General features: G+C 43.3%; 62 protein-coding genes and 3 tRNA genes (2 of these 65 only partly in view). 39 read left to right on the top strand and 26 right to left on the bottom strand.

The window, feature by feature from the left end:
• On the bottom strand, positions 1-245 hold the 5' end (the start) of the coding sequence (locus H6550_12060) for a rhomboid family intramembrane serine protease (protein MCB9046856.1). The gene continues 370 nt to the left of window position 1, outside the view; only the first 245 of its 615 coding nucleotides appear in the window; its start codon is at positions 243-245; its stop codon lies off the left edge, out of view.
• An 18-nt stretch (positions 246-263) separates the two neighbouring features.
• A complete protein-coding gene (locus H6550_12055; GenBank protein ID MCB9046855.1) occupies positions 264-737 on the bottom strand; it encodes a 23S rRNA (pseudouridine(1915)-N(3))-methyltransferase RlmH in 474 nt (157 codons plus the stop codon).
• 115 nt (positions 738-852) lie between these two features.
• Between H6550_12055 and H6550_12050 the strand changes: the two genes are divergently transcribed.
• Both H6550_12050 and H6550_12045 read left to right on the top strand, forming a co-directional pair.
• A tRNA-Arg gene (locus tag H6550_12050) sits at positions 853-926 on the top strand.
• A 139-nt stretch (positions 927-1,065) separates the two neighbouring features.
• Positions 1,066-2,241, top strand: a complete 1,176-nt coding sequence (locus H6550_12045; GenBank protein ID MCB9046854.1) for an aminopeptidase — start codon at positions 1,066-1,068, stop codon at positions 2,239-2,241.
• 95 nt (positions 2,242-2,336) lie between these two features.
• On the opposite strand, the gene H6550_12040 is transcribed toward H6550_12045, so the two are convergent.
• The gene (locus tag H6550_12040) at positions 2,337-2,555 is read right to left on the bottom strand and encodes a hypothetical protein (GenBank protein MCB9046853.1); all 219 of its coding nucleotides are present in this window, start codon (positions 2,553-2,555) and stop codon (positions 2,337-2,339) included.
• A 96-nt stretch (positions 2,556-2,651) separates the two neighbouring features.
• Between H6550_12040 and H6550_12035 the strand changes: the two genes are divergently transcribed.
• On the top strand, positions 2,652-3,086 hold the full coding sequence (locus tag H6550_12035) for an FKBP-type peptidyl-prolyl cis-trans isomerase (GenBank protein ID MCB9046852.1): 435 nt from the start codon (positions 2,652-2,654) through the stop codon (positions 3,084-3,086).
• Between the two features lie 5 nt (positions 3,087-3,091).
• Here the strand turns inward: H6550_12035 and H6550_12030 are convergent, their stop codons facing one another.
• The 3 genes from H6550_12030 to H6550_12020 form a co-directional block, all read right to left on the bottom strand.
• Entirely contained in the window at positions 3,092-3,640 is a 549-nt protein-coding gene (locus tag H6550_12030; protein MCB9046851.1) for a hypothetical protein, read from the bottom strand.
• A 184-nt stretch (positions 3,641-3,824) separates the two neighbouring features.
• Positions 3,825-4,379, bottom strand: coding sequence for a hypothetical protein (locus H6550_12025; GenBank protein MCB9046850.1), 555 nt, complete (start codon positions 4,377-4,379; stop codon positions 3,825-3,827).
• Positions 4,380-4,575: 196 nt separating this feature from the next.
• Positions 4,576-5,133 (bottom strand): hypothetical protein, encoded by a 558-nt coding sequence (locus H6550_12020; GenBank protein ID MCB9046849.1) that lies wholly within the window; start codon positions 5,131-5,133, stop codon positions 4,576-4,578.
• Between the two features lie 346 nt (positions 5,134-5,479).
• Here H6550_12020 and H6550_12015 point away from each other — a divergent pair, with 346 nt between their 5' ends.
• On the top strand, positions 5,480-6,040 hold the full coding sequence (locus H6550_12015; protein MCB9046848.1) for a YceI family protein: 561 nt from the start codon (positions 5,480-5,482) through the stop codon (positions 6,038-6,040).
• Positions 6,041-6,091: 51 nt separating this feature from the next.
• Here the strand turns inward: H6550_12015 and H6550_12010 are convergent, their stop codons facing one another.
• Positions 6,092-6,313: a PspC domain-containing protein gene (locus H6550_12010; GenBank protein ID MCB9046847.1), complete on the bottom strand. Its 222-nt coding sequence runs from the start codon at positions 6,311-6,313 to the stop codon at positions 6,092-6,094.
• 88 nt (positions 6,314-6,401) lie between these two features.
• Between H6550_12010 and H6550_12005 the strand changes: the two genes are divergently transcribed.
• Positions 6,402-7,052: a TatD family hydrolase gene (locus H6550_12005; GenBank protein ID MCB9046846.1), complete on the top strand. Its 651-nt coding sequence runs from the start codon at positions 6,402-6,404 to the stop codon at positions 7,050-7,052.
• Positions 7,049-7,771 carry a tRNA threonylcarbamoyladenosine dehydratase gene (locus H6550_12000; protein MCB9046845.1) on the top strand — a complete coding sequence of 241 codons (723 nt, stop codon included), beginning with the start codon at positions 7,049-7,051 and terminating at the stop codon, positions 7,769-7,771. Before H6550_12005 ends, H6550_12000 begins: the two co-directional genes overlap by 4 nt.
• Before the next feature lie 61 nt (positions 7,772-7,832).
• Here the strand turns inward: H6550_12000 and H6550_11995 are convergent, their stop codons facing one another.
• On the bottom strand, positions 7,833-10,097 hold the full coding sequence (locus H6550_11995) for an aconitate hydratase (protein ID MCB9046844.1): 2,265 nt from the start codon (positions 10,095-10,097) through the stop codon (positions 7,833-7,835).
• 715 nt (positions 10,098-10,812) lie between these two features.
• On the opposite strand from H6550_11995, the gene H6550_11990 reads away from it, so the two are divergent.
• The 4 genes from H6550_11990 to H6550_11975 all read left to right on the top strand — a co-directional run bounded on the left by H6550_11990 (position 10,813) and on the right by H6550_11975 (position 18,175).
• Positions 10,813-11,838 carry a PAS domain-containing sensor histidine kinase gene (locus tag H6550_11990; GenBank protein MCB9046843.1) on the top strand — a complete coding sequence of 342 codons (1,026 nt, stop codon included), beginning with the start codon at positions 10,813-10,815 and terminating at the stop codon, positions 11,836-11,838.
• Complete coding sequence (locus tag H6550_11985; protein ID MCB9046842.1) at positions 11,831-12,511, top strand: response regulator; 681 nt, start codon at positions 11,831-11,833, stop codon at positions 12,509-12,511. Before H6550_11990 ends, H6550_11985 begins: the two co-directional genes overlap by 8 nt.
• 28 nt (positions 12,512-12,539) lie before the next feature.
• Positions 12,540-14,480, top strand: a complete 1,941-nt coding sequence (locus H6550_11980) for a KUP/HAK/KT family potassium transporter (protein MCB9046841.1) — start codon at positions 12,540-12,542, stop codon at positions 14,478-14,480.
• 338 nt (positions 14,481-14,818) lie between these two features.
• Positions 14,819-18,175, top strand: a complete 3,357-nt coding sequence (locus H6550_11975) for a hypothetical protein (protein ID MCB9046840.1) — start codon at positions 14,819-14,821, stop codon at positions 18,173-18,175.
• A gap of 56 nt (positions 18,176-18,231) precedes the next feature.
• Here the strand turns inward: H6550_11975 and H6550_11970 are convergent, their stop codons facing one another.
• Positions 18,232-18,426, bottom strand: coding sequence for a hypothetical protein (locus H6550_11970; GenBank protein MCB9046839.1), 195 nt, complete (start codon positions 18,424-18,426; stop codon positions 18,232-18,234).
• Between the two features lie 334 nt (positions 18,427-18,760).
• On the opposite strand from H6550_11970, the gene H6550_11965 reads away from it, so the two are divergent.
• Complete coding sequence (locus tag H6550_11965; protein MCB9046838.1) at positions 18,761-20,014, top strand: TlpA family protein disulfide reductase; 1,254 nt, start codon at positions 18,761-18,763, stop codon at positions 20,012-20,014.
• Positions 20,015-20,095: 81 nt separating this feature from the next.
• The gene (locus H6550_11960; protein MCB9046837.1) at positions 20,096-20,305 is read left to right on the top strand and encodes a DUF4287 domain-containing protein; all 210 of its coding nucleotides are present in this window, start codon (positions 20,096-20,098) and stop codon (positions 20,303-20,305) included.
• 10 nt (positions 20,306-20,315) lie between these two features.
• Here H6550_11960 and H6550_11955 read toward each other — a convergent pair whose 3' ends face one another.
• The 5 genes from H6550_11955 to H6550_11935 all read right to left on the bottom strand — a co-directional run bounded on the left by H6550_11955 (position 20,316) and on the right by H6550_11935 (position 24,202).
• Positions 20,316-21,041, bottom strand: coding sequence for a methyltransferase domain-containing protein (locus tag H6550_11955; protein ID MCB9046836.1), 726 nt, complete (start codon positions 21,039-21,041; stop codon positions 20,316-20,318).
• A 98-nt stretch (positions 21,042-21,139) separates the two neighbouring features.
• Complete coding sequence (locus tag H6550_11950; protein ID MCB9046835.1) at positions 21,140-22,576, bottom strand: Glu/Leu/Phe/Val dehydrogenase; 1,437 nt, start codon at positions 22,574-22,576, stop codon at positions 21,140-21,142.
• 25 nt (positions 22,577-22,601) lie between these two features.
• Positions 22,602-22,814, bottom strand: a complete 213-nt coding sequence (locus tag H6550_11945) for a CcmD family protein (protein ID MCB9046834.1) — start codon at positions 22,812-22,814, stop codon at positions 22,602-22,604.
• A gap of 10 nt (positions 22,815-22,824) precedes the next feature.
• On the bottom strand, positions 22,825-23,505 hold the full coding sequence (gene ccsA / locus H6550_11940; GenBank protein MCB9046833.1) for a cytochrome c biogenesis protein CcsA: 681 nt from the start codon (positions 23,503-23,505) through the stop codon (positions 22,825-22,827).
• Positions 23,506-23,545: 40 nt separating this feature from the next.
• Positions 23,546-24,202 (bottom strand): heme exporter protein CcmB, encoded by a 657-nt coding sequence (locus tag H6550_11935; GenBank protein MCB9046832.1) that lies wholly within the window; start codon positions 24,200-24,202, stop codon positions 23,546-23,548.
• Positions 24,203-24,364: 162 nt separating this feature from the next.
• On the opposite strand from H6550_11935, the gene H6550_11930 reads away from it, so the two are divergent.
• The 9 genes from H6550_11930 to H6550_11890 all read left to right on the top strand — a co-directional run bounded on the left by H6550_11930 (position 24,365) and on the right by H6550_11890 (position 31,024).
• Positions 24,365-24,437: transfer RNA gene (locus H6550_11930), tRNA-Gly, on the top strand.
• Between the two features lie 70 nt (positions 24,438-24,507).
• Positions 24,508-24,593, top strand: a tRNA-Leu gene (locus H6550_11925).
• 281 nt (positions 24,594-24,874) lie between these two features.
• Positions 24,875-26,503, top strand: a complete 1,629-nt coding sequence (locus tag H6550_11920; protein MCB9046831.1) for a T9SS type A sorting domain-containing protein — start codon at positions 24,875-24,877, stop codon at positions 26,501-26,503.
• A gap of 49 nt (positions 26,504-26,552) precedes the next feature.
• A complete protein-coding gene (locus H6550_11915) occupies positions 26,553-27,125 on the top strand; it encodes a Crp/Fnr family transcriptional regulator (GenBank protein MCB9046830.1) in 573 nt (190 codons plus the stop codon).
• A 71-nt stretch (positions 27,126-27,196) separates the two neighbouring features.
• Positions 27,197-27,682 (top strand): hypothetical protein, encoded by a 486-nt coding sequence (locus H6550_11910; protein ID MCB9046829.1) that lies wholly within the window; start codon positions 27,197-27,199, stop codon positions 27,680-27,682.
• Between the two features lie 28 nt (positions 27,683-27,710).
• Positions 27,711-28,100, top strand: coding sequence for a hypothetical protein (locus tag H6550_11905; GenBank protein MCB9046828.1), 390 nt, complete (start codon positions 27,711-27,713; stop codon positions 28,098-28,100).
• Between the two features lie 184 nt (positions 28,101-28,284).
• Positions 28,285-28,722: a GNAT family N-acetyltransferase gene (locus tag H6550_11900; GenBank protein ID MCB9046827.1), complete on the top strand. Its 438-nt coding sequence runs from the start codon at positions 28,285-28,287 to the stop codon at positions 28,720-28,722.
• A 3-nt stretch (positions 28,723-28,725) separates the two neighbouring features.
• Positions 28,726-29,862, top strand: a complete 1,137-nt coding sequence (locus H6550_11895; protein ID MCB9046826.1) for an alanine/ornithine racemase family PLP-dependent enzyme — start codon at positions 28,726-28,728, stop codon at positions 29,860-29,862.
• 58 nt (positions 29,863-29,920) lie between these two features.
• A complete protein-coding gene (locus H6550_11890) occupies positions 29,921-31,024 on the top strand; it encodes a mechanosensitive ion channel family protein (GenBank protein MCB9046825.1) in 1,104 nt (367 codons plus the stop codon).
• Positions 31,025-31,029: 5 nt separating this feature from the next.
• Here the strand turns inward: H6550_11890 and H6550_11885 are convergent, their stop codons facing one another.
• The gene (locus tag H6550_11885; protein ID MCB9046824.1) at positions 31,030-31,578 is read right to left on the bottom strand and encodes a cupin domain-containing protein; all 549 of its coding nucleotides are present in this window, start codon (positions 31,576-31,578) and stop codon (positions 31,030-31,032) included.
• Between the two features lie 47 nt (positions 31,579-31,625).
• Between H6550_11885 and H6550_11880 the strand changes: the two genes are divergently transcribed.
• Complete coding sequence (locus tag H6550_11880; protein MCB9046823.1) at positions 31,626-32,261, top strand: TetR/AcrR family transcriptional regulator; 636 nt, start codon at positions 31,626-31,628, stop codon at positions 32,259-32,261.
• Between the two features lie 59 nt (positions 32,262-32,320).
• Here H6550_11880 and H6550_11875 read toward each other — a convergent pair whose 3' ends face one another.
• Complete coding sequence (locus H6550_11875) at positions 32,321-32,761, bottom strand: Hsp20/alpha crystallin family protein (GenBank protein ID MCB9046822.1); 441 nt, start codon at positions 32,759-32,761, stop codon at positions 32,321-32,323.
• 395 nt (positions 32,762-33,156) lie between these two features.
• On the bottom strand, positions 33,157-34,026 hold the full coding sequence (locus H6550_11870) for an SDR family oxidoreductase (GenBank protein ID MCB9046821.1): 870 nt from the start codon (positions 34,024-34,026) through the stop codon (positions 33,157-33,159).
• Positions 34,027-34,211: 185 nt separating this feature from the next.
• Between H6550_11870 and H6550_11865 the strand changes: the two genes are divergently transcribed.
• Together H6550_11865 and H6550_11860 are read left to right on the top strand one after the other, a co-directional pair.
• A complete protein-coding gene (locus H6550_11865) occupies positions 34,212-35,276 on the top strand; it encodes a rhodanese-related sulfurtransferase (GenBank protein MCB9046820.1) in 1,065 nt (354 codons plus the stop codon).
• 3 nt (positions 35,277-35,279) lie between these two features.
• Positions 35,280-35,498, top strand: coding sequence for a DUF2132 domain-containing protein (locus tag H6550_11860; GenBank protein MCB9046819.1), 219 nt, complete (start codon positions 35,280-35,282; stop codon positions 35,496-35,498).
• 89 nt (positions 35,499-35,587) lie between these two features.
• Here H6550_11860 and H6550_11855 read toward each other — a convergent pair whose 3' ends face one another.
• Positions 35,588-37,261: a T9SS type A sorting domain-containing protein gene (locus H6550_11855; GenBank protein MCB9046818.1), complete on the bottom strand. Its 1,674-nt coding sequence runs from the start codon at positions 37,259-37,261 to the stop codon at positions 35,588-35,590.
• 611 nt (positions 37,262-37,872) lie between these two features.
• Between H6550_11855 and H6550_11850 the strand changes: the two genes are divergently transcribed.
• The 5 genes from H6550_11850 (at position 37,873) to H6550_11830 (ending at position 42,471) form a co-directional block, all read left to right on the top strand.
• Entirely contained in the window at positions 37,873-39,102 is a 1,230-nt protein-coding gene (locus H6550_11850; protein MCB9046817.1) for a T9SS type A sorting domain-containing protein, read from the top strand.
• A 141-nt stretch (positions 39,103-39,243) separates the two neighbouring features.
• Entirely contained in the window at positions 39,244-39,759 is a 516-nt protein-coding gene (locus H6550_11845) for a biopolymer transporter ExbD (protein MCB9046816.1), read from the top strand.
• 78 nt (positions 39,760-39,837) lie between these two features.
• Positions 39,838-40,635, top strand: coding sequence for an energy transducer TonB (locus H6550_11840; protein MCB9046815.1), 798 nt, complete (start codon positions 39,838-39,840; stop codon positions 40,633-40,635).
• A gap of 19 nt (positions 40,636-40,654) precedes the next feature.
• A complete protein-coding gene (pdeM, locus tag H6550_11835; protein ID MCB9046814.1) occupies positions 40,655-41,293 on the top strand; it encodes a ligase-associated DNA damage response endonuclease PdeM in 639 nt (212 codons plus the stop codon).
• 107 nt (positions 41,294-41,400) lie between these two features.
• Positions 41,401-42,471, top strand: a complete 1,071-nt coding sequence (locus tag H6550_11830; GenBank protein MCB9046813.1) for a Glu/Leu/Phe/Val dehydrogenase — start codon at positions 41,401-41,403, stop codon at positions 42,469-42,471.
• A gap of 72 nt (positions 42,472-42,543) precedes the next feature.
• Here H6550_11830 and H6550_11825 read toward each other — a convergent pair whose 3' ends face one another.
• Positions 42,544-42,825: a ribosome-associated translation inhibitor RaiA gene (locus H6550_11825; GenBank protein ID MCB9046812.1), complete on the bottom strand. Its 282-nt coding sequence runs from the start codon at positions 42,823-42,825 to the stop codon at positions 42,544-42,546.
• A gap of 91 nt (positions 42,826-42,916) precedes the next feature.
• A complete protein-coding gene (locus H6550_11820; protein ID MCB9046811.1) occupies positions 42,917-44,434 on the bottom strand; it encodes a bifunctional GNAT family N-acetyltransferase/carbon-nitrogen hydrolase family protein in 1,518 nt (505 codons plus the stop codon).
• 142 nt (positions 44,435-44,576) lie between these two features.
• Between H6550_11820 and H6550_11815 the strand changes: the two genes are divergently transcribed.
• Positions 44,577-45,251 carry a hypothetical protein gene (locus tag H6550_11815; GenBank protein MCB9046810.1) on the top strand — a complete coding sequence of 225 codons (675 nt, stop codon included), beginning with the start codon at positions 44,577-44,579 and terminating at the stop codon, positions 45,249-45,251.
• Between the two features lie 61 nt (positions 45,252-45,312).
• Entirely contained in the window at positions 45,313-45,627 is a 315-nt protein-coding gene (locus H6550_11810; protein ID MCB9046809.1) for a hypothetical protein, read from the top strand.
• 3 nt (positions 45,628-45,630) lie between these two features.
• On the opposite strand, the gene H6550_11805 is transcribed toward H6550_11810, so the two are convergent.
• A complete protein-coding gene (locus tag H6550_11805; protein ID MCB9046808.1) occupies positions 45,631-46,902 on the bottom strand; it encodes a TCR/Tet family MFS transporter in 1,272 nt (423 codons plus the stop codon).
• Positions 46,903-47,021: 119 nt separating this feature from the next.
• Here H6550_11805 and mtgA point away from each other — a divergent pair, with 119 nt between their 5' ends.
• Entirely contained in the window at positions 47,022-47,720 is a 699-nt protein-coding gene (gene mtgA / locus H6550_11800; GenBank protein ID MCB9046807.1) for a monofunctional biosynthetic peptidoglycan transglycosylase, read from the top strand.
• 19 nt (positions 47,721-47,739) lie between these two features.
• Here the strand turns inward: mtgA and H6550_11795 are convergent, their stop codons facing one another.
• Complete coding sequence (locus H6550_11795) at positions 47,740-47,889, bottom strand: hypothetical protein (GenBank protein MCB9046806.1); 150 nt, start codon at positions 47,887-47,889, stop codon at positions 47,740-47,742.
• A gap of 167 nt (positions 47,890-48,056) precedes the next feature.
• Here H6550_11795 and H6550_11790 point away from each other — a divergent pair, with 167 nt between their 5' ends.
• Positions 48,057-48,905: an OmpA family protein gene (locus H6550_11790; protein ID MCB9046805.1), complete on the top strand. Its 849-nt coding sequence runs from the start codon at positions 48,057-48,059 to the stop codon at positions 48,903-48,905.
• A 4-nt stretch (positions 48,906-48,909) separates the two neighbouring features.
• Positions 48,910-50,076 carry an MFS transporter gene (locus H6550_11785; protein MCB9046804.1) on the top strand — a complete coding sequence of 389 codons (1,167 nt, stop codon included), beginning with the start codon at positions 48,910-48,912 and terminating at the stop codon, positions 50,074-50,076.
• A 56-nt stretch (positions 50,077-50,132) separates the two neighbouring features.
• On the opposite strand, the gene H6550_11780 is transcribed toward H6550_11785, so the two are convergent.
• The gene (locus H6550_11780; GenBank protein ID MCB9046803.1) at positions 50,133-50,789 is read right to left on the bottom strand and encodes a PorT family protein; all 657 of its coding nucleotides are present in this window, start codon (positions 50,787-50,789) and stop codon (positions 50,133-50,135) included.
• 153 nt (positions 50,790-50,942) lie between these two features.
• Here H6550_11780 and H6550_11775 point away from each other — a divergent pair, with 153 nt between their 5' ends.
• Together H6550_11775 and H6550_11770 are read left to right on the top strand one after the other, a co-directional pair.
• Positions 50,943-51,251 (top strand): phosphoribosylpyrophosphate synthetase, encoded by a 309-nt coding sequence (locus H6550_11775; protein MCB9046802.1) that lies wholly within the window; start codon positions 50,943-50,945, stop codon positions 51,249-51,251.
• A gap of 1 nt (position 51,252) precedes the next feature.
• The gene (locus H6550_11770; protein ID MCB9046801.1) at positions 51,253-52,509 is read left to right on the top strand and encodes a PKD domain-containing protein; all 1,257 of its coding nucleotides are present in this window, start codon (positions 51,253-51,255) and stop codon (positions 52,507-52,509) included.
• 52 nt (positions 52,510-52,561) lie between these two features.
• On the opposite strand, the gene H6550_11765 is transcribed toward H6550_11770, so the two are convergent.
• From H6550_11765 to H6550_11755, 3 genes are all read right to left on the bottom strand, one after another.
• A complete protein-coding gene (locus H6550_11765; GenBank protein ID MCB9046800.1) occupies positions 52,562-53,581 on the bottom strand; it encodes a Smr/MutS family protein in 1,020 nt (339 codons plus the stop codon).
• Between the two features lie 30 nt (positions 53,582-53,611).
• Positions 53,612-54,223 (bottom strand): RdgB/HAM1 family non-canonical purine NTP pyrophosphatase, encoded by a 612-nt coding sequence (gene rdgB, locus H6550_11760; protein ID MCB9046799.1) that lies wholly within the window; start codon positions 54,221-54,223, stop codon positions 53,612-53,614.
• Between the two features lie 459 nt (positions 54,224-54,682).
• Positions 54,683-55,138, bottom strand: a complete 456-nt coding sequence (locus tag H6550_11755; GenBank protein MCB9046798.1) for a DUF1772 domain-containing protein — start codon at positions 55,136-55,138, stop codon at positions 54,683-54,685.
• 474 nt (positions 55,139-55,612) lie between these two features.
• Between H6550_11755 and H6550_11750 the strand changes: the two genes are divergently transcribed.
• The 3 genes from H6550_11750 to H6550_11740 all read left to right on the top strand — a co-directional run.
• Positions 55,613-55,867 (top strand): hypothetical protein, encoded by a 255-nt coding sequence (locus H6550_11750; GenBank protein ID MCB9046797.1) that lies wholly within the window; start codon positions 55,613-55,615, stop codon positions 55,865-55,867.
• 144 nt (positions 55,868-56,011) lie between these two features.
• A complete protein-coding gene (locus H6550_11745; protein ID MCB9046796.1) occupies positions 56,012-56,236 on the top strand; it encodes a hypothetical protein in 225 nt (74 codons plus the stop codon).
• A gap of 295 nt (positions 56,237-56,531) precedes the next feature.
• Positions 56,532-56,865, top strand: the 5' portion of a protein-coding gene (locus H6550_11740; protein MCB9046795.1) for a 30S ribosomal protein S12. The gene runs 47 nt beyond the window's last position; 334 of the gene's 381 nt are visible here — the first part of the coding sequence; it begins with the start codon at positions 56,532-56,534; its stop codon lies off the right edge, out of view.

Genomic DNA, 56,865 nt, shown 5'->3' with positions numbered 1-56,865 from the left:
GGCTTACCCAGAAATACGGAATATACACCCTCTACCTGCCTGCCGAATATATATAGCACATACATATTGAAAAGTAGGTGTATCCAGTCGGCATGGATCAGTCCTCCTGTAATGAACCTGTAATAATCGGAAGGATTATCCATACGGGCCGGATAGAATATGAGCTTGTTGAATAGTTCGTCGTTACTGAAGGCAGAAAATGATACCAGTACAGTTATGGCTATGATTATGATCGTTATGGTCATGTTTTAGAAATATATGTATTAACTATGATGATACGGACTGTTGTGCAATATACTGAATGCCCTGTAAACCTGCTCGGCAACAATAAGCCTTACTAACTGGTGGGGGAATACCAGGTTGGATAATGACCAAACCTGTTTTGCTTCTTTTCGTATACGGTCACTTACCCCGAAGGCACCGCCTATGAGTATCACAAGGGTCTTAACGCCCTGGTTCATACATTGCTGAAACTGGTTGGCCCATTGGGGAGATGTGAGCATTTTTCCTCTTTCGTCCAGAAGCACCAGGTAGTGGTTGGGTTGCAGTTTTTTAAATATAAGCTCTTCTTCCTGTTGTTTAGTTCGTTCAATATCCGTTGTGGCTGCTTTTTTGGGCAATTGAAGTGTGACCAGTTGAACAGGATTATACGGTCTTGTCTTTTTGAAATACAGCTCGATGCCTGTATCTATAAAGGCTTCGTTCTCTTTTCCTATCGACCATATCTCTATATCCATGAGGCTGATTTTCCGGTTGTAAAATAACAACAAAACAAGAGTAGGGAGAGAATAAAAAAAAGCTTTGTAGAATACAGAAATGCACTTATCTTTGCAATCCCAATTTTAAAGGGATGGCTGCGTAGCTCAACTGAATAGAGCATCTGACTACGGATCAGAAGGTTTCAGGTTTGAATCCTGACGCGGTCACTACAAAACAAAGGGTTTCAGGTATATACTTGAAACCCTTTGTTTTTTTACGCAATATCCCTCCAAACGGGTGTATACAGGCATCAGCATATTTAGCTATCTTCGCAAGCATCTGTTTAATAATATATCAATTTAAATAATGAGGAAAATTGTAATCATGCTGGCTATGGCGTTGCCCTTGGTGGCAAATGCACAGGACGACCTGATAAAGAAGCTGGACGGCAACGCCAGCGATAGCGCAAAAAAGAAATTTGAATTCAAAGAAAAGATCAACCTGGAAAGGACCTCTGTGAAGAACCAGGGTAAATCGGGTACTTGCTGGAGCTATTCAACCAACTCCTTCCTGGAGAGTGAGATGATACGCATGGGGCGCCCGGCTGTTGACCTTGCTGAGATATATACTGCACGTTGCGTATATACTGACCGTGCGGATGCTTATGTACGTATGCATGGCGAATTTTCTTATGGAGACGGTGGTGCATGCCACGATGTTATCAATATGTATGCTAAGTATGGTGTGCTTCCGCAAAGTGTATACAGCGGCTTGAATTATGGTACAGACAAGAATGTATTTGGCGAGATGCAGGGTATTCTGAAATCTATGCTGGATGTTGTTGTAAAGAATCCGAATAAGAAGATAACACCTAACTGGAAGAAAGCGTTCCAGGGTGTACTGGATGCTTACCTGGGGGCCGTGCCGGAAACATTTGACTATAAGGGTAAGCTATATACACCTAAGACATTCGCAAAGAGTGTTGTAGGCATCGAGCCGGCAGATTATATGGAGTTCTCTTCATTCAGCTACCAGCCATACTATGAAAAAACTATGCTGATGGTACCTGACAACTGGAGCCTGGATAAAATATTCAATGTGAAGTTTGATGATATCATACCGATCATAGACAATGCGCTGAAAAATGGCTATACGGTTGCCTGGGCTACTGATGTGAGCGAAAAGTATTTCAGTTGGAAGAATGGGGTAGCATTCGTGCCTGAAAAGGATTGGGAAGATATGGAAGAGGACGAGCAAAAGGCATTATTCAACGGACCTAAAAAAGAAAGGAGAATAACTGAGGAAATGCGCCAGCAGGCATTTGATAACTATACTACTACCGACGATCACGGCATGCACATAGTAGGTGTAGCCGAAGATCAAAATGGCAGAGAGTATTATATGGTTAAAAATTCCTGGGGTGAGAAGAACGATTACAAGGGGTACATCTATGTAACAAAAGCTTACGTTCAATATAAGACAACAGCCTTCCTGTTACATAAGGGTGGTGTGCCATCTAACATTCTGAATAAGTTCAAATAATATATCGGAACTGTTTGAAATATTAAGCGGGGTGTACGTTGTACGCCCCGCTTGAATTATATCTTGTCAGAAGTTTATGTGTTGGATAAATATTGTTATTGTATCCTGCAGATGTAATCAGTACCTGTATAGGCACCTGTAAGCGGTTGTGATTCGCATTGTTCTTTAGCTTTCTTTTTAGTGTCTTTAATTTCAAATGCAGGTGTGCTCCTGTTCAGGCTGGGGCTGTAGCAGGCGCAATTGTAGGAGCGTTTGCAGGAAGTAAAGGAGATGGCTGCAATAGCCAGAACAGCTATGAATGTATATGACTTCATGTCGTTATTATTTTTTGAAAAATATAAAAACCTTTTGCCATTTACAAGAGGCATGTTACTAAAGATATTTATTTTCGCATAAATAACAGAATAATCATGGGTATTGCAGATAAGTTAAGATTGATGAAACAGGCACAGGCAAAAGAGAACCTGGAGGCGGGTCTGGCTTTCCTTGCCGAAAACAAGAACAATCAAGGGGTGACGGAACTACCCAGTGGTTTACAATATCTAATCTTGAAGGAAGCTGACGGAGCAAAGCCCACACCCTATAATAAAGTTACGTGTCACTATCATGGTACACTGATCAACGGTACAATCTTTGATAGCAGCGTGCAGCGGGGCAAGCCTGCAACATTTCCGCTTAATATGGTCATCAGCGGCTGGACCGAAGGGCTTCAACTGATGTCTGTAGGTAGTAAATATCGCTTTTTTATTCCCCCGCAATTAGCATACGGAGACAGGCATGTAAGTGCGGAGATAGGGCCCAACAGTACGTTGATATTCGACGTAGAGCTTTTAGGGATCAACTAATTACTTTATTGCTGTGTTGCTGTGTAGATGATGTCTACGCTGTATGTGCCTGCCGGGAATTCATATCCGGGGTTGGCTTTGTATTGTATAGCAAAAGTGTTGTTGCCTCCTGCTGTACCATTGTTTATGAGTTTTTTGTTACTCCTTGACATATTGGAGTATTTATTGTTGACACTATTAGGAGTTGTACCGCCGGTATTATTACTCACTACTTTGATTGCCAGTTTATTGACATTCATTTGCGGTGCCGGAGTAGTACTGCCCGAATAGCTGAACCTGTTTGAGCTTGCTTTTGCCCACACATGGAATTTTTTGTTGGAACGTACCTTAAGCTCAATTGGGCTTGATTCTACTCCGTTTGCATAATCATTTACATTATCGAATGCCAGGCTGACAACATCTCCTTGTGAATTTCCATTGCTATTGAATGTAATTTCGATAGCGTTACTCATAACGAGGTTGGTGGATTGAGATGCGGCCGCCTGCTCATTACTCTGAGCCTGTGCAGTGCCTGCAACAGTAGCCAGTAGTAATATGAGAGCGATCTTTTTCATTTCTTTCCTCTGTTTGTTTTAGTTTCCGATTGTTTGTGTTTGTTGGTACAAATATGCAAAAAATGTCCCCATATCGGGAAAAATCAGTTTTGGTTAACCCCTGTTTGACATTCTGTTAACAGGCAGATAACAAAAAACACCGTGTTGATCGGTGCTTTTTTTAATATAATTAGTTGATTCTGTTCTATTTCTGTGTTGCTGTGTATACTATGTCTACACTGTATGTGCCGGCAGGGAACTCAAAGCCGGGGTCTGCCTTATATTGTACGCTAAAGGTGTTGTTGCCTCCTGGTGTTCCGTTGTTGATCAGTTTACGGTTGCTTTTTGACATTTTCTTGTATTTGCCATTTACGTTGTTGGGTACATTGCCTCCTGTGTTGTTGCTTACTACTTTTATCGACAATTTATTCACGTTCATTTGCGGTGCAGGACTCATTGAGCCGCTGTAGCTAAATTTGTTAGAGGTTGCTTTTGCCCAGACATTGAATTTCTTATTGGAGCGTACTTTGAGTTGTATCGGTGCTGATTCAACTCCGTTTGCATAATCATTTACATTATCGAATGCCATGTTAATGGTTTCGCCTTCTGAGTTGCCATTGCTGTTAAAGGTTATTTCAATAGCGTTGCTCATAACCAATTTTGCTGATTGTGTTGCAGTAGACAGTTCGTTATTCTGTGCTACTGCGAAACTGACCGAGACACTCAGTGCTAAAAATGTTAGTGTGATGATCTTTCTCATTTTACCCTTTTTTTGTTTGTAATACGGATTATTCCGTGTTTGTAGGTACAAATATGCAGAGGCTGGAACCTGGAGACAAAAATACATGGGCGGTTAACGCCTGCTTGACATCCGGTTAACACGCAAATAACACAATAAATAAGCGCTCATAAACAGTAAGTGTTTGTTTATGAGCGCCTTATGAAGATTGCTGAAATTATAGTTGTGTAGCTGTGTATACTACGTTAACAGTATAGGTACCTGCAGGGAAATTATAGCCCGGAGTTGCTTTATAAGTAACATCGAAGGTGTTATTTCCGCCCGGAGTAGCGTTATTGATCAGTGTCTGGTTTGAGCTGGACATTGTCCTGTACCTGTTATTAAAGCTGCTTCCTACAGACCCGCCTGTTGTATTGTTTGTTACTTTCAGGAATAGAATGTTACTAACATTCATTAGCGGAGCAGGAGTTGTGGTTCCTGAGTAAGAAAAACGGGAAGAACTCGTTTTTGCCTGAACCCTGAATTTTTTATTAGAGCGTACTTTTACCTGGTAAGCGCTTGATTCCACACCATTTGCATAATCGTTTACGTTGTTAAATGCCAGTGATACCGTATTGCCGGTAGCAGTACCTGTAGCGCCAAAAGTAATTTCAATAGCATTGCTCATAACCAACTTCGCCGCTTGTTGTGCCTGCTCCTGCCTGTTGGTTTGATTCTGTGCAAAAGCCGGAATGGCCAATGCTCCCAGTATCAGAAGTGTCATGATCTTTTTCATTGTTTGTTGTTTTTTGTTTGTTTTAGTTTGGTTGTTTTAGTTTGGTTGTTGCTCTGAAGCTGGTACAAATATCAGGCGTCTTTCCTCTTTTGCAAGAAAAAAGTGCTTTGGTTAACCATGTGTTTGCCATCGGTTAACTGTTTATTAACCATTCTATAATTTATTATTAATTCGAATTTAAGGTTTATGAAAACGTAACGCTACTGTTAAAATCAGAATATCTCATCTATTTAACCTGTTGACTATTAACTAATCATTTCTTATATCATTATAAATTATCTCAATTGATGTATATACATTAATTGCTTACCTTTGTCTTGTAAACAACAATTAAAACAATACAACTATGGCACAAGTAAAATGGGTACTGGACCCTTCGCACAGCGAGATACAGTTTAAAGTAAAGCACCTGATGATAACCACTGTAACAGGTTATTTTAAGAAGTTTGAAGCATCGGCAGTAACGGAAGGAGAAGATATGTCTACAGCAAAGATCAGTTTCAACGCGGATATTGACTCAATAGATACAAACAGCGAACAAAGGGATGGACATCTTAAGTCGGCAGACTTTTTTGATGCGGCTAATCACCCGCAAATGATATTCAGTAATGGAAAACTGGAAGGTTCAGGCAGCGATTATACATTGCTGGGCGACCTGACCATACGTGGTAATACCCATCCCGTGAAACTGAATGTGGAATTTGGTGGTATAGCACAGGATCCATATGGGCAGACAAAGGCCGGTTTCACCCTGAGTGGCAAGATCAACCGTAAAGATTTCGGACTAACATGGGGAGCTGTAACAGAAGCAGGAAATGTAGTAGTGAGTGATGAGGTAAGAATAAATGCAGAGATACAATTGACCAAGAAAGTAGAGGAAGAGGTAAGTGCTGAAAGCGTTGCTTAACTTGTCAGTTGTAGTGTTCAGGGCAGGGTGTTATTGCATCCTGCCTTTTTGTTATAACCACTTGAATGGGTTCCTGCGGGTCATTAGTATGTAGCGTTTCATGTTCATCCAGAAGGCCAATATCATATAAATGATGATAGGTGAGCCCATTGTTAGGAATGATATATATATGAACCATAGCCTGATGCGGGAAGATGCAACACCCAGCCTGTCGCCAATAGCAGCGCATACCCCAAAGGCTTTCCACTCAATAAAATTCTTGATATTCAGCAGGCGGTTGTACATAGACATGGTAAAAATACTAAAATCAGACTGAAGATAACAAACGTAATATGTTACAGTATTGATATATTAGCAGGGTATGGAGCCGTATATTGATATACATACACATCAACTGGGTGGAAATGGGTTTGCTATAATTAATCGGTATGAGCGGTTTGAAGAAGCAAGCAATGGAGTTGTATGCTCGCTGGGCATTCACCCATGGTATATACGAGCTGAGGTCGTGAAACAGCAACTTGATGAGTTGGAACAGTATGCCTCTCTTGATAATGTGATAGCCATTGGTGAGTGTGGGTTGGACAAAGTGACTGAAACATCGTTGGATCTGCAAGTAGGGGCATTTACCGCACAAATATCCCTGGCTAATACTTTGAAAAAGCCGCTGATCATTCATTGTGTAAGGGCGTATGTTGAGGTACTTCAGTTGCTGAAAGAGCACCGTGTTTCAGTACCTGTGATATTCCATGGTTTTAATAAGCATGCTCAATTGGCACGGCAAATAGTAGATGCCGGGTATTACCTGTCGTTCGGGGCTGCGATACTAAAAGAGGGTAGCAGTGCTGCTACATCCATAGCATCTGTTCCGGTTGACAGGATATTCCTGGAGACTGATGATGCGGGAGTTGATATAAAGGATATATATGAAAGAGCTGCGATGTTGCTGAAAAGTGAAGAAGATGCACTTATTTTGCAGCTTCAAAAGAATTTTCAAGCCGTTTTTAAGATATGAATGATACGACATGGCTTTCGCGTACCGAACTACTCATCGGGAAAGAAAAGCTGAATAAATTGATCAATTCCCATGTATTGGTAGTGGGCATGGGGGGAGTAGGCTCTTTTGCAGCTGAATTCATTTGCCGCTCCGGTGTAGGGCAGATGACCATTGTAGATGGTGATATTGTAGATCCCAGCAACCGTAACAGGCAGTTGCCTGCATTGGCGACAACACATGGGCAGTCCAAGGCTGATATAATGGCAGAGCGCCTGCTGGCTATTAACCCTGAACTGAAACTGCGCAGTATCAAGGAGTTCATCACACCGGAAAAAGTGGATGAAGTGCTGGCTACGGAATATGATTATATAGTAGAAGCCATAGACAGCCTTACGCCTAAACTTACCTTTATACAGGCTGCATATGAACGCAAGCTTCGTTTTGTGAGCTCTATGGGGGCTGGTGCCAAGATGGACCCTACACGCCTTAAAGTAACAGACCTTTCTAAAACTTATAACTGCCCGCTGGCTTATAAGGTGCGCAAAAGACTGAGGAAAGCCGGTATACGCAAGGGCATCAAAGTAGTGTTCTCTCCTGAAGATCCGAATAAAGAATCGCTGATGCTGACGGATGGTACTAACTACAAGAAGTCGGCCTATGGAACTATTTCATACCTGCCTGCAACCTTTGGAGCCTGCGTTGCTTCTGTTGCTATCAGGGATCTGATAGGGGATTAGTTTTAAAATGTTATTCAATAAAGAAAGCCACTCATATCGAGTGGCTTTCTTTTTATATGTTCTATTTAGCAAACTCAGCACGGATCACATTCAGTGCACCACCTGCTTTGAACCACTCAATTTGCTGAGCGTTGTACGTGTGGTTTACTGTTATGCTATCGCTGCTGCCGTCTTTGTGGTTCAGTACCACTGTCAGGGGTTGACCTTCGGCAAATTCGGTCAGGCCAAGGATGTCGATGTTGTCATCTTCCTGAACTTTATCGTAGTCTGCTTTGTCTGCGAATGTAAGACCCAGCATACCTTGTTTTTTCAGGTTGGTTTCGTGGATACGGGCGAAACTCTTAACGATGATGGCCCTTACACCCAGGTGGCGAGGCTCCATTGCTGCGTGCTCGCGGCTGCTACCTTCACCATAGTTCTCATCGCCTATTACCACGCTGCCTATGCCTGCTGCTTTGTAAGCGCGGGCAACAGCAGGTACTTCGCCATATTCACCTGTCAGTTGGTTCTTCACCTTGTTGGTCTCTTTGTTGTATGCGTTGATAGCGCCTATCAGCATATTGTTAGAGATGTTGTCCAGGTGGCCACGGAATTTCAACCAGGGACCCGCCATAGATATATGGTCGGTAGTGCACTTGCCGAATGCTTTGATGAGCAGTTTCATACCTTTCAGATCTGTACCTTCCCATGGAGCGAATGGCTCTAACAGTTGCAGACGCTTGCTTTCAGGGTCAACAACCACCTTTACGTTGCTGCCATCTTCGGCCGGAGCCTGGTAGCCTGCATCTTCTACTGCGAAACCTTTAACCGGTAATTCGATACCCTTAGGTTCTGCCAGCATTACCTCTTCACCTTTATCATTCACCAGTTTATCGGTCATAGGGTTGAAGCCCAGTTTGCCTGATATTGCGAATGCCGTTACTATTTCAGGAGAAGCTACGAAAGCGTGGGTAGATGAGTTACCATCATTACGCTTAGCGAAGTTCCTGTTGAAAGAAGTTACGATGGTATTCTTACGGCTGGGGTCGTCCATATGACGCGCCCACTGGCCGATACAAGGACCGCAGGCGTTAGCCAGAACGATACCGCCCATTTTATCGAAAGTGCCCAGGAAACCGTCACGCTCTATGGTGTAGCGTACCATTTCGGAACCAGGGGTGATGGTGAATTCACTCTTAGCTTTGAGGCCTTTGTTCATCGCATCTTCAGCTATTGAAGCAGAACGTGAGATGTCTTCGTAAGAAGAGTTGGTACAAGAGCCGATCAGCGCTACCTCTACATCTGCAGGCCAGCCGTTAGCAGCTACCGCCTCAGCCATTTTGCTGATAGGTGTAGCCAGGTCAGGAGTGAAAGGACCATTCACATATGGTTCCAGTTCGTCCAGGTTGATCTCGATCAGCTGGTCGTAGTATTTAGCAGGGTCTGCGTACACTTCGTCATCACCGCGCAGGTGCTCACGGATACCGTCAGCCATTTCTGCTACGTCTTTACGGTCGGTACCACGTAGGTAGTCACCCATTTTGTTGTCGTAAGCAAACAGAGAACATGTAGCGCCTATTTCAGCACCCATGTTACAGATGGTTCCTTTACCGGTAGCACTCAGGCTTTCGGCACCATCACCAAAGTATTCAACTATAGCGCCCGTACCCCCTTTTACGGTCAGGATACCAGCCACTTTCAATATCACATCTTTTGCGGATGTCCAGCCGTTCATTTTGCCTGTCAGCTTCACACCTATCAGTTTGGGCATTTTCAGCTCCCATGGCAGGCCTGCCATTACATCCACAGCGTCAGCACCACCTACGCCGATAGCTATCATACCCAGGCCACAAGCGTTTGGCGTGTGACTGTCGGTACCGATCATCATACCGCCGGGGAATGCGTAGTTTTCCAGCACAACCTGGTGGATGATACCCGCACCAGCTTTCCAGAAACCAATGCCATACCTGTCAGACACAGAAGACAGGAAATCATACACTTCCTTGTTCACATTGTTGGCAGTTGCCAGGTCGGCAGCAGCACCCACTTCGGCCTGTATCAGGTGGTCGCAGTGTACGGAGCTGGGAACAGCTACTTTGTCGCGGCCACAGGTCATGAACTGAAGCAGAGCCATTTGTGCTGTAGCATCCTGCATCGCTACGCGATCCGGTGCAAAGTTTACATAATCCTTACCACGTACGTAAGCCTTTGTCGGGGTTTCGCTCAGGTGAGCGTATAATATTTTTTCAGAGAAGGTAAGAGGGCGGCCAACCAGCTGCCTTGCTGCAGCTATTCTGGAAGGGTATTCACTGTAAACTTTTTTGATCAGATCGATGTCGAATGCCATTGGAAGCTATTTTTATTGGTGGTTAACTATCGTTTTGAGGCTGCAAAATTAACGAAAGAATGACAGTATATAAAATAATATCGGGTTATTAGTTAATGGGTTTCGCAGTTAAAATGTTAAATAGACAACTCATTAACAGGTTGTATGGTTGACAATGGTAATGTGTATCAGACGCACGGGGCATTTTGTTAAGTAACATGGTTTCGGGGGCTAACTTGTAATCATTGTCAGATTGTTGCATATGGCTGGTTACCATGTAGTTAGTAGGGAAACTGTTAAGTAATGTTAAGTAAAACGCTATGGTCGCTGTGCTTAACAATTGACAAAAAAGCCCAGCAGTTGCAGGGCTTATATATATGAATGTTGTATGTAAGTTTCGTATTTGTATCATATTGCTGTTTAAATAGTTTTCGGGGTTTGTATTGTTATGTCAAATGTACATAATATTGTCAATTTTTCAAAATTATATCTTGTTTGCCGATCGGGGGGCGGGTGCCCTGGTGAAGTAGCAGGGGCTGAACGGGTTTTGGTATGGTCACAAGACCGACCAAGGGGGGGCTCCTGCATCCATTTTATTTATTAAATCCTTATGCCGGCGGTAGTAATCTTTATAAATTATTTATATAAACCAGTCTAATTTTGTGTTATGACCGGCAAACCGATAGGTTTTACATATTTGACAAAGAGCAGATCAACACAATATGCAGTTAGTATATTGACCGTACTGATAGTTGCCGGACTGGGGTATTTGTTATCAGGAGTTACAGATTACCGTGTTACAGCTCTGTTGCTGTTGGTGAGTGTGTCATTGTTAGCGATGGTTATGCGTATCGGGCCTGTTTTGGTAGCATCGTTGCTGAGTGCACTTGTGTGGGATTTCTTTTTTATACCGCCTAAATTCACGTTTCATGTTGGTACAGCCGAAGACGCTTTGCTGTTGCTGATGTACTTTGTTATATCGTTGCTTAATGGCGTGTTAACTCTTCGTATCAGGCAGATCGATAATCAGCATAGGGAAAAACAGGAAAAGGAAAACACCATCAAGTTATATAATACATTATTAAACTCGTTGTCTCATGAATTGCGTACGCCGATCGCTACTATTATTGCGGCTACAGATTATTTGCAGAGTAAAAATAATAGTGGGCCTGATGTGAACAGCAAAGACCTGTTAAATGAAATTTCTACAGCTTCCTTGCGATTGAACCAGCAAGTAGAAAACCTGCTGAACATGTCGCGGCTGGAATCCGGATTCATAAGGGCTAAAAAAGACTGGTGTGACATGAGAGAATTGATACATGCCACTCTTAACAAGGTGAAACAGCCGGGTGTGACGTACAATATAAAAGTGGATATTGCAGATGACCTGCCATTGTTTAAATTGGATTATGGACTTACAGAACAGGTATTGCATAACCTTATTGTAAATGCCCTTGCATACACACCGAAAGGTACGCTGATAACCATTGCTGCTTATTGCGAATATAACAGTTGCATGCTATCCGTAACGGATAGGGGAAATGGATTTCCTGAGACGGAACTGGAAAATGTGTTTGATAAATTTTACAGGCTGGACAATAAAAGTACCGGAGGCACCGGACTAGGCCTGTCTATTGTAAAGGGTTTTACGGAAGCCCAGGGAGGGACTGTTCTACTACAGAACATGCAGGAAGGAGGAGCGAGATTTTTGATAGAATTACCTGCTGAAACATCATATATAAATGCGTTGAAAAATGAATAGTCCTGAGATATTAGTGATAGATGATGAAGTTCAGATATGCAAATTGCTGCAACTGACATTGCAGGCTGACGGCTATAATGTAAGAACGGCGCATACCGGGAACGAGGGCATACAAATGCTGGTTGCACACAGGTGCGATGTGGTGCTGCTGGATATAGGCCTGCCGGACAAGAGCGGGCAGGAAGTATTGTATGAACTCAGGCAGTGGTACGACAAACCCATCCTGATCTTGTCTGTTCAAAATACAGAAACTGACATTGTTGAAGCCCTGGACAACGGCGCAAATGATTATTTAGTAAAACCCTTCAGGGCAGGGGAACTATTGGCTCGTATTCGCACAGCACTACGTCATAGCTCAGGTGCAGATAAAGAACCTGTACTGCAATTTGGTAACCTGGTTGTGGATATAGTGAACAGGCGTGTTACCAAAGCAGGTGAAACTGTTAAGCTGACACAAACTGAATATAACCTGCTGGTGCTATTTGTACAAAACGAAGGGAAGGCCCTTACCCACAAGTATTTGCTTAAAAACATATGGGGAGCCTTTTACGCAGAACAAACGCAATACCTGAGGGTGTTTATAGCCCAGTTACGTAAAAAGATCGAAGAAGATATAAATCAGCCCAGACATATAATTACCGAATCAGGTGTCGGTTACCGTTTTGCAGGTTAGATAGCAATTAAACATAAAAATATTTATTATGAATTCGAAAGGTTATCATTCGAACAGGGTGAGTATTGCCTCATTATTAGTAGCGATGGGTATCATATACGGAGATATAGGCACCAGCCCTTTGTATGTGTTGAAGGCGATAGTAAGTGACCGCCCGATAAGTGAGCTGCTGGTGTATGGCGGTATTTCCTGTATTTTCTGGACCTTATTGTTCCAGACGACTTTGAAATATATCGTCTTAACATTAATGGCCGACAACCACGGCGAAGGTGGTGTTTTTTCGCTGTATGCGCTTGTGCGCAGGTATGGCAAACGTTTGATCATACCTGCTATTTTAGGTGCCACTACATTACTTGCAGATGGTATCATAACTCCACCTATTTCTGTTTCATCAGCAGTTGAAGGGCTTGGTATAATTGTACCGGGTATACCCACAGTGCCTATTGTGATCGCTATTTTATCACTGTTATTCTTTTTTCAGCGGTTTGGTACACAAAAGGTAGGACGTACATTTGGTATGATGATGGTGTTATGGTTTTCCATGTTGTTTATCACGGGCCTGTCTCAAATATTCAATCACCCGGGTGTCCTCAAAGCACTCAATCCGTATTATGCTTACAATTTACTGGTGCATTACCCGCATGGATTCTGGCTGTTGGGAGCAGTCTTCTTATGTACAACCGGGGCAGAGGCTTTATATTCTGATCTGGGGCATTGTGGCAGGAGGAACATTCGTATTACATGGGGCATTGTAAAGGTTGCACTGATGACAAATTATATGGGACAAGCAGCATGGCTTTTGCACCAGGGTGACCCTATGTTGGCCGGACGAAACCCTTTTTATGAAATGATGCCGGGATGGTTTTTGATCCCTGCTATTCTTATTGCGACTGCTGCGGCTATTATCGCTTCGCAAGCACTTATCAGCGGGTCATATACATTAATAAGTGAGGCGATGAGCATGAATTTCTGGCCCAGAGTGAGCGTACGTCAACCTACCGATATGAAAGGGCAAATATATATTCCTAGTGTAAATGCTATATTATGGCTGGGGTGCGTGCTTATGATATTATATTTCCGTTCATCAGAACATATGGAAGCTGCTTATGGCTTTTCCATTACCATCGCCATGATCATGACAACTATATTACTTACTTATTATATGCTATACATCCGCAAATGGAATTCCGTGCTTGTAGCAGTTATCGTACTTGGGTTTAGCAGTATAGAATTCTCTTTTCTTATTGCCAATATTGCCAAAATAAAAGAAAGGTGGATGTTCCTCTTTTTTGAAGCGGGGATATTTCTTGTAATGTATGCATGGTATTATGGACGGAAAGCCAATAATAAACTGGTGAAATTCGTACAACTAGGTCAATATATGCGCCTGCTGAAAGAGTTGAGTAATGATGATGGTGTATCTAAGTTTGCTACGCACCTGATATACCTCAGCAAAGCAAACAACCGTGAACAGGTAGAAGAAAAAATCATGAAATCAATATTTTCCAAACGACCCAAACGAGCGGACGTATATTGGTTTTTGCACCTGAACAGAACTGATGAGCCCTATACGCTTGAGTACCAGGTAACAGAACTGGTGGATGATAAAGTAATAAAGGTAAGTATAGATATAGGCTTCAGGGTGCAACCGCGCACAGAATTGTACTTTAAGAAGATAGTACAGGAACTGGTAACTAATAAGGAACTAAGCCTGCATATGCGCCCGGATGGCTCAACCAGGTATAATTCAGAACCTGATTTTAAATTTGTTGTGATAGAAAAATTTCTGTCGGTTGAGAATGAGTTTTCCCTTCGTGAAGGATTATTGCTAAATATATACTTTAAACTAAAACAATTAGGACAACGTGACGAAACCGCATTTGGGCTGGATAAGAGTGATGTGGTAGTTGAGCATATACCATTGGTGTATCAGCCTGTTGAAACTGTTGAACTATCAAGAGTAAACTAGGTTGCACCGAGGGAATGTTTCCCATTTCACATATTTTTATGTCAGGTATATTCTGCATGCAAATTTAGTATAGTCCATAATTTGTCTGAATTGTGATATCTCGCTTTTGGTCTGTCTTGTGAACGTATGGGTATCACATTGCCAATCGAGGGGAGCTACGTTGAATAGGTGTTGGTGCGGTTACAAGACCTACCCAATGGGAATTGTATTTTGTTTGCCGATCGGGGGGGCGGGTGCCCTGGTGAAGTAGTCTGGGAAGCCGGATTGGTATATTAAAAATATACTCTGTAGAAACATAGCGACATATTTTTATATCTTAATGTTTCAATACATCCCCAATGAAGCGACTATTGTTTCCTTTGCTGCTGCTGACAGCTTGTGCTAATCGGGAAGAGGTTGCAGATGCACCTGTCCTGCAGGATAGTTTTGCGGCACCAATAGTTACAGTTATTGCCGACCTGCCGGATAGCCTGCAACCTAAAGTGGTGATGCTGGATACCATGCCGGAACCTAAGTCTTTTGTTGTGCCTGCCGAGATGGTGGAAGGTGCAAACCCTGTAAGCATTAACGAAGTTGGCAGGTACAATTTTACTGTATACTCTTCTGCTGACGGGCTGGCGCTGGACGGTGCCGTAGTAGCATTTACAGACAGCAGAGGCCGGTTATGGTTCGGCACAAGTGGCGGAGGTGTGAGTTGTTTTGACGGCAGTTCTTTTATTAACTACACAGATGTACACGGGTTGGATATGGGCAGCACGGCAATCTGCGAAGACGCCATGGGCAGGATATGGCTCGGCAACCAGAACTATGGTGTAGCCTGCTACGACGGAAAATCACTAAAACGTTTTTCTGAGCAAGAAGGACTGGCACGGAATACTGTTAGCTGTAGTAAGGGCACCCGGGATGGGAAGGTATGGATAGGTACTACTAAGGGCCTGAGTTGCTTCTATGAGGACAGTTTTACAAATTATTACAAAAAAGACGGCCTGCTATCAAACAACATAACATCATTAGCAGAAGATGACAAAGGCACGTTATGGATAGGCACTGATGGCGGTTTAAGTTGTTACTCCGGTGGCAGGTTTAAAAACTTCACTGTTAAAGATGGCCTTGCAGGCAATATTGTGACAAGGATTCTGCAAGATAAAAACGGACTGCTTTGGCTGGGTACCAACAATGGAGTGAGTGTGTATGATGGCAACGTTTTCAGGAATTTCACTACCGCTGATGGCCTTATTGCCAATTTCATACGGGATATGGCACAGGATAGCGATGGTAATATATGGTTCTGTACGCGCAGCGGGTTGAGTTGTTACAACACAAGGGTTGAACCAGTCACCAGTGGCAGTTTTGCAAATTTTACAACTGCAAATGGCCTGACTACTAATGATATTTATTGCGTGACCATAGATAAAAACGGGAAACCCTGGTTTGGCACAATGGGTGGTGGCGTATGTCGTTTTGAGGGTAAAGCATTTATCAATTTCTCTGAAGGAAGAGCATTGACCAGCACTTTTGTAAAAAGTATCACTGAGGACAGTAAAGGTAATATTTGGATAGGTACAGATAGCGGATTGACCCGTTTTGACGGTACCTATTTTACTCAATACAAACACCCTGCTATAAGTGGCGTATGGATAATGGCAGTGTACGAAGACAAGAATAGTAACCTCTGGCTGGCAACCTCCGGCTTTGGTGTTATCCGGTTTGATGGCGAAACTTTTACACGGTTCACAACCAGGCAAGGACTACCCTCCAACACAATAATGTGTATAACGGAAGATGTTGCTGGTGTGCTCTGGTTTGGTACAGCCAACAAAGGTTTATGCCGATACGATGGCAGAAGTTTTATCAATTATACTACAAAACAAGGTTTGATCTCTGACTATATATGGACGATAACAGAAGACCATGCGGGTAACCTCTGGATGGGATCTTATAATAATGGCCTGAGTTGTTACAATGGAAAAAGTTTTACCAACTACACTACCCAACAGGGATTGAGCCATGGCCAGGTATGGCGGATACTTGAGGATAGTACGGGTAATTTATGGATAGGCACCAGCGCAGGGCTTAATATTATGACGGCTGCAATACGCAAACAGGGGCACGAGCTCACACCCGGACCCCCACTTTTCAAAGCCTTTACCCAAAAAGACGGTTTGTCTGACAACTGGATCGGGCAAATGGCATTTTTGCCGGATGGTAAAATAGCTGTTGCCACGAATATGGGATTGAACCTGTTTACTATGCCGGGCGACCTATCCCGATTGGAAAATATGACATTACTTGGTAACAGGACGGGCTACCCGGTAACTGATGTGAACGCGGCGCAGACCAGCTTGTTCGTTGACAGCAAAGGCATCATCTGGCTATGTTGCAGCTATGAAGGAACCAGCCTTCTCAGGTATGACCCGTCAGCTTTGGATAACGACAGCACTCAGCCAAATGTTATTATTAAAAGTGTCCTTATAAACGAAGAAGCTGTAAGCTGGAGCAGCCTGTTGCCAATACAGGAGGCAACAGAAAATACCACTCCCGCATTTGCTATGGAAGAGGCTGATATATACGGAGGCGAACTTTCTCAGCCTGAAAGAGACAGCCTGCGCAAAAAATATACAGGGGTAAAATTCGATAGCCTATCTGATTTTTATCATGTGCCCCAAAACCTTGAATTGCCCTATCAGCACAACCACATTACTATCCGGTTCAACGCCATTCAGCCCGGCCGCCCACAGGGTGTACGCTACCGATATATGCTGGAGGGTTATGATAAGAACTGGGGGCCAGTGACCCAAAACACAGGCGCTGTATTTGGCCACATACGCGAGGGTAAATACACCTTTAAAGTAAAGGCACAAAGCGCGGATGGTGTGTGGAGCGAACCTCTTGAATATACATTCAGCGTATTGCCGCCGTGGTACCGCACCTGGTGGATGTATACAACTTATGTACTCCTGTTTTTGTCAGGTCTGCGCATATTCAGCAAATGGCGGGAGCGGAGCTTAATGGCAGATAATGAGAAACTTGAAAAGACAGTAAAAGAAAGGACAAAGGAAATAGCAGAAGAGAAGAAGAAATCTGACGACCTTTTATTGAACATATTACCTGAAGAAGTAGCCGACGAACTTAAAGAACGTGGTGCCACGACAGCACAGCAGTATGATCATGTAACAGTATTGTTCACCGACTTTGTGAACTTCACCACCGCGGGCGAACATATGGGTTCGCAGGCACTCGTTGAAGAGCTGCACAACTGCTTTAAAGCCTTTGACGAGATACTGGACAAGTACAACATAGAAAAAATAAAGACGATCGGTGATGCATACTTAGCAGTTTGCGGTTTGCCTACTGCTGATCAACGCCATGCAGAAAAAATAGTACAAGCAGCGCAAGAAATAAGAGCATTCATGTTGCAACGCCGGCAACAATTAGGAGATAAAACATTTGAGATACGCATTGGCATACACAGCGGTAGCGTAGTGGCCGGTATAGTGGGTGTAAAGAAATTCGCCTACGATATCTGGGGCGATACAGTAAACACCGCTGCTCGTATGGAGCAGAACAGCGAGGCGGGAAAAATCAATATTTCTCAAACAACATACGAATTGGTGCAAGATAATTTCACCTGTTCGTATCGTGGAGAGATAGAGGCGAAGGGTAAAGGAGAATTGAAAATGTACTTCGTAGAGTAACCCCTATACCGGTAGCCCTTGAGGGAGCATGTTGGGTTGCTACCTACTCTCCGTATTTATTTTTTCAGCTCATTGTATTCAGTAGAGCGACGTAATTCTTTCTCGCCTATGTTGAGAATAAAGACGGATGGTTTGGTGAGGAGTTGCGAGTCGTAGCTGCATTCAGCATGTTTCTTTTTGAATATGTCTTTACGGGTGTGGAGTCCATAATTATCTACATTGAAGGACTCGCAGGTACGTATGCCCACCATTTAAGACATAAGGCCCCTGCAACTGCCTGCCAAAAGGGAAAAGCCGGGTATGAGGATAATGACAGATGTAACTAAAACAGTACGCCATTATATACCAAGTCTATTACTCATGTATTTTGTAGCGAATAATTTAGACTTATACTGCATGTTGTCATTACCGTGATTTTCTGGACAAAAAGGAGGCTGTTTTTTATAAAATATATCGTTCGTTTACCTTCATATAGCTTGTGGCCATGCTGGACGGGAGTTAGTATGCTAACAAGACCGACCAAAGGGGGGAGCTGCTTGTTGCATTCAAGGGCAGGATTGGTTACTTTGCTTGTTAAACCGCAAGATGTCACTAAGAATAATATATTCAGCACTAATACTTTTATGCACCGGCTATGCTCATGCAGGTAGCAACCCATTTGCTGCTGAGCAGAAAACGTATTACTACAAAAAGCTTGATCAGGTAATTACGGAAAACAGGTACAGGGATACCGGTTTTAAGAAGGCAGTTTCTGTAAATGATAGCATTATTGTCATCAGTCATTCAGAAGATGGTATTTACCTGGTTGACTATTTTGGCAGCAGGAAAATAGTATACGTTGAAGGGGATACGGTCAACCTGAACCTTGAACAGTCTGAACCTGTAAATGAATTAAGTAAACTGGTAACAGGTCAACTCAAGGATGTTACCATAGCATCTATACAGGCATTGTGGCAAAAGCTATCCGCTTTGGATAATATAGATCCGGATTATTATAAGTCCATGTTGACAGATCTGTTACTGAACCATCAACCGGATGCGATTACTGCTGTTCCTGTAACGGAACTCCTGTCGATAGTATATGATCAGACAAAGGCATTGGGTGATTTTGAGTATACCCCGAACATGTGTACAAAATGGCCGCTATACACTGCACACAGGGTAGACAAGACCATATTGAGGTCGATAAAGGCATGGCATGGGGACGAAGTGAGCAGGATATTTGACCTGAATGAGCAATATAGTGACTGGCGCAACATGACAGCTGATTCCATAGAAAAGATACAGCATGAACTGGATGTACTTAAGGTGAAATTTCCCACTATTTCTAAAGCGCACTCTTACTTGTTTGAGGTTCCTGACAAGATAGATTTCCCTATGTTCGTTAACGACACAACATTAACGAAAATTGATATTACCAACCGGTTGGCAGGCAAATACACTATCATGTATTTCTGGGGTACATGGTGTGCTCCGTGCCTCAGGATCGCTAAGGATGTGTTGCCGCTGATACAGGAACAAATTTCCGGTAATGACAGCCTGCAGATAATAACGGTGGCTGCTGAAAGTTCTTCAAGAACCGCCATGTGGCAGGAGGATGTGAGTAAGAATAAAAGAGGGCTTTATAATGCGGTTGCCATAAGCGAAATGGATAATGGGTGGAGTGGCCCCGCTACACCACAGGTACTGCAATTACTGGAGATATTCTCATTGCCCAACTTTTTTGTTATTGGTCCGGACAAAAAAATAATTCTCAGAAATGACATCAATGGGAAGGAGACGATGAAAATAGTGGATCGTATAAATGGTAACAATCCCCCCGGAGACAGTTACAGATAATATGGTTCGTGTTGGGCCAATACCGTTATTCGCTTTTATCAATTAATTTCAATACTGTAACTCTTACACAAAACGATAATTATGAAGAAAGAATATTGGGATGTGACGGATGAACAGGTGGTTGAGAAAACAGGGAAAAAAATTGCGGATTGGATAAAGATACTCAAGGCTTTCAAGGCAGAGGACAAAAAGTCGAACGATGTGGTGGCGCACCTGCAAAATGAGTATAGTGTTCCACGCTACTGGGCGCGCACGCTTACCACGCTGTACCTGAAACAGCAGAACGGATAGCATGCAGGTTTTATTTCCTCAACAGGAATATCTCCTGCTGCTTGAAAACGTGACGGTCTTTTATGGCCGATGTTAAGGTGTCAGCATAGTTTCGGTGTTCTACCTTAAATCCCGGGTCTGTGAACCTATCCATAAAATCAGTACCGTATATACGAACATGGTCGAACTGGCCGAAGTGTTTGCGCCTTTCTTCCTGCGATGTGATGGATGGGTCTTCGTAAGTGGTGGCCCTGCCTTTCTCGTATGGTACTTGTAATATGGCGAAGCCTCCTTTTTTCAGTACGCGGTATAGTTCGGCTATGGCCTTTTGGTCGTCCTTTATATGCTCCAGCACATGGATGCAGATGATAGCATCGACCGTTTCATCCTCCATGTTGATGTCGGTGATGTCCATATGCACAGTGCCTTTGGGGTAGGTGTATACTTCTTCAAACTTATCGGCGGGGATATAGTTCTTGCCCAGCTTTTTTGAGAAGATATCGTACAGGCATTTTTCAGGTGCTATATGCAGCAGCTTTGTATTATTGGTTATGAGTTGCAACTGTTCTATAAAATGCCATATCAGCCTGGTGCGCTCCAGCGAGCCGCATTGAGGACATAGTGCGTTGGGCCTGTCGAGGTAGGGTAGGAAGGAACTGTATGAACTGCCACAGACATTGCAGGTGACATTGCCTCCCGCCAGCAGCCTAGCCAGTAGTTTGGTTTTGATCTTCTTTTTAAAACGGTTGAAGTTCATACAGAATCGCTAATATACTACAGATGAATGAAGGGTAATAAAACAAAAAACCGCCTCTTATAAGAGGCGGTTCTATAATTATTTATTGTAATTGTCGATTATGGGAAGATACCCAGCTCTTCGTAAGCTACACCTACTTTGTTGATAGACACAACAAAAGCAGCCGTACGCATATCGTTGATACCCAGGGTGATCATCATATCGCGGATCTCGTGGTATGAGTCGATCATCGTGTCTTCCAGTCCTGAGTAGATCAGGTCTACTTCATCAGGTCCATGCAGTATCTGCTTGCGTTCGATATCAGTTACTTTCTTGCCTGTCAGTGCTTCAACCGATTGCAGTATCTGCGTATTCTGATTTTCGCTGAAACGCTTGTCCATACGCCCGAAACGAACGTGGCTCAGGTTCTTCAACCACTCGAAGTAAGAAACGGTAACACCACCTGCGTTGATGTACATATCCGGAACTATGATACAACCTTTGGCCAGCAGTATCTCATCAGCTTCAGGTGTCAGCGGGCCGTTGGCAGCTTCGCCGATGATCCTTGCCTTGATCCTGTCGGCATTGCTGCCGTTGATCACGTTCTCCAGAGCAGCCGGTATCAGGATGTCGCAATCCATCTCCAGTGTCTGCGCACTGTTAGGTATATCTGTAGCACCGGGGTAGCCCAGTATTGATTTGTTTTCTTTGCGGTATGCCACTACTTTGTCCGGGTCAAGACCGTTCTCATTATAGATACCACCTTCGTATTCGGCCAGGCCAACGATGATAGCACCACCTTCGTGGAAGTATTTGGCAGCGTGGTAACCTACGTTACCCAGGCCCTGAACGATCACTTTTTTACCTGCCAGGCCAGCTGTCAGGCCAACCCTCTCCATATCTTCGGCAATAGAACATACCTCACGGATACCATAATATACACCCAGGCCTGTAGCCTCGGTACGGCCACGAACACCACCTTGTGTAACAGGTTTACCTGTAACACAACCCAGAGAGTCTATCTCGCCCGGTTTCAGAGAAGCATAGGTGTCAGCGATCCAGCTCATTTCTCTTGCGCCTGAACCGTAGTCAGGAGCCGGAACGTCGATGCCGGGGCCGATGAAATTCTTCTTCACCAGTTCTGATGCATACCTGCGGGTAATTTTTTCCAGTTCGAACGGAGTGTATTTCCTGGGGTCGATCTTGATACCGCCTTTGGCACCGCCGAAAGGAACATTTACAATAGCACATTTGTAGGTCATAAGTGCAGCGAGCGCCATCACTTCGTCCTGGTTTACATCCATACTGTAGCGGATGCCGCCCTTACAAGGCAGTTTGTGGTGGGAGTGTTGTACACGATACGCTTCAATAACCTCTATCTCTTCACCAATCCTGACAGGAAATTTCATCCTGTACACACTGTTGCATGATTTGATCTGCTCCAGTATACCTGGCTCGAAACGAGTGTATTTTGCAGCCTTGTCGAAATTTTGCTCTACGCCGCGAAAGAAACTGTAATGGGCTTTTTTTGAATCTGCAGTTGTTGCTTCTCCCATGATTTTGTTTAGTTAAAAAATGATACTATTTGTTTTTTTCCAGGTTGCCGATCTTGCGATCAATTCTCACCAGGTAAGTAATTAATCCCGCAAAGATAGTGGCTAATACTAAAACAACAACGTAAATTTTACCATCTGTACGCATCGCGTCGGCCATTTCGGGCGTATTTTCCTGCGCAGCGGCCTGCAGCAGAAAAAGCAGCGTAAAAACTGTTGTCAGGAATGATACTTTATACATTGTATGTCAATTACTTTTCGAAGTTAAGAAAATCATTTTCCCTTTTAAAACGCAGCAGTTCTACCCTTATCGCCAGGGTGCTTATCCACAACCCCAGGAGGAACCATCCGATGACAGCCGGGTAGAATACTGCCCTCATCTGGCTGTCCAGGTCATAAGCGTTGAAACCGGGGTTGCCACCGTTGCCGGGGTGCAGCGAATCGACCATACGGGGTAGTACCCATATCAGCGGTATCATCAGTGCGAAAGCGAAAATATTATATACGGCACTTATCTTGGCGCGTTTCTCTTCGTCGTTCATACCGCCACGAAGTATGAGGTAGGCAAAGTATATGAGCATGCATATAGCAGTGCCCAGTTGTTTGGGGTCGTTGCTCCAGGGCTCTCCCCATGTATATTTGGCCCATTCCATACCAGTGACCATACCCAGGATGCTGAACACAATGCCTACTTTGGTAAGCACGGCAGCATTGATGTCATGCACCAGGTTGCCCGAGCGGAGGTATTTAATAGAATACCCGAAACCTCCTGCAAATAATAATATCATAGAAAACCACATAGGTACGTGGTAGTACAGGTTGCGGATGGTTTCGTTGAGGATGTGCCTGCGGGGAACAGGTAATAACAATCCACCGATTATTGCATAAGCTAACAGAATAACACAGGCTACCTTCCACCAGGATCTTCGCATGGGCTCAATTAAAAAGTTTTAGCAAATGTATAAGATTATATTATTCCTGCCACAGAAACGGGAATAGTATAATACCTAATATTATTATTAATATATCCAGTGAGGATAATACGATCATCAGTTTCCACCAGCCGGGCTGGTAAACGGGCACTATGGCCTTTACCGCCAGTTTGCTCAGTATCATTAATATAGGCGTAGCCAGCGGGAAACCCAGTATGGCTATCAGGGCGGCATTATTGTGCGCCCTTGCCGCTATGGCGGACAGGAAGGTGAATATTACCGCAAGGCTGATACCTCCCAGTGCTGTTACACCGGTAAATACTCCCAATTGAACAATGGGCGCCCCCAGCATGATATTAAATAATACCAGGGCGATGCCGCTGACCATAAGCATGAGCAGCGTGCTGTATACCATTTTGGCCAGCAGGAAGTGCACCGGCGGGACAATGGTAAAATAATACCTGAAACGATTAGGGTGCTCCTGCAGGAAACTTTTGGCAACCGAGTTGACCGCAATAAATAGTTGGGTGATCCAGAACAGGGCGTTCCATATTTTGGCTTCGGGCTGGCCGCTCATCATATATACCATAAACACTGTGGAGCCTACATAAAGCAGTACGCCATACAGGGTGTGCTTTTGCCGCCATTCCAGCAGCAGGTCTTTTTGAATCAGTGTCAGTACCTTGTTGTCGGGCATGTAGCTGCAAAGGTATATCAGTAAGGGGTAAGATGTTAATATACAGGACATATTTTAGGATGTGAGGGCAGAGGTCTTCTCATAAAAAGAAATATATTTTCAGGGTTTTGGTTTTTACTTTTTGTCACCTATCTTTGCACTCCCAAAGTTCTTACAACGTATGCGGAAGTAGCTCAGCTGGTAGAGCATCACCTTGCCAAGGTGAGGGTCGCGGGTTCGAATCTCGTCTTCCGCTCATATCATTAAATTCCAAACCCAGCGTTTGGAATTTTTTGTTTTAAGCCTGTTTTGCAGGCAGCAAGGCTGCCTTGGTGGTGGAACTGGTAGACACGCAGGACTTAAAATCCTGTTCGCAGCAATGTGAGTGCGGGTTCGATTCCCGCCTGAGGCACAAAAGCCGATCTCTTTGAGATCGGCTTTTTTATTGTGGGTATTTTAATTGGCTAATAATTTTTTGTAAATACCAAACTACATAGCTTTACATTGGCCGATTACCTATGCAGTAAATAATTTGTAAAAATTGTAATTGTGTTAACTGTGAAAAACTTATCCCGGTTATTTTTCCTGTCGTGCTTATTATTATTGTTTGTTAAAGGGCAAGTCAATGCCCAAACTACTCTTAAGACCTTATTTATCGGTAATAGCTACACCTATGTGAATAATTTGCCTCAAATGGTCAGTAGCGCTGCTTCGTCTGCCGGTGATGTGTTGACATATGACCTATATGCCCCGGGTGCCTACAAACTACAGGATCATTATGCAGATACGAATGTGCGTAACAAAATAAAGAGCGACAATTGGGATTATATAGTGATACAGGGACAAAGCCAGGAACCGGTAACGCATACCTCGCAGTTCTTTGGTGGGGCGCATGGTATTACAGACATTATCAATCAATACAAGCCTTGTTCTGTAATAATGCTGTACATGACCTGGGGCAGGAAAAACGGCGATTCTGCCAATTGTCCGAAATTTCCGGTGATGTGTACCTATGATGGTATGGACACTACAATCAGGGACGAATATCTTGAGTTGGCCGGTGAGTTGAATGCAGAGGTGTCACCTGTTTCAATAGCCTGGCATTATCTGAGGGTACATTATCCCAATATCAACCTATATCAACCGGATGAGAGCCATCCCTCATTAGCAGGTACTTATGCGGCAGCTTGTTGCTTTTATACCACTCTGTTTAAAAAGGACCCTACCGGCATATCTTTCAATCCGGGTTTGAGTGCCGGGGATGCTGCCATTATCAGGAGTGTTGTTAAAACACAGGTGTATAGTAAGCTAAGTTCGTGGGATATGAAACTGCCACCCTCCTCTGACTTTACCTACCAGGTAGGTGCGGGTGTTAATGAAGTATTATTTCATATGAAAAACAGGTACATGGCTGAAACAATATTGTGGGATTTTGGTGACAATACGACATCCGATCAGCCCTATCCCTCTCACTTGTATAGTTCAAACGGTACTTATAAAGTTTCGCTGACAACTACCAATTGTGATATGCAGGGGATGCACACAAGTACGACAGACACTATTATCCAGTTTTGCAGCCATACCCCTACGATATATACCAACAATGCATGGTTATGCAATTATGACACCCTTTGGACACAGACCGCAGACTCCTATCAATGGTTCTATAATTATGATCGTCTTCCCGAGCACGACAGGTCACTCATTAATTACAAGGCTTACGGTATATCACAGTTTGCTGTGATGTCGACAGTCAATGGTTGCTCGGAGTTGTCGCAAACATTTTCAAAAACACCGGAATGGTCAGGCTACTATTTTGATATAATGCCAAACGGAGACCCCTGTAAGGGTGATACTGTTTGGTTTAGTGTATTGCATATCAACGGGACTTTGTCAGGTACAGAAAATATCTTATGGTATAGAAATGATACACTTTTACAATCATCGATAAACAAGGATACATTGTTCATCACAACTGAGGGTAAATATGAATGTAAGGTAGTCGACCCAGCTACACATTGTCCTTATGATACGACCACCTCTTCGGTAACGTTTAATTGCGGGACTACTTATATTGCAAAAAGTCCGGTACAAAAAGTCTGGCGTATATTTCCCAATCCTGTAAACAGCAGTATTACTGTTACATTTGCAGAGGATGCAGTGCCCGCGGTTCTGAATATATATAATACCGCCGGCTACCTGGTGCAAAAGACATTGGTTGAGTCAGGCGACAGGGTTGATGTTTCTGACCTGTCGCCGGGACTGTATTTTATCCGTTTGGGGAACGGCTCATATTCAGTTTTGAAATTTGTGAAACAATAAAAACTTGTTACATGAGTTTTTATATTCGTGTATTACTTAATGATAAAGTATGCATGGCGACCTGCTAAGAATATTCAATAGTATTACCCTGCTTAGCCCGGAGGAAGAAGAGCTTATAACTAAAGCCTTTAAGCCTATGTTGCTGACCAAAGGGGCATTTTTTCTGAAGGAAGGAGAGATGGATAAATATATCGGCTTTATAAAAACCGGGTTGGTTCGGTACTTTGTATATAAGAACGACGAAGAAGCAACCTTTGAGTTTACAAAAGAGGGTGAATTTATTGCCGATTACCAGAGCTTCAACAATCATATAAAGACTGTACAGAATATACAGGCAATAGAGAACTGTGAGCTGCTCGTTATTAATTATGAAGATGTACAGTACATCTTTAATAATACACCACATGGCAACCTGCTGGGCAGGATTATAATAGAACACCGCTTTGATGTGATGGTTGGCCAGCTTTTGTCCATCTATATGCATAACCAGGAAGAGCGGTACAAGAAATTTATGGCCAACTATACCGACCTGGCACAGCGTATTCCTCAATACCTGATAGCCTCGTACGTAGGCGTAAAACCGCAGTCGTTAAGCCGAATAAGAAAAAGGTTTGCACAGTAGGGAAGTTAACTTAGGTGTATCTGTTTTAATATAGCCCATCTTTACCTTTGGCGGGTAAAATATCCGTGAAGATGAATAAATATGTTTTGGGGTTATTACCAGCTATAGCCTTGTCAATAATGCTGTACGTATTGTGCTCTTTTAGTCCTGCGACTACAACTATTCCCCCTGCTTACACAGGCGAATGGTACAGTGATAGTGCCGTGCTGACGGTAAGGGTACGTGCGAAAGGACTCAAGTATAGCTTTGTAAAAGGCAGGGTAGCTATACGTGTGAAAATAACGTCAGACGGCACAGCCACGGGTGTGATAGGTGATGCTAAATTTACACAAGCGACAGTTGTGAAAAATAAAGGTAATGAAGCCATTACGGGTATTGCTTACAAAGTAAAGTGCGGGATGTTGGGGAAAATGTTTCACGACGATCCGCTGGAGAGCAAGCCTGTAGAATTATGGCTGAAGCCTGTAAAGAAGGATGGTGTATTAGTAGCCGAAATAAGACAGAAAGATGGTTGGGACGCTTTTCCCATGGGTGAATGTATAACCACAAAGAAATAAAATAGCTTAATTACATAAAACAAATATCATGAAAGGCAGGATGCTGAATCTGTTTTTGATACTTACATCACTTATTGGATATATGGAGTGGGGGAAAGATAGCAGCGTATTTTTATTTACAGCTGAATGGGAAGTAATAACAAAGCTGTTTGCCAACACAAGGTCTGCTGTGCATCCGTTTACTGTTATCCCTATGCTGGGGCAATTGCTATTGTTGTTTACTTTATTTCAGAAACAACCGGGTAAGGTGCTGACTTATATTGGCCTGGGATGTATAGGCTTATTATTACTTTTTATTTTCCTGATAGGGTTAATGAGCCTGAATGTCAGGGTGCTGTTGTCTACTATCCCCTTTGTAGCTTTGGGTATATATACTATTGTATATTATCGCAGGAGGCGGGCCGGGCGTAGTGTGTAGCCTGTTGTCGTCCGGTTACAAAAGAGATAAAAATAATTGTTGTATCTTTGCATTGTAATATTTCTTTTGCGCCGGCTGTTATCTGTTCATTTTCAGCGATCTACTGCACGTTTTTTTATTTTTGGCCGGTCTTTTACGTCAATTACTATTGACTCTGCGTGTTGTATTGCTGCAATACATAATTATGGAAATACGCACATATACACCAACTGTAATGCCGGAAGAGGCACAGTTCAAGGCTATTAACGAGTTTTTACACACACACCTGGAGCAGTACGGCGACAGGATGGAAGATATAGCTAAGGCTATGCGCTACTCGCTGGGAGAAGGGGGTAAGCCGGGAGGCTTTGTTTTAACATCAACTGAAGGTGATGATATCACCGGAGCCGTAGTAGTGAATAAAACAGGTATGAATGGTTATATACCCGATAATATACTTGTGTACATAGCTACACATAATCAACACAGGGGGAAAGGCATTGGGAAAAAACTTATGCAGAAAGCTATAGAAATAGCCGAAGGCGATGTCGCCTTGCACGTAGAGCCAGAAAACCCGGCTAAGTTCCTGTATGAGAAATTGGGGTTTACCAATAAGTATCTTGAAATGAGGTTAAAAAAATAAGCCATGGCGTTTGTTACATTAGATAAAGAGAAGCTGGCGGATAACTATCATTACCTGGACACACTTTTTAAACAAAAAGGCATCAAATGGTCGGTTGTTTCAAAAATGCTGTGCGGTAACAAGACCTACCTGGATGTGTTATTGAAGCTTGGCGTAAAAGAAGTTTGCGATTCAAGGGTTACTAATCTGAAACGTATTAAGGCTATAAATCCTGAAGTGGAGACGGCTTATATCAAACCGCCGCCCAAAAGGTCTGTGCGTAAAATCGTTGAGTTTGCAGACGTGAGCTTTAATACGGAGTTTGAGACCATAAAGCTGTTATCTGACGCTGCAGTTGAGCAGAATAAGACCCACAAAGTTATCATTATGATAGAACTGGGTGAGCTGCGCGAAGGCGTGATGCGCGAAGACTTTATGGACTTTTACGCAAAGGTGTTTGAACTGCCGAATATCGAAGTAATAGGTATTGGAACCAACCTTACCTGCATGTATGGCGTATTGCCGAATCATGATAAGTTGATACAACTGAGCCTGTACAAAGAACTGATAGAGGCTAAGTTCAATAAGAAGATACCTTATGTATCAGGTGGCTCATCAGTTACAATACCACTTATATTTCAAAACCTGTTGCCCGAAGGTGTTAATCATTTCAGAGTAGGTGAGACTTTGTTTTTAGGTACAGATGTTTACCATAACAAACCTTTCGACCAAATGCATAACGATGTCTTTAAGTTATATGCTGAGATCATTGAGCTTACAGAAAAGCCGACGGTGCCTATTGGAGAGCTTGGACATAACCTTACCGGTGAAATAAAAGAGTTTAATGATGAGCAACGGGCTGCTTCTTCCTACAGGGCAATTATAGACCTTGGGTTGCTGGATATCGAGTCTAATCATCTTATCCCTTCTGACGAAAACATAAAACTGGTAGGCGAAAGCTCTGATATGATCGTGGTAGACCTGGGACAGAATCCCAAAGGGTATAAAGTAGGCGACTTGCTGGAATTTAGTATGACCTATATGGGTACGCTCAGGGTTATGCACTCTGACTATGTAGAGAAGAAACTTGCAGGTGGCCATATAGTTCCCGCCAACACAAACCCGATAGAAACGAAACCTGAAAAGCAGTTGCACAGATAGTTGATTTGTCGGTAACATTTCATTATTATTTTTGCATCTTATTAAGATATACTTATTTATGAGTGCTTTCTGGCAATATATGGTTTGGGGTAATAGTATTAAAGATTGGGGAATTGCGATAGGTGTTTTTGCAGGTCTATGTATTTTTATTCGTGTTTTTGAGTTTCTGCTGATACGCTACCTGAAAAGGCTGGCAGAAAAAACCGTGACGCAGTTTGATGATTTTGTGATAGAGATCATTCATACCTGTGTCGTTCCGATACTATATTTTGGTAGTGCGTATGTGGCCATGAGGTCGCTGAACTTCAACGATACGGTGTACGCTGTTGTGCATACGGCATTGATGGTCGTTTTTACGTTTTATGTGTTGCGCATCATCACCTCTGCGATTAAGTATACGGTTTATAGTTATTTGAACAAACAGGAAGATGCTGAGGTCAAGAAGAAGCAGGCACGTGGCATACTTATCATAGTTAATGTGATAGTATGGATGCTGGGAGGTGTGTTCCTGCTGGACAACCTGGGTAAAGATGTCACCACTATCATTGCCGGTCTTGGCGTTGGTGGTATAGCCATAGCATTGGCAGCCCAGACCATACTTGGCGACCTGTTCAGTTACTTCGTTATTTTCTTCGACCGTCCTTTTGAGATAGGTGATTTTATTGTTGTGGATGATAAGTCCGGCACTGTTGAATATATAGGTGTTAAGACTACACGTATACGTACCCTTACAGGCGATATATTGGTTATTTCCAATACTAACCTCACCAACTCACGACTGCACAACTTCAAGAAACTACAGGAACGTCGTATCCTGTTCAAGCTTGGAGTAATATACCAGACCACGCATGAGCAACTGAAAGCAATACCCGGCTATATAAAAGAAATTATAGATAATGTAGAAGGCGTCCGTTTCGACAGGTCGCATTTTTCGGGTTACGGTAACTTCAGCCTTGATTTTGAAACAGTGTACTATGTATTAGAGCCTGATTATCCTGTATATATGGACAAGCAGCAGCAGATATACCTGGCTATCTTCAAGAAGTTTGAGGATGAAGGTATTGTGTTTGCCTATCCTACGCAAACCATGTTCCTTACTATGGATAAAGGCGACCAGCTTAACATTAATACTAAGATGGTGTCTCCATCTGCTGATGCCTGATATCATTAAACAGGGTCAGGAGCATCTGCAAATTTTTTGTGCTTGCCTGCCAACTTGCCAAAAAATAATGTGATGGGGAAGATGATCTTTTTGACAAAAGCAGGTATCTCATAAAAGTCATATTCTCCGCCATATTTGTTCAGCAGGTAGGCTGTGTCGAAAGTGCCGGGGCGACCATGCGCCTTATTTTCTTTTGCAGACTGATAAATAGCTGACAGGAAATAGATAATTGTGTTTGGTGGTGATATCCAACCTTTGCAACGCATTACTTTATCTCCGGCGTTCCAGAATTTGTGTGGAGTACCGGCGTTGAAAGTCACACTTTCCCCTTCATTACAATAGTTGATCTCACCGCCCGGCATCTGGTATGCCAGTTTCCCTTCTATTACAGTTAATTTCTCATCTTGCTTAAAATGAACATGCATTGGTGGACCATCTCCGGGTGCTACTTCGTTTTGCAGTGCGAGTACGTTGCTACCCATGTCGTTTTCTTCAAAACCAAGAAAGGTGATATGTTCGCCATATCCGTTTGAAATAGTAAATGGGAATTCCATAAGAAAACTTATTTTTGACAATGTCAAATTAAATAAAATACTTGACAATGTCAAAAAATAAAATACCTACCAAAGAATTAATAGTAGAAAAAGCCCTGGAGATGTACAACGCGCAGGGTATAGAATATGTGGGTGTACGCGAGTTATCGAGAGAGTTGAATATGAAAGGAGGAAATATTACGTATTATTTCCCGACAAAGAATGATCTGGTCAGAGAGCTAATAAGCCGGTTGTCAGAAGGTAATTCGCAATTGTTTGAGTCTGAACAAGAACCCGGAATTTATAGCTTTTTACAGATGAACAGGAAGATATATGAGAATCAATACCGCTACCGTTCATTATTTGTAAGTCTGCCATTGCTGTTGAAACAAGATCCCGAATATGCTGAACGCTACCAGGAGATACAAGTGGTGCGAAGGAAAAATATATATAACCAGTTGCGTTCAATGTTCATGGGTGGTTATTTTCAAACGGGTAAGACCGAGTCGCTGGATACGATATTGGATGCGCTGGCGATGAACAACCGTATGTGGATATCAGAAGCAACACTGGACGGTATATTAGATGACAAGGATACCGCAATTAATACCTACCTGTTCAGACAAGCGGGGTTGCTCCATATCATTGCGTCGGAGAAAGGAAAGAAAGACATAGTCAGGTTCCTTAGGGAGTTAGATGAATAAAAAAGGCAGGGCAAAAGCCCCGCCTCATCTGTCAAACTACTACTCTTACACTCACGATCTTACGCTATATCTATTTTCCTTGTTGTTGCTTCGTTTGGTTCTGCTTTGGGTAAGTTTACGCTCAATATGCCATCAGCATAATTAGCAGAGATTCCTGCTGCATTTATCTTATCTCCCAGGGTAAAGTTTCTTTTGAAAGAACGGAACTTGTACTCGTTCCTGATCATCTTGTCAGTTGTTTCCTTTTGCTCTTCTTTTTGTTCGAATGAAACAGACAATACGTCTTTTTCTACCTGGATGTCAAAATCTTCCTTTTTCAGTCCCGGAGCTACCACATCCAGTTGGTATGCAGTATCGGTCTCTTTAATGTTTACCGGTGCGGTCACGTTGCTCCAATTGTCGTCAAAAAACATACGGTCCCATTTGTTGTTCAGTACACCATCCATTAATCCGCCAAAAGTTGCAGGTGTCATCGTGAAGTTTTTTCTGTGTTTGTACATAATTGTTATTAGTTTTTAATGTTATAATTGATCATTTCGTTTACATGAACATTAATACAAACTAAATACCAATTGATTTTTAGAGACAAAATGACACTTTTTCTTATTTTTAGGCGACAAAATTGCCGAATTTGTCAATTTTATAGTTCACATTGGCAATGTATATAGTATTTCTATAATGCGTAAAGAGGTATAAGTATGGCTTATTGTTGGGTTCAGGTATAGCTATATAACAGAAAAAATAATTTCTAAATGCCAATCCTTTTTTAGATATTTGCTTTACTTACGATGGGTTAGTAAGTACAGTCCTATCCCGACTTATCACGATAAGTCGGGATTTTTTTATGCCCGGCAGCATATAATTTAGGTGCAGGTATTTGAAGGTTTACTTCAGGTTATAAACTCTCTTTCAGAAAGCCATCTACGTTCCCGAACAGGAAATCAGGATACTCTTTATTGAATTTTGCAGTGATAAAACCACCAATCAGTGGTCGTGCTGCAGGTTGGTTCAGTTCTGTTGTATTCATGGGTATCAGGTCGTACTCGGCATCCGGGAAATATTGGAGAACACGCAACGCCAGTTGCACACGGTTGGTATAGTCTGTTCCGCCAATGTGGTAGATGCCATTCTTGTCATCTCTTAATAAAAGGTACATGCAGCGTGCTATATCCCATGCATTGGTAGGGCAGGCGTATTGGTCGTACGGAAGTTTAAGTGTCAGCTTTTGTTTGTCTTTGCATTGCTGCACTATACGTGCTACAAAGTTCTTACCCCTTGCCTCGTGTCCATATACATTGGTTACCCTCAGTACCAGCGTTTGTGGTATTTCTTTCAGGGCATATTGCTCAGCCTCCAGTTTGTGTTTGCCGTAAACGCTCAGCGGGTTTACTTTGTCCTCTTCAGTATAAGGTCCGTCTGTACCATCAAATACATAGTCGGTAGAAATGTAAACAAAGCGTGCGTTGCACTTTTTTGCAACAGCTACCAGGTTGATGGTGCTTTGTACGGTTTGCGTATAGCTGTCTTCGGGTTGCTGCTCACACTTATCTACGTGCGTCAGCGCACCGCAATGAACGATCACGTCAGGGGCAAAACAAACAACGTCAAAATTGTTGGCATCTTCAGGTTCGAGTGTATTGTAATATACGGTTCCAGGTACCTGGTATGAAAAGTAAGAACCTGCTACCTCCCAACCCTGTTCGGTGAAATGTTTCATGCAATTACTGCCTACCAATCCTGATGCTCCTGCGATAAATACTTTCATGGCCGCTAAGATAGTTTAAAACTTGATATTGGATAATGGCTGACAGATGTTGGATGGCATTGTTAGTGTGCTTTGTATAATAAAAAGGTGACCAATATCATGTATTTGATATTTATTATCCAATCTCCAGAATCGTTATCTTTGCGCATTATTAATTCATCGTTTAAAATCTAAGGAGGTACACCATGCCAGTGTTACACAACCGGGTATCGAACGAGGAACTGAAGCAGCGTATGTTGGCAGAGACAGAGCCACGTACCACAGTATCCTTCTACCAGTATTTCAATATTGCGGAACCGCAAAAAATCAGGGACGACCTATGGCGGGCTTTTGAGCCGCTGAAAGTATTTGGCCGTATTTACATAGCTAGTGAGGGGATCAACGGACAGGTAAGTGTGCCTGCAAGTAATTATGAGGCTTTCAGGGATGCGCTATATGCAGCTGCGCCTGAGCTAAACGGTATCCGCATGAATATTGCTGTAGATGACGATGGTAAATCTTTCTGGGTATTGAAGATCAAGGTGCGCCACAAGGTGGTAGCTGACGGGATAGATGACCCGACCTTTGATATGAGTAAGAAGGGCAAGTACCTGAAGGCGAAAGAGTATAACGAACTGGCTGCAGACCCGGAGACCATAATTGTAGATATGCGCAACCACTATGAGTATGAAGTGGGCCATTTTGAACGTGCCATTGAGGTGCCGTCTGATACTTTCCGTGAGCAATTGCCGATGGCAGTAGATATGCTGAAAGACAACAGGGATAAGAACATTATCATGTACTGTACCGGTGGTATACGTTGTGAGAAAGCCAGCGCCTACATGCTGCACAATGGTTTCAAGAATGTATTTCATGTAGAAGGTGGCATTATAGAATATACCCGTAGGGCTAAAGAGCAGGGACTGCCTGTAAAATTCATTGGGAAGAACTTTGTGTTTGATGACAGGCTGGGCGAGCGTATTACTGACGATGTGATAGCGGAATGTCATACTTGTGGTAAGCCATGCGATACCCATACCAATTGTAAGAATGATGGTTGTCACTTGCTGTTCATTCAGTGCGAAGAATGTGCTGAAAAATTACAGGGCTGTTGCAGCGAGGATTGTAAAGAAGAGCATAACCTGCCTGTAGACGAACAGCGCGCCCGCCGTGCCGGCAGGGAGAATGGCATCAAGATATTCAACAAATCGAAAGACCATCCACTACGCAAGCACCGCGAACAATGGAAGGCCGAACGGGAAAATAGTTAAGCAATGCCGGAAACACAAAAGAACAACCCATTGCATGGCATCACTTTATTAATGATGCTGGAGCAACTGGTAGAAAGATATGGTTGGGAACAACTGGGGCAGCGTATCAATATACGCTGTTTCCGGTACGACCCCAGTATCAAATCGAGCCTGACCTTTTTGCGCAAGACCCCGTGGGCCAGGAAAGAGGTAGAAGAGTTGTACCTGCTAATGATATCGTAAGGTAGTGCACAATGAGTAACACCATAGTGCGATTAGAATATTAAAAAGAAGCCCGGTACTGTACCGGGCTTCTTTTTAATATCATTTTACTATTCTAACAAAAGTTTATGAATACTTACATTTTTGTCTGTTATAACAGATAGTGAATATGATCCTGCCGGTAAATCAGGAATACTTATTTTGTATGTAAGATCCATGGAAGGAAGTTGCTCTGAGTAAGTTAACCTGCCGGTCATGTCATATAGCTTTATTAGCACAGGTGTTATGGATAAGGTATTTAGTTGCAGGATAAAATTCCCGTTGTTTGGATTGGGATGCACAGAGCTGACAGCGTTGATTTGTACTCGATGCACTGCACCGGGAGGTGTTGTGTAGTTTGTAGTATCTTTTAGCGCCCAGAGCTCATCACCGGTGGCGCCATCGTATGATGCTCTATAATAGAGAGTGCTGTCGAACATGTATAGCCTGCTTGTATTGGTATATGGGCTGGTTGCGATAGGAGAAATATTAGGTTCGATTATTTGTGTGTTTGCTGCAGTACCGTCAGAAATATACATGTGAAAGCCGGCTCCATTCCAAGCAACAAAGTAAAGATTCTTTTTGTATTGAGTAAATAAGCCCGGATCTGAATCTGACCAACTGCCCGATGCGATATCCATCAGCATACCTGTACCTGTAGCTGTTCCGTCACTATACCAGGGCTCAAACCCATTTGTGCCATCATCTGCCCTGTAGAATAGTTTGTTGTTATAGATGCCGAATTCAGTGGGATAACAACCATTCCCGGCACCTGGATAAACATTTTTTACCATCTTAGTCCCGACAGATGTCCCATCGGTCGTCCACAGCTCAACACCGTCAATCCCATCATCACCAGCAAAAAACAACTTTCCGTTAAGTTCCACAAGATTATCGCCGTATACACCTGAACCTGCCCCGGGATTGATATCTTTTAATATACTTGTTCCTGCTGCTGTGCCGTCACTTTCCCAAAGTTCCCTGCCTCTTGGTGTTGTCACTGCCATGAAATAAAGTTTGCCGTTGAATACACGCATGTTTGCAATTTGAGAACCTGAAATACCAGGGTTCAGATCCTTTACCATTACAGTTCCGGCAGCGGTACCATCTGTTACCCAAAGTTCATCGCCGTTAATACCGTCATTTGCACTAAAATATATTTTTCCACCCATCACTGTAAGTCCGTTTGGTGCACTGCTTATGGCTCCTGAATATATGTCTTTAAGTATATGGGTGTTGGCAGCAGTACCATCAGTTTCCCATATTTCAACACCGTTTGCCGAAGAGGACGCAAGGAAATATATTTTGCTATTCAAGACTGTGGGAAACATATATGTTACTATGCCACTGGATGAGCCGGGGAAAATATCAGTGAGTAACTGAGTACCTGCAACCGTACCGTCTGTCACCCAAAGCTCTCTACCATTAGCGGCGTCTTCGGCGCTAAAATACATTTTGCCATTCATGACTATGTGACCAGAAAGCATAGCATTGCTGCTATTGGCGCCGGAATAGATGTCTTTCAACATTTTTGTTCCCGCTACTGTTCCATCTGAGATCCAAATTTCATGACCATTGGCGGCATCTATTGCGCTGAAAAGCATTCTGTTACCGATGGAATCAAACTGCTGTGGATCGGAATCAAACAAACCGGAATTCAGATCAAATCCCGTAAATACAAGCGGGTGCTGAGCCTTTAGTGAAATCGAGAGAAAACAGAGAATAGATAACAAAATTCGTTTCATAGAAGATTTTTTTATGCATCAAATTTATTATACCTATTAAACAAAAAATCAATATAAATTCATTGTATATAATTTATTGACATGTGATTGTACTGTCAGCACTCAGGACATTAATAGTTTGTCGAAAAAATAACAATGTGGTAGGCTTAATGACTATAGGTGTTGTAATAATGACGCTAACCTATATGTCAGGTCTCATTGAGTAGATTTATTTAAGGCATTTATGATAATCCCATACTCCGATATTAGCCTAAAAAGTTTCCAAATAGATGATGTTTTGTGGCACAGTTACAAACTACAGGTGAAAATTGACATTGGAACAGGCATATACCCGGGGTAACCTGACACCGATGTAGACCTTGAGTCCTATTGTAATCATTTTCTTTATTTACATAATAGCGCCATTAAAAGACAAAGTGATCTATATAAATACGCTATCTGATTTTGAGGGGAAAGGCACTTGCTATGTCGCCGCATCCAGCAATTGTATAGCACATGCTGACGATATACTGACAAGGACCAAACTGTGGAATTAATTTCTTATCAAGGTATATATAATATGAAGGTTTGTAAATATCTTTAGCGCATCAACGTACTAAAAACAAACATTAATGAACAAGTTTATTACGCTATGCCTGGCGGCTGTAATGCCTGCGGCAGTGTCTGCACAAAAGTGTATGACGTCTCAGAAGGTAAAAGAAAGTATTGCCGCGCATCCCGAAATGGCACAGAAAGTTGCCGAGTTAGAAGCGTTTACTCAACAATGGATAGCCAATAACAGGGCTGTTAAAAAAACTACTGCTACTACCCGTGTACCAGTAGTTGTGCATGTGCTATATAAAGATGCCGGGGAGAATGTTTCTGATGCACAGATACAATCAGAATTCCCTGTATTGAATGCTGCTTATAGCAAAACCAATGCAAATTTTTCTAACACCCCCGCAGCTTTCCAGGCCCTTGCCGGTAACCCGGATATGGAGTTTTGCCTGGCAAGCAAAGACCTCAATGGCAATGCTTTTTCAGGTATCAATAGAGTGTCTGTGAGCAGCAGTTTTAATGGAGAAACTGATTATTTTGATCCCAATAAAGGTGGAGTAGCACCATGGGACCCAGACAAATACGTGAACGTATACTTAGTGGGCCTTACCAATGGTAACCTGGGTTTTACTTATACGCCTGGTACTGCACCTGCAGGAGAGGAGGGTATAGTGATAGATAGCCGCGCATGGGGTAATACCGGTACTGCAAGCTCTAATCAGCCTAACGACAAGGGAGCAACCGCTTGTCACGAGTTCGGACACTATTTCAATCTGTTGCATATTTGGGGTACCAGTGCCAGCGGTTGCTCAGATGATGACGGTGTGGCTGACACCCCACCACAGGACGGAGAAAGTTCAGGTTGCCCCACCTATCCTTTAATGGATAACTGCACGGCTACCGGTGACGGTATTATGTTTATGAACTTTATGGACTATGCTGATGACGCATGTATGACCATGTTCTCTGCAGGCCAGGTGCAAAGGATGCAGGCTGCAATTGCCGGACCACGCGCTGCATTGGTAACGTCAACTGTTTGTGGTTCTGTAAGTGTAAGTACGATTACTCAAACCACCGCCCGTATTTATCCTAACCCGGCAAACGACCGAGTGCATATCAGGCTTAACAGACCTGCCGAGCTCAATGTCCAATTGGTGAACAGCATTGGTATGGTGGTGCTACAGCAACAGATTTCTGCGGCTGAGGTGACTCTGAACACCTCTGCTTTGCCAGCCGGCTGGTATTTTGTACGTGCAAATGGCAGTGAAGTAAACGCAACTGCTAAAATATATATAGCACACTAGCTTAACCTGGTTACATGAGATATTGTACGGCGTGTGGTAACCCACACGCCGTACTGTTATATATAGGAACCATCCGCGTTTTATGACAGTTTTGTGTATGGAAAGTAGTTTCATAAACATCTATTAAATAAATGATGTATTATGGCAGAGCTACAAACTACCGGTAAAGACAGAGGCAGAAACAGGCATACACCCAGGGTAGACCTGACACCAATGGTAGACCTGGGTTTTATCCTCATTACATTCTTTATTTACACAACCACGCTTGTTAAACCCAATGCTATGGAGATAAATACTCCCGCAGATTATGACGGCGGAGGTACCAGCTATATTGATACTGCTACCATTACTATTATACCTGTTGCGGAGCATAGGTTTGTATATTACAATGGCATGCCGGATAGTAAGGAGGAACTGCAAACAACAGACCTGAAGGCTATGCGTGATATTATTATGCAGAGGCAAAGTGCACTTAGACATCTTCCCGCAAGTTTCAGCAAGCAGGCGCACCAGTTGCACGTTATCATCAAACCAGCAGATAATAGTACTTACGAAGATGTGGTGAATATATTGGACGAAATGCTGATCAATAAGGTGCCCTACTATGCGCTTACAGACATCAGCGAAGAAGAGAATAAACTGCTGGGTGAACTGTAAGGTAACAATGACAAACAAATTACAATCTGCTTAATGGAATAGTGTGTGTCACTGCGTTTTATTAGTAAACGTATGATTATGGAAGCACAAGCAATTGCACAAGCCGACTACTTAGACATCCTGTTTGACAACCGTAACAAAAAATACGGTGGATACGTACTCAGGAAATACCAGGACCAACGTATGATGAAGGCCTTGCTGCTGATAGTGGGTTGTTGTATCACACTGGTTACTTTGGCTATATTGCCCCGAGGTAAAGAGGTGAAGAATGTGGTAATGGTAACACCACCCATTGTTTTGACTGATGCAGATGAGATTATCCCCAAACCACCTAAGCCCATACCTCCGGAAACAAGACCTGCACTGCCTGAAACGGTGCCCACTATTCAGAATCCGTTACCTGTAATTAGTCCCGACGAAGTGGTGACCAATACGCCGCCTCCTGTAGATAGTTTTGCAGGCCGGGAGTCCGGCCCTGTAACTGCTGAAGGAGATCCTATTGGCAGTTCTGTCACCACGAATACAACCAAGCCAACCGGCAACTCAAATGTCGTATCAGAGCCGCCGGCAGAGCCTGTGATATATGCGGAACAGATGCCGGAATTTAAAGGTGATATATATAGCTACCTGGGGCGTTCTGTACATTATCCGCAGCAGGCAATACAGGCGAATATAGAAGGTAAGGTGTTGATACAGTTTGTCGTGAACGAAGATGGCGCTATCAGTCGTACGAAAGTATTGCGGGGCATTGGTGGCGGTTGCGATGAGGAAGCGCTGCGCGTAGTGAGTGCCATGCCTGCATGGAAGCCCGGTAAACAGAATGGTAAGGCGGTAAAAGTGTTTTTTACCTTGCCTATTACATTCAGGCTGCAGTAGTTTTGTACTTTTGCCGCCTGTGTTAGCAATCGATATACAAGGAGAACCCATGTCGCTGCTGCCCGGGAAAGCTCTTCTCTGGCAGCAGCGACATACTCTTATAGTGGCCGACCTGCACTGGGGTAAGACGGCGCATTTCAGGAAACACGGCATAGCTATACCCATCAATGCACAACATAACGATGAGATCAGGCTGGCTGAGCTGATCAGGCAGCATAAAGTTGAGCGACTGATAGTGGCAGGGGATATGTTTCATAGCAGGGAGAACAATGAAGTAGACAATTTCAGCCATTGGCGCAATGCGCATAAAGAACTGTCTATAGATCTTGTTTTGGGTAACCATGATATTCTGCCCGAAGAAATGTATACCGGCAATAATATGGCCGTACATGAGGCGATATTGGACGAAGGCAGTTTTATCATCAGCCATGATGAGATAGCAGAACCCGGAAAGTTCTATATACACGGTCATATTCACCCGGCATTTGTAGTGAGTGGCAGGGGTAGGAATAACATCAAGCTGCCATGTTATTGTATGAATGATAAGCGGCTGGTGTTACCATCCTTCGGCAGCTTTACAGGCAGCCACAAGGTGAGCACAAAAGAATATTCACACATATATGTAATTGCGGAAGATGAAGTGATACAATGGCAGTGATATATGTCAGGTGTTTTGAATGTATAAGTAATTGCAAAATTAACGGTCTATTTATACTGAATTAAATCCCGAGTAATTTATTAGATTTGCAGCCTAATTTTCAATAGATGCAATCTGTTTTTGAACACATGCAGCAAATGGAGCACGAGCAGGTGGTTTTCTGCCACGACCCGAAAAGCGGGCTCAACGCTATCATTGCTATACACAATACAACATTAGGCCCGGCACTGGGTGGAACCCGTCTCTGGAATTATGCTTCTCACGAAGAGGGGATAATTGATGCACTGCGCCTGAGCAGGGGTATGACCTACAAAGCTGCTATCAGCGGCCTGAACCTGGGCGGTGGTAAAGCCGTTATCATTGGCGACGCTTCTAAAGTAAAATCTGAAGCCCTGTGGCGCAGGTATGGTAAGTTTGTGAACAGCCTGAACGGTAAGTACATTACTGCTGAGGATGTAAACACTTCTGCCCGTGACATGGAATATATAGCACTGGAAACAGAACATGTTACCGGCGTTCCTGAATACATGGGTGGTAGCGGAGACCCTTCTCCTTTCACGGCTTATGGTGTTTTTGTAGGAATGAAAGCTTCTGCTAAAAAAGCCTGGGGTAGTGATGACCTGGCCGGCAAGAAAGTACTGGTACAGGGTGTAGGACACGTTGGTCAATACCTAGTAGGCCACCTGGTAGAGGCGGGTGCTGATGTGTACATTGCTGATATAAGTGATGCAAAACTGAAACAAACTACTGATAAGTTCCAGAAAGTTAAGGTGATCAATAATGCCGACATCTTCAATATGGAGATGGATATATATGCTCCTTGTGCTTTGGGTGCTACGGTAAATACAGACAGCATTGGTAAAATGAAATGCGCTATCATAGCAGGTGCTGCCAACAACCAGCTGGCTGATGAGAATGTGCATGGCCCGATGCTGATAGAAAAAGGTATCCTGTACGCTCCTGACTTCCTGATCAACGCAGGTGGCCTGGTGAATGTAAGTGCTGAACTGGATGGTTATAACCGCGAACGTGTTATGAACCAGGTGGAACAGATATACGACCGTACTTTAGAGATATTCCAACTGACAGAAACTGAGAAGATACACACACAGGCTGCTGCTATGAAGTTGGCACAACGCAGACTGGACGCTATAGCGAGTGTGAACTCAAGGCTATAATTTCAAATTGGTAAACGTTTAAATGAAGAAGCCCGCAATTGCGGGCTTCTTCATTTATTAGTATTTCTTGTTTTAGTCTTTTGTCCGCCTGATGATCTTTTGCAATGCTTCAATAGCATCCAGCGAAGCGCTCTCGAATGACCCGGAGGCCTTTTGTACAAAGTGGTCGTAGCCAGGTATCTCCAACCTTATATCGCAGTGATGGTTGTCTGTCGCCGATTGCCCTTTATGTAGAGTTACCCTGGCACGGATGATGTTATCGTCCATACGGTCTATTTTGGTCAGCTTTTCTTTGATGTAACCTTCCAGTTGTTCTCCTGCAGTAAACCCTAACGATTGAATGATTATGTCCATAGTATTATGTTAATTGATTAATTCAAAGTTACTGAATAACGCAGAGCGACAGTGTTGTAAAAGTTACACATACTGCTAAATAAATGATAAATCACTTCTTTAGTTTCAGCTCATAAAAGTCGGTACGCCTGTCTTTCAGGTTGCGTACGCTACCGTAGCTATGTAGCTCGTCCAATAGTTGCAGGTCTACATCGGCTATGAGTATCATTTCTGTATTCTGTGTTGCTTCCGTTTTTACACCGTTAGATGGGAACGCAAAGTCGCAAGGTGTGAAAACAGCAGATTGTGAATAAGAAATGTCCATATTCTCTACTTTGGGTAGATTACCTACACTCCCTGTAATAGCCACGAAACATTCATTTTCAATAGCCCTTGCCATAGCACAGGTACGTACACGCATGTATGCATTTTGTGTATCGGTCAGGAAGGGCACGAACAGTATCTGCATGCCTTGTTCTGCCAGTATGCGTCCCAGTTCCGGAAACTCAACATCATAACATATCAGTACGCCTATTTTACCCGCGTCGGTATCATATACCTTTAACGTATTACCTCCTTTTATGCCCCACGCCTTACTCTCGTCAGGTGTTATATGTATCTTCTCGTACTGGTCAATGTTGCCATTGCGGTGGCAGATAAATCCTACATTTTTCAGACGGTCGTTCTCTATACTGGGCAGGCTGCCTGTTATGATGTTCACATTATAGGAAATAGCCAGCCGCTTGAAGGTTTCTTTCATTTCGGGCGTGTACTGGGCTAAAGCACGCATAGCTTCTGCTTCGTTCATGTTGTTGAATTCCGCCATCAGCGGCCCGTTGAATAATTCAGGCAGCAGGGCAAAATCGCTTTTGTAGGCGGATATAGAATCTATGAAGTATTCCACCTGTTCAAACATTTCATTCAGCGATTTGTACGGGCGCATCTGCCATTGTATCAAGCCTATACGTACGTAAGTTTTATTGGTAAACCTGTCTGTATCGGGTGGTGTGTAATACACATTATCCCATTGCAGTAGTGTACCGTATTCTTTACTTTGTATATCGTCCGGCATGTAGTTTTTGATCACTTTTTTTACGTGGAAGTCGTTAGAAAGCTGGAAGCTAAGCACCGGGTCATATATCTCTTTGCGTTTTACTTTCTGGATGTATTCCTTGGGTGTCATCTCTGCAGCATAAGTATGGTAGTGGGGTATACGTCCGCCAAATACCACCGCTTTCAGGTTCATTTCTTCGCACAATTCTTTACGGGCGTCATACAGCCTGCGCCCCAGCCTCAATCCACGATAGTCGGGGTGTATGAAAACTTCAATGCCATACAGTACATCGCCCTTGTCGTCATGGGTGTTAAAGGTATAGTTGCCGGTTATCTGCGTATAGCTGTGGTTGTCGCCAAACTTCTTGTATTGCACCACTATACTCAGGGCGCAACCAACCACTTTGCCATCAGCTTTTACAACTATCTGCCCTTTGGGAAAACGTTGTATCAGGTTCTCAATCACCGGTAGCGACCAGTAGTTGCCCGGCCATTTGGGATAAGCCGCTTTCATTACCACAATTAGCTCCTGGTAGTCTTCTACAGACAGATTGCCTAATTCTATATGTTTGACCATAAATGTTGTTTTATATCAATAATATAACGAATAGTATTGAATAATAACAGCGTGTATGCAGTTAAGTTTAAGTTACTATCGCAAATAATTCAATAAAGTTACGTGCCGGCATGTCAATAATATCTTGTATTTTGTCAGTATCATGAATGCATTGACAAAGGCATTTTCTTCAAAAGGACGCGTGCTCAGCCGCCTTAACATGGTAGCCCGGCAAACCTGTGATACGATGAGTAATATCGTTGTAATAGGTGCCGTAGATACAGAAGCTGCAGATACTATATTGCATTATGCCCCACGTGGAGAACATTACATTTTTGAGTCTAACCCGGTAGTAAGGGAAAGGCTGGATAAATGGTATGCACTTTTTGATAAGCACATATCAGAGCATATTATCGGCGATAAAACGGGTGAAGAGCAACGTATATTTAATATACCAACACCGGTGAAAGCGGAGAAGAAAGGCAAAAAGGATGAGATAAAACAGGTGCCTACCTCTTTTACTCTGCCACTAACTACACTGGATGTTATTTTACCGCCTGACTATATAGTAGGGTGGATCGTAATAGAGTCGAAAGATGATGTTGCAGCTATCCTGCAGGGAGCGAAGCAATTGACCGGTAGGTCGCACCCGCATATGTTATTTCAGCATGGAGTTGAAGCGGGGCAGGCTGTATCTGTATTCAGTTTGTTGATGGACAACTTTTTACGCATATCTACCTTAGAGCGCTGGTTGAATAATAAGCCATGTTTTACTGAAGCTGAATTTATCGACAAGTGCAGGGCTGGTAACCCGGTTGCTTTTATTGTATATCCTTAACCTGTAATTTTTTGAAAAAAATGCAGGTATTTCCTATTATTACAACACAATTTTTACAGCAATGATCAAAAGTTCAATAGGAGAGTTGAAAATTTCACCGATAAAAGAAGATGGTATGTTCGTGTTTTTCAACGACTTTATTACCATCAACGGTAAAGTGTCAAAAGGTGATTCTGTAAAAGTTTTTGTACAACAGTATGATAATAAGACCGGTACTTTCGTGCTGGATAAACAAGATGCTGCCAAGGCTTCAATAATTGTTCGTGGCAAAGAGAAGCTACACGAGAACATCACCGGATATGATACGTTGGATAAGTTATACGAACACGTATCGGCCCTGTACAGGGAGCATTTCTACTTTGGTGATAAAGAATAATTGTTAACTGTTCGTACCGCTTTCCAGGATGGCTTCCTGTTCTGTCTCCGGTTGCACTGCAGGGGTATGGTATTTTACCAGTGAACGTATACTCAATAACAACCCGATAACCGTAAGTACAGCCCCGGCAATAAAAGGAGCCCCCGGGAAATATACATCTGCATCTCTTGCAGTAAACGTTGAGAATAGATTAGTCATCAATAATGGTCCGATGATAGATGAGATGCTCATCATAGCGGCCATTATGCCTTGAAGTTCCCCCTGTTCATTTGCCGCTACTTTGGTAGATATTATGCCTTGTATGGCAGGGCCTGATATTGCTCCTAAGCAATATGGAATGCTGAATGCGAACATCATCCAACTTTCATTAGCGAATGCATAAAGTATAAAACCAATAATGTAAGATATGAGCCCTGCATATAATGCCCTTTTTTGCCCGAGCTTAGGTATGACAACACGTATCAATCCGCCCTGTACTATTGCGATAAGGAGCCCTACAACACCTAATGAATAGCCTACCATTTTTTCATCCCACCCAAATTTTTCCATGGTATAAAATGTCCAGGTAGACTGTGCCGCATGGCCGGCGATATAAAGCAGCAATACGGCAAATATTAAGCTAAGTATAGCAGGGTAGCGCCTTATATGCATCAGTGCCCCTACAGGATTAGCACGCTTCCAACTAAAAGGACGTCTGTGTTCTTGTGACAAGGATTCGGGTAAGATAAAATAACCGTACAGCGTATTGAGTAGTGATAAGCCTGCAGCCACCATAAATGGTACACGCAAGCCGCACTGGCTGAATACGCCACCTATCACTGGGCCTATGATGAATCCAAGGCCAAAGGCTACACCTACTAACCCAAAGTTTTGTGAGCGTTTTTCAGGTGTGCTGATATCAGCTATGTATGCCATCACCGTAGTAAAGCTGGCCCCGAATATACCTGCTATTATCCTGCCTACAAACAACCATGCCAGGCTGGGGGCAAAAGCCAGGAAGACATAATCAACACCAAGGCCCAACAATGATGCAAGCAATACAGGACGCCTTCCGTATCGGTCGCTCAGTCCGCCCACAACCGGTGAAAACAGGAATTGGAAAGTAGCGTAAGAGAAGGTTAGAAGCCCGCCATAAACAGATGCCTGGCTCAGGGTGCCACCTTGCAACTCCTGTATCAGCCCCGGCATAATAGGTATGATAATACCCAGCCCGATACAGTCAACTAGTAAGGTGATAAATATGAAACCTAGTGCGGCTTGTTTTTTTACTGACATCAGGCCAATTTTCCCGAAAGTTAAACCATTCCCATCTTTATCGCAAAACAGATATGCGATGAAATGATGATATTGTATTTTCGTGCGATAAAAGCATTTATATCATTTTGAAGAAGGCACTGAAATTTACCCTGCGTACTTTTTTGTACTTGTTGTTGGCCAGTTTGCTGTATGTAGTGGTGTGCAAATGGGTGTTTCCGCCTATCACGCTAACACAACTAAATGCCCTGGTAGAAGGACATGGCCTTAAGCGTGATTATCTAGGGTGGAATGATATGCCACGAAATATTAAACTGGCGGCCATAGCCAGCGAGGACCAGCTTTTTACAGAACATGACGGCTTTGACTGGAAAGCGCTGGAAAAGAGTATGCAGGATAAGCCTGCTAAAAAAGGTAGGAAAAAGAAAAAACGACCCAAAGGTGCTGCGGCCAGTACCATCACCCAGCAAACGGCTAAGAATGTGTTCCTGTGGCAGGGGCATGGTGTTATGAGGTATATACGCAAAGCACCTGAGTTCTTCTATACAAAATGTATTGAGCTGATATGGGGCAAAAAAAGGATACTGGAAGTGTACCTGAACGTTATAGAAATGGGGCCCGGTATATTCGGCGTAGAGGCTGCATCGCAGGCATACTTTCATAAGCCTGCAAAAAAACTTACTAATGCTGAGGCGGCAATGATAATAGCCTGCCTGCCCAATCCTAAAAAGTTTACTGTAAAACCAATGAGCGGCAGGGTACAGTGGCGCTACCCGCAGATTATGAGGCAAATGAACAATATGAATGATTATCCCGGAGTGAGGGAACTGTTGCGTTGATAGCTATTGATGCATGCACCTAACGATGCGCCTGACGTTTTTTAGCCTTCACTTCACGTTGCCAGTTATTTCCCTTCATCCAGCCTATGGTTAGTACGGCTATCATGCCGCTGCCTATCAATCCCGCCAAAAACCATAGGAATGTTTCTAATGTATTTGTACTTTCCATGACGTAAGCGATTTATTTAAAATTAGGTCAATTGATATTAGCTTATTTCGTAATTATTCCACATGTGTTGAAAAGTTTGCGAAGTTTTCTAATGTTAAATAAGTAAACTGATGATGATGTGTAATGTGCGGTTAAAAATGTTGTTCCTGTTATTAGCTATTGCTTGTATGAAAAATGCTTTCGCTTTTTCTGATACAACACATATCTATTTCAGGCTGGATATACGTGCATTGGATGAGCAGGCAAAGCAAAGGATAGACTCATTACTCTATATGGATGTCATCAACCAACAGCAAGAGTTACTGATAGTTGGTTATGCTGACTACCTGGGTAGTAACGGGTACAATGATACTTTATCATCTGACAGGGCAAATAATGTAAAAGCATACCTGCAATCGATGGGCATACCGGGAGAACACATAACCCTATGTGTAGGTAAAGGTGAGATACCCAGGGATATGAACATGCCAGACGGTTATGCGCCGGACAGAAGGGTAGATGTTGTATTGCTGGAGAAAGAAGTGAAAATGCCTGTCGTAACTCATAAGGAGATAAATGAGAAAAAAAAGGAACCTGTTTTTATCTCGTCAAGAGAAGCTATAAAGCTGAATACTGCGGTTGATTTTAACCCGGATAGTTTGTATGTAGGTCAGCTGTTTGTGCTGGATAAGATTTTCTTTTACACAGGCAGGCATATTGTTGTACCTGAGTCTCAGCCGGAAATGATAAGATTATTTGAAATGCTGGATGAGAATGCCAGGCTGGAGATACGTATAGAAGGGCATGTATGTTGCGTTCATCCATTGGTAGATGCACTGGATATGGATACGGGTGAAGAGAAGTTATCTGTAAACCGCGCAAAGTATATATATGATTACCTGGTGAAGAAAGGTATAGACCCTAAACGCCTCACTTTCGAAGGCTATGGTAAAACCCGTCCCTTGCGTCCAAATGAGTTTACACAGGAAGACCAGGATATGAATAAGCGAGTTGAGATACGTATCATGAAACTTTGACCCGATGCGCATTATTACCAGAACTATATGGATGTTATCGCTTGTGAGCATGTTTACAGACATGGCCAGCGAAATGTTGTATCCTGTTATGCCGGTTTTCCTGCAGAGTATAGGGTTTTCTGTTGCTTTGATAGGTGTATTGGAAGGAGTAGCGGAAGCCACGGCTGGTTTAAGTAAGGGGTACTTTGGTAAATTGTCTGATAATATGGGTAAACGCTTGCCATTTGTCAGGCTAGGCTATTTATTAAGCGCCTTGTCCAAACCCATGATGGCATTCTTTCAGATGCCTTGGTGGATATTTGCAGCACGTACTACCGACAGGCTGGGCAAGGGTATCCGCACAGGTGCACGAGATGCCATGCTTTCTGACGAAACAACAAAGGAGAATAAGGCCCGTGTTTTTGGTTTCCATCGCTCCTGGGATACGATAGGCGCTGTCATTGGTCCATCACTGGCACTGCTGTTTTTATATTATTACCCGGGCAATTATATAATGCTGTTTTATATCGCATTTATTCCGGGATTGGCTGCGATTATTTTCACATTCATCATCAGGAAAGATACCGTTACAACTCCTGTTGAAAAGAAACGTACCTCTTTTTTTGATTTTGTCCGGTACTGGAAACAAAGTCCGGCTTCCTACAGAAAGTTGCTGACCGGGCTGTTATTATTCGCACTTGTCAACAGCTCAGATGTGTTCCTGTTGCTTCGTGCGAAAGATGCAGGTCTGAATGATACAACAGTGATCAGTGTTTATGTTTTTTACAATCTTATATACGCACTGTTCTCATACCCTGTAGGTGTTTTGGCTGACAAATTAGGGTTGAAGAATATATTCATTTTCGGACTGGTGCTATTTGTTATAGTTTACTTTATCATGTCGGGTTCGTTGTCTTTTTATTTCTACATGCTTGCATTCCTGCTATATGGTATATATGCAGCGGCAACCGAAGGTGTAGCCAAAGCGTGGATAACAAACATAGCGGATAAACAGGATACAGCTACGGCTATAGGAACATATACAGCCTTTCAAAGCATTGCAGCACTATTGGCCAGTAGTATCACTGGTATGCTCTGGTATTCATATGGAGCGGAGCTAGCTTTTATTGTTACAGCTCTGGCAACTACAGGAGTGATTGTTTATTTAATGACAGTAAGGCGGGTAGTGTAATAAATACCGGGCCTGCTGCTGCAAACAGGCCCGATAGATATGTCAATACTGGTGTCTTAAATTCCTATCATCAATCCGGCATTAGCGCGTAGTGTTCTGTTTTTGTTGTTCTCATTCGTTACGTTTATTAATCCGTGATAATAATCTGCATCAAGGTTTAGCCACATATATCTGGCAATTTTTATATTAACACCCGCACCAGCATTAACACCAAAGTCCCAATTGGTGAACATCTCACCTGTCGGACGTGTATAGGTAAGTTCTCTGAATGTTTCAGGTTCCTGTAAGTATTGGTCTTCTCTTACTTTATAAGCTAAAGAAGGACCGGCATATATTTTAGGGCGAACATTGTTGCCATAATCTCCGAAGAAATAATAAGCCCTTGGTGTAAAACGCAGGTAAGTAGGGTCAATCGTATTAACATAAGTATTCTGATAGCGGTAAGCTTCACGACTATAACCTTCGTGCGATGCGATCAATAAGCCACCAAATCCCCAGTGTTCATATCTGCTGTAAAGGATACCCATACCCAGATAGGCACTTGGCTTTAATGTGTTGGTCATATTGCTGACCCAGCTATTACCCATACCCATTACCGGGCCTATTGAAGTATACTTTGACTTTTGACTTTTCGTGGTCATTGCATCCTGTGCTAGTGCAGTGCCTGAAACAACTAAACTAAATGCTATGATACCAATGATTTGCTTTTTCATAACTAATGGTTTTGTTTGTTTATAGAACATCCGCTATATGATAAGGTTGCTGTAAATGACTTTCTTGTATTTTTTTTAACATTAAGAATAGGAACAGCTTTAATAGCCCGGTTGCCTGTTAATCACTAACTTTACATAATAAATGCATACCTCATGGATAACACAATGGATACACTATCGCAGGTAATGGAGCAACTGCGTAAAGAAGGATATACAGAAGATTTTAATATAGAGAAGAACTGCCTGGTATGCAGAGAGGGAAAGTTTAAGGTTTTTCATGATGAATTCGTGATTGACAAATTTTACCGCTTTGAAGGTGATAGTAATCCTGAAGATGAAGCAACTTTATATGCAATTTCTTCAACCAAACACGACATTAAGGGTGTCTTAGTAAACGGAGCTGGTATTTACACCGACGATATCACCAACGAATTGCTTGAATCGCTCCGTATAAACAGGTAATATGAAGAAAGCTTACAGGGTTTTATTGCTGTCTGTTCTCGTGGTAGTAACCAATGTTTTACAGGCCAAAACGGTTAAAGTACTTTTTATCGGCAACAGCTATATTTATACTAATGATATTCCATTGCTGATAAAACAACTGGCCGCAACCAATGGCGATACGCTTATTTACGATCAGAGTACGCCCGGCGGTTATACATTGGAGCAACATTGTACCAATGCTACAACACTTGCAAAGATAAAAGCACAGGCATGGGATATCGTCGTACTGCAGGAGCAAAGTCAGAAGCCCGCCTTCCCCCCATCGCAGGTAGCAACAGACACCTATCCATATGCAAGAACATTAGATAGCCTGATCAATGACAATAACAGCTGTACCGAAACCATGTTTTACATGACATGGGGCCGCAAGAACGGTGATGCAAGCAACTGCCAGTTTTATCCACCGATATGCACCTATCTTGGCATGCAGGCCAGCCTGCGCGAGAGCTACCTGCAGATGGCGCATGACAACAGCGCAATAACTGCCCCCGTAGGCGCAGCCTGGAAAGTGGTTCGCGATAGCCTGCCCAATCTCGACCTGTATATTTCTGACGAGTCGCACCCGAATATCAACGGTGGTTACCTGTCTGCCTGCGTGTTTTATGCTTCTATTTTTCATAAAAGCCCGTATGGCAATACGTTTACATCTACACTTTCTGCTACAGACGCGGAGCGCATACAACACTTTGCCGCAAAAGTGACTTTGGACAGCATTGATAAATGGACCCAGTACGGCGACTATGTGTATGCCGATTTTACCAATAGTATCACCGCTCCCAATATCCGTGCATTTCAGAATAAGTCGCTTAAGGCCAGCAGTTATAAGTGGGACTTCGGCGATACGAATACTGATATGATGGCCAACCCTTCGCATACTTATGCACAGGCGGGTATATATACTGTAACGCTGAGTGCGTCCAACAATTGTTTCAAAGAGCAGAAGAGCGACACTGTGCATATAGGTAATGTAAGCGTCAACTCTATTGATATTGTAGCCGGAGATGTAACCGTTTCCCAACAGGGCGGTGGACAGGTTACGCTGCACATACCGGCGGGCTATCAATCGTTGCAGATACATAATATAAGCGGCGCAAAAGTGGCGCAAAAACCCCTGAACGGCGAAAGTGCCACACTGACTTACCAGCTTGCTCCCGGTACCTACATCTACACTGTAGACGGTATACAGCGACAGGGTGGTAAAATACTGGTGAGGTAAAGTTTCAGGTTTCATTTGTTGGTGATGCATTTTTAGGTTTTTAACTTCTCACTTAATATTCAAACCAGACCTCTGTTGCGCCGAAGCCATAACCTCCGTGCCAGCTGTTATCATAGCTTTTCACTTCAAGGGTTTCGCTGAGGATGCGGTGCACCTCGTCACGGAGTTTGCCCTTTCCCAGCCCGTGAATGATCATCAGCCTTTGCTGACGCTCCCGTATTACCATACGCAGATGGTCTTGCAGGGCGTGTAACTGAATGGTAATAATATCCGCATTGCTCATGCCCCGGGTGCTGTCTACTAAATTTTCTATATGCAAGTCTATTGTATCCGGAGTAAAGTCCCGTTGGGACTTAGACATCGGAGGTTTGATATTTGATCCCGGATTCCGCATTGTGGGTTTGGGCATCTCAATTTTTTTCTCTTCTATTTCCGGTACTTTGACGTTGAAATCTTCTATGAGCAGGTAGTTGAACGAGGGCTCATTTTTCGTGAGCAGTTCATCAATATGCTGAAACAGCTTTTGTGGTTTGATACGCACCGACCCGCTGGCCGGTGCCAGGTCTGCGTCGTGCACATCGTCCAGCCACCAGTTGAAACGCGGCTGGTCGTTCATCAGGTCGTATTCTATGCTATGCAGGTACACATGGCCAAAGGCGTGCAGCCTGCCTTCGTGGGTAAAGGTGGCGTCGTTGCGGAGGGTTTGTTCGTATCGGTATTGTATCTCACGGCCTGTTTCGTTCAGCAGGTATATCTTCAGGATGTCCACAATATCTTCCATCTCTTCCAGCTTGTACTCGGGCATGAACGACAGGTAGATACCTTTGGGCAGGCGCGGCTTGCGTAGCTTCTGTTTCTCTACAGGTAACTGCTCGGGGATAACTTTCTTTGCTGGTTGCTTTTTCTTCTGCGTGAACCATTTCAGGTAGGGGTGGTCTATCTCATCGGTATGCACGGGGAATACCACACCTCCTACTTCTACCTCGACCATATCGGTATTGATATAGGCTGTTACAACGCCCTCTTCGTCGGTCTGCTTCAGTAATATTTTATCGCCTATTGAGAATTTCATTTTGGATCGTAGATGTTGGTTCCTCGTATTTTAGCCCCGATAGCTATCGGGGCTCACTTTTAATTTTTGAATTAAGCTTATCATTTGCCTCATGGCTTTGCCGCGGTGGCTCATGCCGTGCTTTACTTCTGCAGGCAGGGTGCCGAATGTTTCGGTGTAGCCTTCGGGGATGAAAATGGGGTCGTAGCCGAAGCCGCCTGTGCCTACCGGAGCCGTGGCCAGCGTGCCGTGGCATTCTCCCTCAAAGTAATATTCCTTTTCCTCCCACACCAGGCATATTACGGCTTTGTAGTATGCCCTGCGATCGGTAATGCCCTCCATGTCGGCGAGCAGTTTTCGCAGGTTGCGGTCGTCATCGCCTGGTTCTCCGGCATAGCGGGCGCTGTATACGCCCGGCGCCCCGTTGAGGGCAGGCACGCATATGCCGCTATCGTCGGCAAAACAGTTGAGGCCGCTGAAACGGTGCACTGTCCATGCCTTTTCTGCCGCATTGGCGGCAAAGCTGTCGTGGGGCTCGGGTATCTCATCGGTAAAGCCAATGTCTTTCAGTCCTTTTACCTCGAAGCCTTCGGGCAACAACTCGCGTAGTTCCTTTATTTTCTTGGCGTTGTTGGATGCTATGACCAGCGTGCTTTGTTTCATGGTGCGAAAATAGGGTAATTGGTTAATAAGCTGACTCAACATTATAGATTGCTTCGTCGTTCCTCCTCGCAAACACCGATAAGGTAATGGTTCAGATTTTTGCCTGTACATTTTGTTAAGTAAACCGGTTGTCGGGTTTAATTGAGGGTTAGTGTGTGAGTGTTCTATCTTGTTGGTTACCAGTTTTTTGTCGTGCAAATTGTTAAGGTTTGTTAAGTGAAATGGTAATCGTGCTGAACTTAACAATGCATAAAAAAGTCCCGCAGGGGCGGGACTGGTATTGTGTAATATGTTATTTGTGAGGCGTATGTGTTTCATGCCACTTATGGGTTGATGATGTTTTTATTACAGTAAAAATACATAAATTATATGTATCGTACAATTTTATTTTCTGTATAGCAATACAAGATGTATCATGCTTTGCGTATTAATAATATAAAGGGAAGGTGCAGGCAGCAACTATGCTTCTTTTCGCATGCTCGTCCATACAATGAGTGCGAAGGCTATAACAGCCGTAGTTGTCCTGATGATGTGGAACGACCACCATTTATCTCTCAGTGCCATCCAGTTATCGGGGGCGGCATGCATATCCCATGTCATTACGATGCTGTTGATGGGTTGGTTGCCGAATTTTGTGGTGAGACCACTCACTATCAACAATGCGGTGGCGAGCAGCAGCATATAATATCGTCCTTTGTCTTTTTTGGCGCCCAGAGCCGACAGCAGGGTGAGCACGATGGTGATGAGCCCCAGTATGGGCATCAATACATTGAGTGCGCGTATCACACTCTGCTGTTGCTCGATGTAGGTGGGGGCAGACAAGCCGGCGGGATTATAACCCAGCCATATGCCGAAAATAACACCGGACACAAGGCCGGCCATAATAATGTTCAGAAAACGGATCAACCTTGCCATATGGTAAATTTTAAGTTTTGTGTAATGTACGCTTTCCTGTATTCATAGTATAACTTTTGGTTATAAATAATATTACCCTGTTTTGAGATGAGTATGAAAAAGAAGAGCCCCCCGCAAGCGGTGGGCTCTCTTATGCGTGCTCGGGTATGCCAATGGCCTCCTACGGTCTTCCAGGACGTTTTGTTTTATACCAGTACGGAACAAACATATACAAGTCATTTTGCTAACCCGTCACTATATATGTTGATAAGCTGAGATTTTTTCAGGTGGTGTTTCAAGTGTTGTCTGAACTATGATTAGGTTGATTTCTTGAAAGTTATGATCGCAGGCTTGTGTTTTGCCAATCGGGGGATTGGCTGCCATAGCGACGTAGTCATGGGACTACGCCGAACGGGAGGTTATGCCGAACGAGTAGTTGTGCTAGTATTGTTTTTTGCAATAACTTACATGTTTAAACACTCTACAAACTGAAATATGGAAACACTTATTTTTCATCTAGAGGGAGATGACAAGAATGGTTTTGACGCCTCTTCGACTGTGGCTGTTGGCAATGTCTATATCAATACAACTGCCAATAGCAAACAAGAGATAATTGATAACATCAGAATGTTAATGAATGCTTTTCAGCAACATGAATGGAAGGATGACGCATACTGGAGCACCGTAAATATTGACGAAATAGAGTTAGCGTTTATTGATTATGATGACGAAGATAGTAGTATAGAATAATATCATTTCGGTGACATTCTATTTGGCGACATCTCTTCACTTCAGGAGATCCTCATGTTGCTCTTGTTTCGCGAGGCTGCTTCGTTTCTCGCAGGACGGCATGGGTGGGCAGGGTAACCACCCCGATTGCCACAACCATCGTAGATGGTTGTGGCAATATCCCCTCCTAAAAACAGGAGGGGAGCTGTTACTTATGACGGAAGGCTGACAAATGAGCAAAAAAACGGATGTAACTTACTGTTGCTTAATAAAAATGCCCGTGTTATGGATAAAACTACTTTGATAGCGGCGTCGGTGCCGGTAATGTTGTTTGTAGGTATGGTGGTGTATGTAGTGGTGCAGTGGCGAAAGAGGGGGAGCATTTTTTAGGAAGACATCCCGTCACGCCTCGGCGTGACGGGATGTCCCCTGAAGGGCAAATTTTTTCCGACAGTATGTAAAATAACTCCCTTATTGATCTGGTAATCAAATTGTTTCGTGAGATTGCTTCGTGCCTCGCAATGACCGGAAGGTGGTGGCTAAAACACGGATTTTCAGTACCTTTGGCGCCCGGCCATATGTAGGTTGCGGGAATAATATTAATAATCCACAATTATTTTGCGGGATTGTAAAAGTTACATTACCTTTGCAGTCCTTTAAAAAAATAACAATAACGGTATAACGAATGCCAACTATTCAACAATTAGTAAGAAAAGGCCGTAAGCAGGTTGTTACAAAGTCAAAATCGCGTGCTTTGGATGCATGTCCTCAGCGTCGTGGAGTTTGTACCCGTGTTTATACAACGACCCCAAAGAAACCGAACTCAGCACTGCGTAAAGTAGCTAAAGTTCGTTTGACGAATAAGATCGAGGTTATCGCCTACATTCCGGGTGAGGGCCACAACCTGCAGGAGCACAGTATCGTACTGATACGTGGTGGCAGGGTAAAAGACCTTCCGGGTGTACGTTACCACATCGTTCGTGGTGCGCTGGATACTGCGGGTGTTAAAGACCGTAAGC

It is taken from the genome of Chitinophagales bacterium (assembly GCA_020636495.1).
Lineage (GTDB): Bacteria > Bacteroidota > Bacteroidia > Chitinophagales > Chitinophagaceae > UBA5543.
The sequence above is the reverse complement of the archived record's forward strand: the minus strand, read 5'-3'. Positions and strand labels throughout refer to the sequence as shown.

Excerpts from the sequence above, each read along its gene's own strand:
- H6550_11750 (MCB9046797.1), top strand. The coding sequence starts at position 55,613 with ATGGAAACACTTATTTTTCATCTAGAGGGAGATGACAAGAATGGTTTT.
- H6550_11880 (MCB9046823.1), top strand. The coding sequence starts at position 31,626 with ATGTCAAAAAATAAAATACCTACCAAAGAATTAATAGTAGAAAAAGCC.
- H6550_11920 (MCB9046831.1), top strand. The coding sequence starts at position 24,875 with ATGGTCAGTAGCGCTGCTTCGTCTGCCGGTGATGTGTTGACATATGAC.
- H6550_11770 (MCB9046801.1), top strand. The coding sequence starts at position 51,253 with ATGAAGAAAGCTTACAGGGTTTTATTGCTGTCTGTTCTCGTGGTAGTA.
- H6550_11755 (MCB9046798.1), bottom strand. The coding sequence starts at position 55,138 with ATGGCAAGGTTGATCCGTTTTCTGAACATTATTATGGCCGGCCTTGTG.
- H6550_11805 (MCB9046808.1), bottom strand. The coding sequence starts at position 46,902 with ATGTCAGTAAAAAAACAAGCCGCACTAGGTTTCATATTTATCACCTTA.
- H6550_11825 (MCB9046812.1), bottom strand. The coding sequence starts at position 42,825 with ATGGACATAATCATTCAATCGTTAGGGTTTACTGCAGGAGAACAACTG.
- H6550_12020 (MCB9046849.1), bottom strand. The coding sequence starts at position 5,133 with ATGAAAAAGATCATGACACTTCTGATACTGGGAGCATTGGCCATTCCG.
- H6550_11850 (MCB9046817.1), top strand. The coding sequence starts at position 37,873 with ATGAACAAGTTTATTACGCTATGCCTGGCGGCTGTAATGCCTGCGGCA.
- H6550_11810 (MCB9046809.1), top strand. The coding sequence starts at position 45,313 with ATGATCAAAAGTTCAATAGGAGAGTTGAAAATTTCACCGATAAAAGAA.
- H6550_12005 (MCB9046846.1), top strand. The coding sequence starts at position 6,402 with ATGGAGCCGTATATTGATATACATACACATCAACTGGGTGGAAATGGG.
- H6550_11890 (MCB9046825.1), top strand. The coding sequence starts at position 29,921 with ATGAGTGCTTTCTGGCAATATATGGTTTGGGGTAATAGTATTAAAGAT.
- H6550_11840 (MCB9046815.1), top strand. The coding sequence starts at position 39,838 with ATGGAAGCACAAGCAATTGCACAAGCCGACTACTTAGACATCCTGTTT.
- H6550_11775 (MCB9046802.1), top strand. The coding sequence starts at position 50,943 with ATGGATAACACAATGGATACACTATCGCAGGTAATGGAGCAACTGCGT.
- rdgB (MCB9046799.1), bottom strand. The coding sequence starts at position 54,223 with ATGAAACAAAGCACGCTGGTCATAGCATCCAACAACGCCAAGAAAATA.
- H6550_12055 (MCB9046855.1), bottom strand. The coding sequence starts at position 737 with ATGGATATAGAGATATGGTCGATAGGAAAAGAGAACGAAGCCTTTATA.
- H6550_11790 (MCB9046805.1), top strand. The coding sequence starts at position 48,057 with ATGAAAAATGCTTTCGCTTTTTCTGATACAACACATATCTATTTCAGG.
- H6550_11960 (MCB9046837.1), top strand. The coding sequence starts at position 20,096 with ATGAAGAAAGAATATTGGGATGTGACGGATGAACAGGTGGTTGAGAAA.
- H6550_11765 (MCB9046800.1), bottom strand. The coding sequence starts at position 53,581 with ATGAAATTCTCAATAGGCGATAAAATATTACTGAAGCAGACCGACGAA.
- H6550_11870 (MCB9046821.1), bottom strand. The coding sequence starts at position 34,026 with ATGAAAGTATTTATCGCAGGAGCATCAGGATTGGTAGGCAGTAATTGC.
- H6550_12035 (MCB9046852.1), top strand. The coding sequence starts at position 2,652 with ATGGGTATTGCAGATAAGTTAAGATTGATGAAACAGGCACAGGCAAAA.
- H6550_11965 (MCB9046838.1), top strand. The coding sequence starts at position 18,761 with ATGTCACTAAGAATAATATATTCAGCACTAATACTTTTATGCACCGGC.
- H6550_11900 (MCB9046827.1), top strand. The coding sequence starts at position 28,285 with ATGGAAATACGCACATATACACCAACTGTAATGCCGGAAGAGGCACAG.
- H6550_11995 (MCB9046844.1), bottom strand. The coding sequence starts at position 10,097 with ATGGCATTCGACATCGATCTGATCAAAAAAGTTTACAGTGAATACCCT.
- H6550_11815 (MCB9046810.1), top strand. The coding sequence starts at position 44,577 with ATGAATGCATTGACAAAGGCATTTTCTTCAAAAGGACGCGTGCTCAGC.
- H6550_12040 (MCB9046853.1), bottom strand. The coding sequence starts at position 2,555 with ATGAAGTCATATACATTCATAGCTGTTCTGGCTATTGCAGCCATCTCC.
- H6550_12030 (MCB9046851.1), bottom strand. The coding sequence starts at position 3,640 with ATGAAAAAGATCGCTCTCATATTACTACTGGCTACTGTTGCAGGCACT.
- H6550_11935 (MCB9046832.1), bottom strand. The coding sequence starts at position 24,202 with ATGCCCGACAACAAGGTACTGACACTGATTCAAAAAGACCTGCTGCTG.
- H6550_11895 (MCB9046826.1), top strand. The coding sequence starts at position 28,726 with ATGGCGTTTGTTACATTAGATAAAGAGAAGCTGGCGGATAACTATCAT.
- H6550_11820 (MCB9046811.1), bottom strand. The coding sequence starts at position 44,434 with ATGGTCAAACATATAGAATTAGGCAATCTGTCTGTAGAAGACTACCAG.
- H6550_11975 (MCB9046840.1), top strand. The coding sequence starts at position 14,819 with ATGAAGCGACTATTGTTTCCTTTGCTGCTGCTGACAGCTTGTGCTAAT.
- H6550_11780 (MCB9046803.1), bottom strand. The coding sequence starts at position 50,789 with ATGAAAAAGCAAATCATTGGTATCATAGCATTTAGTTTAGTTGTTTCA.
- H6550_11985 (MCB9046842.1), top strand. The coding sequence starts at position 11,831 with ATGAATAGTCCTGAGATATTAGTGATAGATGATGAAGTTCAGATATGC.
- H6550_11970 (MCB9046839.1), bottom strand. The coding sequence starts at position 18,426 with ATGGTGGGCATACGTACCTGCGAGTCCTTCAATGTAGATAATTATGGA.
- H6550_12025 (MCB9046850.1), bottom strand. The coding sequence starts at position 4,379 with ATGAGAAAGATCATCACACTAACATTTTTAGCACTGAGTGTCTCGGTC.
- H6550_12045 (MCB9046854.1), top strand. The coding sequence starts at position 1,066 with ATGAGGAAAATTGTAATCATGCTGGCTATGGCGTTGCCCTTGGTGGCA.
- H6550_11785 (MCB9046804.1), top strand. The coding sequence starts at position 48,910 with ATGCGCATTATTACCAGAACTATATGGATGTTATCGCTTGTGAGCATG.
- H6550_11910 (MCB9046829.1), top strand. The coding sequence starts at position 27,197 with ATGAATAAATATGTTTTGGGGTTATTACCAGCTATAGCCTTGTCAATA.
- H6550_12000 (MCB9046845.1), top strand. The coding sequence starts at position 7,049 with ATGAATGATACGACATGGCTTTCGCGTACCGAACTACTCATCGGGAAA.
- H6550_11945 (MCB9046834.1), bottom strand. The coding sequence starts at position 22,814 with ATGTATAAAGTATCATTCCTGACAACAGTTTTTACGCTGCTTTTTCTG.
- H6550_11855 (MCB9046818.1), bottom strand. The coding sequence starts at position 37,261 with ATGAAACGAATTTTGTTATCTATTCTCTGTTTTCTCTCGATTTCACTA.
- H6550_11980 (MCB9046841.1), top strand. The coding sequence starts at position 12,540 with ATGAATTCGAAAGGTTATCATTCGAACAGGGTGAGTATTGCCTCATTA.
- H6550_11860 (MCB9046819.1), top strand. The coding sequence starts at position 35,280 with ATGCCGGAAACACAAAAGAACAACCCATTGCATGGCATCACTTTATTA.
- H6550_11795 (MCB9046806.1), bottom strand. The coding sequence starts at position 47,889 with ATGGAAAGTACAAATACATTAGAAACATTCCTATGGTTTTTGGCGGGA.
- H6550_11955 (MCB9046836.1), bottom strand. The coding sequence starts at position 21,041 with ATGAACTTCAACCGTTTTAAAAAGAAGATCAAAACCAAACTACTGGCT.
- H6550_11950 (MCB9046835.1), bottom strand. The coding sequence starts at position 22,576 with ATGGGAGAAGCAACAACTGCAGATTCAAAAAAAGCCCATTACAGTTTC.
- H6550_11915 (MCB9046830.1), top strand. The coding sequence starts at position 26,553 with ATGCATGGCGACCTGCTAAGAATATTCAATAGTATTACCCTGCTTAGC.
- H6550_11830 (MCB9046813.1), top strand. The coding sequence starts at position 41,401 with ATGCAATCTGTTTTTGAACACATGCAGCAAATGGAGCACGAGCAGGTG.
- H6550_12015 (MCB9046848.1), top strand. The coding sequence starts at position 5,480 with ATGGCACAAGTAAAATGGGTACTGGACCCTTCGCACAGCGAGATACAG.
- H6550_11905 (MCB9046828.1), top strand. The coding sequence starts at position 27,711 with ATGAAAGGCAGGATGCTGAATCTGTTTTTGATACTTACATCACTTATT.
- H6550_11875 (MCB9046822.1), bottom strand. The coding sequence starts at position 32,761 with ATGTACAAACACAGAAAAAACTTCACGATGACACCTGCAACTTTTGGC.
- H6550_11885 (MCB9046824.1), bottom strand. The coding sequence starts at position 31,578 with ATGGAATTCCCATTTACTATTTCAAACGGATATGGCGAACATATCACC.
- H6550_11865 (MCB9046820.1), top strand. The coding sequence starts at position 34,212 with ATGCCAGTGTTACACAACCGGGTATCGAACGAGGAACTGAAGCAGCGT.
- H6550_11745 (MCB9046796.1), top strand. The coding sequence starts at position 56,012 with ATGGTTGTGGCAATATCCCCTCCTAAAAACAGGAGGGGAGCTGTTACT.
- H6550_11845 (MCB9046816.1), top strand. The coding sequence starts at position 39,244 with ATGGCAGAGCTACAAACTACCGGTAAAGACAGAGGCAGAAACAGGCAT.
- ccsA (MCB9046833.1), bottom strand. The coding sequence starts at position 23,505 with ATGCGAAGATCCTGGTGGAAGGTAGCCTGTGTTATTCTGTTAGCTTAT.